This window comes from Kyrpidia spormannii, from assembly GCF_002804065.1.
In the GTDB taxonomy this organism is placed as follows: Bacteria; Bacillota; Bacilli; order Kyrpidiales; family Kyrpidiaceae; genus Kyrpidia; species Kyrpidia spormannii.
Genome location: NZ_CP024955.1, coordinates 749,730 through 807,400, shown reverse-complemented (window position 1 = coordinate 807,400; position 57,671 = coordinate 749,730). Strand labels below are relative to the sequence as shown.

Sequence of the window (57,671 nt, the reverse complement as noted above, 5' to 3'; positions counted from 1 at the left end):
TGGAGGCTTTCGACCCTCTCCGAATCACCCGGCGTTAGACCCCTTTCACCCAGTCCTCCCGGGCAGGGCCGCCGGATGTGCCGGAGGCCCTGCCCGCCTGGCCGCGGGTTCACGCGCCCAGTCCGGCCCCTCACTCCTGTACCTCGCGCTTTGGCCGCAACCACTCCCGGCCCCCCAGATACGGCCGAAGGGCGGCGGGTATGTGAATCGATCCATCCTCTTGCTGATGAACCTCCAACAATGGGATCAAAATCCGGGGAGACGCGATGGCCGTATTGTTCAAGGTATAACAGTAGTGCAGTTGCCCATCGCCGTCCCGGTACCGAAGGCCGGACCGCCGGGCCTGAAAATCCAAAAAGCTCGAGCAGGAATGGGTTTCGCTGTAGGCATTGCGGCTGGGCATCCAGGTCTCAATATCGTGCTTCTTCACCTGGCCCTGGCCCATGTCCCCGGTGCAGACCTCTACCACCCGATAAGGCAGCTCAAGGAGGCGCAACAACTGCTCGGCATTGTGCAAAAGCTCCCAGTGCAGCCGCATGGCCTCGTCCCCATCGGCCCGGGTGATCACGACCTGTTCCACCTTTGTAAACTGATGGACCCGGTACAGGCCCCGGGTATCTTTACCTGCCGATCCCACCTCTCGCCGGAAACAGTTGGAGATCCCGAGCATCCTTTTCGGAAGCTCCTCCTCGGAGAGGACTTCATCTGCATAGTAAGAAACCAGGGGCACCTCCGCCGTCCCCACTAAATTTAATTCATCCTCGGGAATCACGTAGGTCTGTTCTTTGCCCAAGGGAAAATACCCTGTCCCGAACATCGCCCGATCCCGGACCATCACGGGGACGATCATCGGGGTAAAGCCTTTCGCCACCAAATGGTCCACCGCCAGTTGAATAACCGCGCGGTGCAACAAAGCCGCCTCGTTTTTCAAAAAATACATCCGACTGCCGGCGATCTTCACGCCCCGGGGAATGTCGATCAAATCGTGCATCTCCCCGAGGGTCACGTGGTCGCGAATCGGGAAAGAAAATGTCGGTACTTCTCCTTCCCGGCGCAGTTCCACGTTGTCGTGGTCGCTCTCCCCCACCGGCACATCGTCGAAGGGCACCGCCGGGACCCGCAGCATCAAGTCTTCATACCGATTCTTGACCGTATCGAGTTCGTCTTCCAATCCCTTGATACGCTCGTTCAGTTGTCGCACCTCTGCGATATTCAACTGTTTTTCCTCGCCCTGAAGGGTTGGGGTCCGCTTCGATTTCTGATTGCGCTGGGCCCGCAGCTCTTCGATCTGTCCGAGCAATTGCCTGCGGCGTTCGTCTACCTCTAATAAATCCTGGACATCAATGGAAATCCCCTTGTCCCGGGCCGCTTTTTGCACCCGGTCCGGGTGGCGGCGGATGTACTGGATGTCAAGCATGGGAAGCCTCCATCTTCACGACATTCAAATTTTATATTACTGGACATACCCCCCCATTGCAAACCGCGCCTGAACAGAGTTCCCGGTGCCGACGAAGGGATGAAAGCCATCGTCTACAGGTTGTTCACGAAATCTTCAAGAGTCCTTCCCTTTCTCTGGACCGTTGGAGTATAATAGGGCTGCATTGAAAAAGGTTAATGGATCAATCCATTGAGCCACAGTCGCCCTCACCACAGCCGGGAGGTGAACCCTAGATGTCCTTTCCTATCGTCCGCAAGAACGGCATCCCCTTGTACATACAGGTCAAGGAGGCCGTCCTCGCACAGATCCGGAACGGACATTGGAAGACGGGTGACAAACTTCCGACGGAACGAGAACTCTCCGAGCGTCTCCAGGTGAGCCGCAACACCGTAAGCCAGGCCTATCAAGAGCTTGAAGCCGAAGGCGTTCTCACGTCCATTCAGGGACGGGGAACCTTTGTGTGTGATCGAGACGACGCCGTCCGCATTGAGAACCGCAAAGACCTTTTGATGAAGATCATCGACGTGGCGATGGAGGAAGGTCTGCAGCTGGGTTTCTCCATTGAAGAGTTCGCCGAACTGACGGCGGTACGGGCCAGGCAGAAGCGGGAGTTGCTCAATCTCATCCAGGTGACCTTCATCGAGTGTAACCGTGAGCAAGTGGATTATTTTGCCCGTCGGATCCAGTTCCGTTCGGGGGTGTCCATCACACCCGTCGTCCTCGATGAACTCCGACAGAATGTCGAAGTGCACCTCCCCAAGGTGACCTCCGCAGACCTCGTGATTACTACATTTTTTCATTACGATGAGGTCAAGGAGTTGTTGGGACCGAAACGCAATGTGCTGGCCATCTCCTTAGAACCGCAGATGGACACCATTGTTCGGATCGCCCGCATTCCCGTTGGTCGGCGGATCGGCCTTGTGTGCCGTTCGGAAAACTTCGCGGGAAAAGTGCAGTTGGCGTTGAAAAATGCCGGCCTGGACGGTCTGGACCTGTCGGTGACCACCACGTCGGATCCCGAGGAACTCGAATGGTTCGTCGGGGAGATGGATAGTGTCATCGTCTCCCCAGGCCGGCGGCGGGAGGTGGAACGACTCTGTCGCCGGCGCCAGGAGGTCATCGAATTCGTCTATCAACCCGATGTGGCATCCATTAACTTGTTGCGCGCGGCACTCATTGACGTGCGCCGAGGGTGAGACCGCGCATCGCGTAAAGATACCAGGTTTCGGTTATATTGTGGCTGAGGGCGGCTGGAACGGTTCCCAGATGTTTTCAAGACGACTAGAGGAGTGACTCAGAGTATGTTGGAGGAATTGTCGTGGAAGGTCGGAGGACAACAGGGGGAAGGGATCGACAGTACCGGCGAAACCTTCGCCACGGCTCTGAATCGGCAAGGGTATTACATCTACGGGTACAGACATTTTTCTTCGCGCATCAAGGGCGGACATACGAACTATAAAGTTCGGGTCTCCACAAAGCGCCGCTTGGCCAGCGCCGATTTTCTGGACATTCTCATCGCCTTCGATCAGGAGTCGATCGATTTTAACGCAAAAGAACTCCGCTCAGGAGCGGTGGTCATCGCGGACGAAAAGTTTCATCCCACCTTGCCGGAGGGTGTGAAGGCCGAGCTCTACGTCGTCCCGTTCACGAAGCTCGCCGAGACGGCCGGATCGAGCATCATGAAAAATATGGTGGCCCTCGGCACCTCCGTGTACCTCCTCGACCTCCCGGTGGATATTTTCTCCGGGGTGATTCACGACACCTTTGCCCGCAAGGGCCAGAAAATCGTTGACCAAAACATGGAAGCCATCCGCCAAGGCTATCAATTCATGAAGGAACAACTCAAAGATGGGACCCACATGAAGCTGCAACCCCCGGCGGGCAAGGGTTCCCACCTGTTTATGATGGGGAATGACGCCGTGGCCCTCGGAGCTCTGACCGGCGGTTGTCGGGTAATGGCCGCCTATCCCATCACCCCGGCATCGGACATCATGGAATATCTTATCAAGAAAATGCCTAAAGTCGGAGGCGTGGTGGTCCAGACGGAGGACGAGATCGCGGCAATCAATATGATCATCGGCGCTGCCTACGGTGGCGCCCGGGCGATGACCGCCACCTCCGGCCCCGGTTTGTCCCTCATGATGGAAGCCATCGGTTTGGCAGGCATGACAGAAACTCCCGTCGTCATCGTCGATACCCAGCGGGGCGGCCCGTCGACAGGGCTTCCGACCAAACACGAGCAGAGCGATCTGTACGCCGTTCTGTTTGGCAACCACGGCGAGATTCCCAAGATCGTGTTAGCTCCGAGCACAGCCGAGGAGTGCTTTTATGAAGCGGCCCGGGCCTTTAATCTGGCGGAGCGTTATCAGTGCCCGGTCATTCTCATCACCGACCTGGCCCTGTCTTTGGCGAAACAGACGGTGGAGCCGCTGCATCCGGAGACCATCGAGATCGATCGCGGCAAACTGATCACCGAAGTCGATCCTTCTATGCAGAGTGGATCGTTGTTCAAGCGCTACGCCTTTACACCCGACGGCATCTCCCCCAGGGTGATCCCTGGTGTCAAAGGCGGGATCCATCACGTGACCGGCGTGGAACACAATGAGATCGGCCGACCGGACGAGGGGAGTGCAAACCGCGCCAAGATGATGGAAAAGCGTTTGCGCAAGCTCGAGAACGTGGAACTGGACGGCAGTCTGACCTTCTCCGGGGATGAACACTACGACACCCTGGTGATCGGCATCGGGTCCACCCGGGGACCGATTGAAGAGGCGGCGGAACGCCTCACCGCGGACGGACACCGAATCGGCCACGTTCACGTGAAGGTTCTGGCCCCCTTCCCAACCCAGGCCCTATCGTCGTACACCGAACGGGCAAAAAAGGTGATCGTGGTAGAGAACAACGCTACAGGAGAACTGGCCCATTTGATGCGGTTCTTTGGCGTCACGACCCCGACGGTGTCTGTGAAAAAGTTCGATGGCAATCCGTTCTTGCCCGGTGAGTTGTACCGTCAGCTGAAGGAGTGGATGTAACGATGGCAACGGTCAAAGAGTTTCGAAACAACGTGCGGCCGAACTGGTGCCCGGGGTGCGGAGATTTTTCCGTACAAGCCGCCATTCAGCGGGCCCTCGCCAATCTCGGTATGGAGCCCGAACAGGTAGCGGTGGTATCGGGGATCGGTTGCTCCGGGCGTATTTCCGGTTATATTAACACCTACGGATTTCACGGGGTCCATGGCCGGGCGTTACCTTTAGCCCAGGGGCTAAAACTCGCCAACCGGGACTTGACCGTGATCGCCGCAGGCGGCGACGGCGACGGGTTCGGAATCGGTTTGGGACATTTTATCCACGCCGTCCGGCGAAACCTGGATATCACGTATGTAACCATGGACAATCAGATTTACGGCCTGACCAAGGGCCAGACTTCGCCGACCAGCGGCCATGGGTTCAAAACCAAGACCACCCCGTCCGGCAATATCGAGCACGCCGTGCAGCCCATCGAACTCGCCTTGGGGGCCGGCATCGGATTCGCCGCTCAGGGATTTTCCAGCGACATCAACCAATTGACCCGGCTCGTGGAGTTGGCGATTCAACACAAAGGCTTCGCTTTAGTGAATGTATTTAGTCCTTGCGTCACCTTCAATAAGACCAACACCTACGACTGGTTCAAACAGCACATCGTCAACCTGGAAAACGATCCGGCCTACGATCCGACCGATCGCAGCCGGGCGATGCAGAAAGTGTTGGAAACCGGTGGGCTGTGTACCGGGTTGATCTACCGGCAGGAGCGTCCTTCCTACGAAGAGCTGATTCCCGGTTTCCAGGCGGAGCCTGTGGCGCGGCACAATCTACAGATGGATCCCGGTGTGTTTGGCGAGTTGGTCGCAGAGTTCGCCTGAGAGACGAGGGTTGGTTTTCGCGAGGTCGCCGCTTTCCCGCCGGGAGCGGAAAACCGGCACGAACAAAGGGCGGACGTACAAGGAATACAGGGCGCACACGTACAAGGAATACAGGGCGCACAAGGAAAAGGCCCGGGGCATATCCCGGGCCTTCAACCTTCATAAAAACGCGTGTGTCCTTTGTATGATTAAGCTGCCTGCTCGACTCAGCCTTTGTTCTGGGACGGCTCGCCGGGTTATGTATCTTGTCCCCAGATATCGTCCCTCGCCGAAAGATATCGGCTACCGCCCCCGAACTTCAAACTGCTCCCGGCACCGCAGGCAGATCCACCTTTCGTGACGCTGTTGAACCAGCATTCGAACCAAGCGGGTCCGCTCACTGTGGCAATGTGGGCATGGAGTTTTGAGCTTGGGCGAGCGACCGCGAGGTAAAACCGCCAAAGACATCTTCCCCACTCCCTTCTTCCCGGACACCGGAGGGCCCTGGTTATGGGTTTTCCGGGTCCATCCAATCTATAAGACGATGGGAGCAGGGATTTTGTTCCTTATCTCGATCAGTCCACCCGACCCTGGGCGTCCACCGACCACCATCCTTCCCACCCCGCTTCTCCCACAACCCCCAATCGCCGGGTGAGGTTCACCACCGGACAAGCGTGGTTGGGGATGAGCTCCACCACCTCTCCGACCCGGGGGAGTTCAACCCCAGAATTCGGCCTTTCGATTACACCGTGTTCCTCGGATAACCGAGTCACCCTGAGCCCTTCCTTTCCGCAGAGAACCCCGAACCCCTCGAGTCCAGAAGAACCGTGGGCTCCCTGATCCAGAGCGAGCGTCTTGGCCCCCGCATCTATGACACATCGGTCTGGGGTCGGCCGGCTCACCACCCGGGCCACCACCCGAAGGGAACAGTCCTCCGGATTGGCTGCACCCAAGCGGACCTGGGTTCGGTCATTAAACACATAGTTGCCCGGTCGAATCTCGCTAATCCCGGGGACTTTGGATACACGGGCGGCCGTCGGTGTGGATCCCGCGCTCAAGGCCGGGGTGGGCAGGCCCCTCATCTGCAGCGCTTTTTTTAAGGCCGCCAACTGCTCGCCTTCGCTCTTGGCGATGGCCTCGACCTCCTCCTTCGACTCGGCGCCGTACGCGTGGCCGGCGTGGGTCAACAGACCGGCAAAATACACCCCTCCCCCCGGCTCTTCCCGCCAGCGCTTTTCCCACAAGAGGATCCTGGAGACGACAGCGGCAGCACGGTCCTCCTCGGCCGCCGGAATGCCACAGCGGTGCAGCCCAGTGTCGACCTTCAGCCACAACCCCACCGTCACCGCCCGTTCCTCGGCCATTCGGGCCAGGAGGTCCACTTGTTCCAGATCATCTGCAACCGTCGTAACCCGAGCCCGGGCGGCCAGAGCGGCCAACCGATCCCGTTTCACCGCCGATATCACCGGATAGGCCACGGTGATATCCCGAAACCCAGCCTCGGCGAACACTTCTGCCTCGCCCAGTTTCGCCACGGTGATGCCCTGGGTCCCCGCCATCCGCTGTCGGCGGGCAATTTCCACCGTTTTATGGGCCTTGACGTGCGGCCGCAGCGCCACCTTGGCGTCGGCAGCCAAGGCGGCCATTCGGGCAATATTGCGATCAAGGGTAGGGCGGTGGACCACCACAGCCGGTGTCTCAAACCACTCTGCGTGTATAAAGGGCAAAACAAGCGGCTGCACCATTGACTCTCCCCCTTCGGCGGACGCCCCGGCCTCCCTGGCGCCGGGGCGTCACAATCGGTACAATAGTCATAGAACCCGCTAGGTAGAAAGGAGCGAACGGTGTGAATCCCGGTAGTTGGACTTCCGTAGAACTCCCATCCGATGCGCGCTTGCTGCGCAAGGAAACATTCACCCTTCAGATGGAACAGCAAGATTACGATATCGAGCTATTCGAGACGATGGAAGGTGAGTATTACGCCATGGGCACGCCCCGGGCTAGTGATAAAATCATCGTATACGGCAGCCCGGTGGTCCCCGATGCAGCCCTGGCCCTTCAGATAGTCATTGACAAGATCCAACGGGAGCAGGTGAAAGAGTAACTGCCCGCCCTGTTCCCCTCGCCCTGGGGCACTTCTCCGCTTTCCCAGGCGAATCGCCTGCATTCTCGGAGCTACTGCGTCAGGCGGTCCACCGTTTCCCGGTCTAACCGCCTCACTACCTCAGTCAGCAACCGTACCGCTTGGTCATAATCATCCCGGTGTAGCAATGCCGCATGACTGTGAATGTACCGGGTCGGAAATCCGATCACGATGGAGGGGATCCCCCGCCCTGCCAGGTGAGCCCGGCCCGCATCGGTTCCTCCCCCGGCCATGGCGTCAAACTGGTACGGGATCCCCAATTCTTCCGCCGTATCGATGACCAGATCCCGAAGTGGACCATTCGGTACTAACGTGGCGTCGTAGAGAAGGACGAGCGGCCCTTTGCCGCACTTGCCGAGCGCCTCGCGCTCCGACAAGCCCGGGGTGTCTCCGGCGATTCCCACGTCGACGGCGATAAACACATCGGGCTGAATCCATTGAGCCGCGGTTTGCGCGCCCCGCAGACCCACTTCTTCCTGCACCGTGGCTCCGGCATACACGACGTTCGGATGGCCGTTATCTTTCAATTGGCGCAGGAGGTCGATCACCGCCGCGCAACCCGAGCGATTGTCGATCGCCTTCGCCATGATAAATTTGCCCCCCGACATGACGGTGAACGGACAAATCGGCACCACCGGATCGCCAGGTCGCACGCCAAACTCCATCGCCTCTTCCCGGCTCCCGGCGCCAATGTCAATAAACATGTCCTTCTTCCGAACCACCTTGTCCCGCTCTTCCTTCGGGAGAACATGGGGAGGTTTGGATCCGATCACACCGATGATCTCCCCTTTTCGCCCGAGGACCCGCACCCGCTGGGCCAACATCACCTGCTCCCACCAACCGCCCAGGGTCTCAAAACGCAAAAAACCCTCCGGGGTGATATGGGTGACCAAAACAGCCACTTCATCCATATGCCCCATGACCATGACCTTGGGGCCCGCGGGATCACCAACCTTCTTGCCGACAATGCTGCCAAGGCCATCCTGCAAAACTTCGTCGGTGAGCCCCTCAAGGTGCTTTCTCATCAATTCCCGTACGGGCCCTTCAGCTCCTGGGGCACCGGGGGCTTCCGTTAACTCTTTCAACAACTCCAGTGATGCATCCATAGCACTCCCTCCTCCATTCCATTCCCTAGATCTTTCCACCAATCCATAACCAGCTGTGCACATTCCTCCGCCCGGAAATCTCATCTCAAACCGGGAGTTTAGCCTTCCGCCGTCACCTCAGGGTGTCGCCCGACCATAGAATGGTTCGGTGGGAAATATCCCAACGGGGGAGGCATAACCGTGATCCGTGTGGAGCCTTTGACATTCGATGAAGGAACCGCCATCGCTGTCCAGATCGCCCTCCCAAAGACGAATCTTCTCGCCGTCACCACCGCTACGGGATACATCATGTGCGGTGCACTGGACGTATCCCTGCTCAACACCCGCCTGCGAAACCGGGAGATCATCGCCGGACGGGCGGTTGGCGTAAGAACCCTGGAAGAGCTCCTGGCAGCTCCTTTAGAACAAGTAACCGACGCCGCAGCGGCCGTCGGTTGGCATCCCGGGATCAGCGGACGAACCGCGATCGCTCTCCTGTTGGCCCGGGAAAAAGCATCTGGAAAAACCGTGTAGCACATCCCGTCCGCCTCGCCAAAGCGACGTTACCCCCTGCCGGGACGACACCGACGGCCCGCACCGTGGCGGGCCGTCAAAGAATCCTATCGGCTCCGGATCTCGTCCAAGCGAATCGCCCGGGTATGTAGCGTATGGTCCCACACCCGATTCTTGCGAGTAAAGAAAGCCGCTGTCGTCACCGGAAACCAGGTCAACGTAAATACGGGAAGAATCACCAAGCCCAACAGCGCCTTCAAAGGCACTCTCTCCAACAGCATGGCAAGGGGCAGCTGCCCGAACAAGAAAATGTTCATGCTGACCCAGAACCAGTTCGGGAACAGCGTGCTGATGTTCGTGAGTTCAAAGAAACCCGGGGAGAACACTTGAAAATACAACATCCCCGTCGTCAAGAGCACGATCAACATCCGCATGGGTTGAAACAGATAGAGCGCCGAATCGAACATGGCCAAATTGCGTTTTCGCAGGCTCTCCCGCAACAATGACCAGAAATACCGATGGAAACAATCAAAATGCCCTTGCATCCAACGTAGCCGCTGGCGCATCGATGCTTTGAGAGTCAGTGGTTTTTCGTCGTACACCCGGGCATCGTGGGCCCAGGTCGGGTAAACCCCGCGCATCACGCAGCGCACTCCGAATTCGAGATCTTCGGTCAGGCTCGTCGCCCCCCAGCCGATCTCCTTCAATAGCGCGGTCTCTACGCAGACCCCGGTTCCACCCAAAGCGTTGGGTAAACGAAGGTTGTACCGCGCCAACTGCCACATGCGGTTCGTGTACCAGTAGGAACATCCGTAAGAAATACTCACCCAGGAATCAAAGGGGTTTTTCACATCCAAATACCCTTGAACCACCTTGGCCCCTTCGCACAACTTGTTATTCATGACCTGCAGGAAATTCGGCGAGACCAAGTTGTCCGCGTCAAACATGACCACGGCATCGTACTCTCGGGGCCGTTTCCACAACTGCCCCAACATCCACTCAATGGCATAACCCTTGCCACGTTTTTCCGGCTCGAACCTCTCGTAGGCGATCGCCCCGGCTTCCCGAGCAATATCGGCGGTCCGGTCCGTACAGTTGTCACAAATCACGAAGACATCGTACAGTTCCTTCGGATAGTCCAGATGCTTCAAGTTTTCAATGAGCGGAGCAATGACCTTTTCCTCATTGTGTGCCGCGATGAGGACAGCAAACGATTTCGTCGGTGGATGCTCCTTCGTCCTGTGGCGGCGCCGCAGTCCAAACAGCGACAGGACGACTTGGTACATGCCCACCACCGCCGCCACCACCTGGAGGAGGATGAAAAAGCCGTTCGTCATTGTGTGTACAAAATCCATCCACGACTCCCTCTCTTTTCCCGTCCCCGCAGGGCCGTCCCCGCGACACCGCCGCCTTCGGCCAGCCAGCGCCGTCAGGGCATAGTATGACACAGACAGCTCAGTTCTCACCCACTATACCACGGGCGGAAAATCTTACACAACCCCCCTTGACCAGGCCCGCACCCGAGACATATGGAGAGCCCGGGACGCGTGTTCACCCTCAGCCTTCGTGGGACAAGGAAACGAGGAGTTTGCGGAGGGACGCCGCCCGATCCCCCCCAGACTCCACCAAGTCGCCCGGGAAGTACAAACGTTTTACCGCAATGGGCGGCAGATTCCGAAGAAGCACAGACTGTTCAAAGAAATTCACCCACTTGCCGCCCCCGTCCGAGAGCCACACGGGTTCCCGGTTCCCGGAGCCATCGATGCTCACGTGAACAAAGCCCGCGTAACTGTCCGGATCAAGCCCGGCCTGAACAAACGCCTCCCGGACCAAGCGCTCCACTTCTGGAGTCCATTCGGCCACAGGCACCGATTCAAACAATCGCCGATGGAGCAACCTCCCGGCGAGGTCAGAGAGTATCGGATCCCCGGAGCGCTCCCATCCGGGCAAGCCGGCCAAAAACACGGCGTCATCCATGCCGAGAAAGGCCTCGATGGACAATTCCCCGGGATCCTCCAGGCCGCTCATCCACGAATCCCACAAAGGGGGTACATCTTTTAAGACCCCTTCCCGGCGAAGCATTTTCGCCCTTTCCACAATCTTCCGCACCAGAAGATCTGACCCCACCGTCGTTGGATGCAAATACACCTGGGCGTACATAAAATACCGGGCCAACATGTATTGCTCCACGGTGAGGCGTCCGCTCGGCCGAACCAAGACCTCAGCCCGTCCTGGAATCATGACGCGTATCAACCGCTCCAACTCAAACTGCCCGTACGCCACCCCGGTATAGAGCGCATCCCGAAGCAAATAATCCATGCGATCCACATCCAGTTGGCCGGTGATCAGCTGGTGCAGGAGCGGAAAATCAGTTTCCCCCGTGATGACCCCTGCCACGTCTTCGGCAAACCGGTCATCCACATCGTCGAGCACTGCCCGCAATTCCGCTTCTTCCCGCAACAGCCGAACGGTCCACCCCTCATGCCGCTGGCCTGTCACCGGTTCCACGGCGTGGGAAAAAGGCCCGTGCCCAATGTCGTGAAGCAAAGCCGCGGCCAAAGCCAACAGCCGAGTTCGCTCCCCGGGGGTCCACCCGTAATTCCGCATAAAATGCTCGACAACTTTGCGCATGGTCTCGTACGCGCCAAGGGAATGGGTGAACCGGCTGTGTTCGGCGCCGTGGAACGTCAAGAAGGAAGTCCCCAACTGTCGAATCCGCCGAAGTCGCTGAAAAACCCGGGTGTTAATCAGCCGCCAGATGAATGGATCCCTCACCCGGATGTAATTGTGGACCGGATCTTTCAACACTTTTTCTTTTACCTGCTCCATCCGCCCGTCCCCCACATCGCCATCAGACAAAGCCCGCCTCTACAGGTTACCACCTCGGCGCCTTCCCGTCGACCCGGCGGCACCAAAGAAGCGCCACGTTTCCGAAATCATAGGCATCTTCCCGTGCCGGAACCCCCCGATGGTCTCCTTCATATCTTGTGGGCAGACACCCAGGAAGGGGGCTTTCCCGTGCAATGGATCGCACTCCTGGTCCTGGCCCTGGCATCGAATCTCGACAACCTCGGGATCGGCATCGGTTTGGGACTCAAACGGGTGAGACTGCCTTGGACGTCGAACGCCCTAATCGCCGGAATGGCCGCTTTGGCCACCGGCCTCGCCGCGTATGGCGGCCGCACCGTGGCCCTGTTCCTTCCCAGGCAGATGGCCAATCTTCTTGGTGGGGTGATCATCATCGCCATCGGGGTTTGGGTGGTTCGATCCGGAGGACAGACCCCGCCGGACAAAGACTCGCCGAACGAGCCTGAAACCCCTCTTGAGACCGGAGAGTGCCGGAACCTCGTGGATCCCCACGCCTTTCGGACCTCACCTCGCCCGGAAGCCCGGCGAACGGCAGCGTCCACGTCCTCGGCCAGCGCAGAGCCTCCGGCGGTGTTCGCCGTTTTTCGCACACCGGTCTCCGCGGACGCTGACCGAAGTGGGTCGATCTCCTGGAAGGAAGCGCTCATATTGGGAATTGCCCTGGGAATCAACTGCCTGGCGGGAGGCTTTGCAGCCGGCCTGACCGATCTTTCTGCCGCCGGAGCCGCGGTCCTGACCGCTGTATTCAGCTACGTGCTCACAGACCTCGGCGTGCGCATTGGCCACTATGCAGGGCAGCATTGGTTCGGACGATACTCGCATTTCATCGCAGGAATCCTCCTCGTGCTCCTGGGGGTCTATGAGTGTCTCTCTTGACTCTTTACTCCCAGGGGCGCCAAGCCCCCAACACCGACAGCACGAATCCCAGAACGCCGACGACCAGCGATCCCACCGCCCCCGAGCGCAGCCCCCGCCTCCACAGCCACCGACTGAGATTAAACGTATACACCAGCACCCCAAAAGGGATCACCCCGGCGATCAACCATTTCAGGAGCACCCTCTGTCCCTCCCTTGTGCCTTCCATCAGATCCTCTTGGACGTCAACAGATTGCCCACCCGGCGGATCACAAACCGGCTCTGCACTTGAATCGAGAATTGAGGATAGCGTTCCGGCCACCGATAGTTCTGCCACTCAGCATCGGTGAGAAAATCTTTTCGGGCGTAAAGCCCCAGGCCCAGAGCGTCCGACCCGTCCCGCTGCAATTTGGCCACCAGTCGTTCCGCTTGGCGATTAAACTCCTGCTCCGCCCATTGGCGCAACTGAGACAGCCCTTGGTGGCTTCGGGTGTCAAAATTCCCCACGGCGCTGACCAGGTCGACGTCAAACTCCGGGGCAATGCGCCACACGGGGCGCCCCCCCGCCAAGTTGTAACTCATCGCCGGTCCCCCTTCGTGCTGCTGGACTTCCACCGTGAACCGACCCTGGGGGACGCGAAACGTCAGGAAGGCGTGGGCCAACTCCCCGCGCAGCGCCAACAGCATCCTCCCTTCCTGACCATCCAGAATCTCCACTAAGCGGTCCCCCCGAAACACCGCAGCACCCGGAAACTCCTCGGGGTTGCCCCCCACCCGCTGCATTCCACCCGCCTCAAAATTCACCGAGGGATTCTGCAGTTGTTGCTCGCTACGAGCCTTTTCATCCGGGCTCTCAGATTCCTTTCCACCGCCTTGATTCGCCCCGGGCTTCTGGGACGCCTTGCTGCGGTCCTGGGCTTTCACCGCCTGATTGATCGCCAGGACGGAAGTAAAGGCGTCTTCGGAATCCGTATCCATCGCCCGGGCAAAGCGATGAAGCTGCACCACGGGGACCATCCCCGTAAAGGTTCTCAGCCTTTGCAACCCCTCGATATACCGGGTGACGGAGCTCTCCAACACGGGCTTGTTTTCCTTAAACGAATCCGCCGCTCTGCCCCGGACGACCGCCACAAACATGGTCCGCCGGAACTGCCGGAACCGCAGGAGATCAAGCACGTGGGGAGAAACTCCCTCCCGGGCGACGCCCTCGCCGAAAAGGACATATTGGCACTGAACAAAATCCAACCGCCGCTCTACCGTACTGTTCACCAAATTGATAGCCTCCCCGAGGCTTCTGGCCACAACGCTCACCGATTTGCTGCCTTTTTCCGTCTCCCCGCCTCCTCCCCCACCACCCCCTCCTCCCGGGGAACTCGAAGGGCCGCTCATTTCCCGGGGAACGGCAATGCGAAACGTGTAAACGTACACCCCCGGAGCAGGCCCCGTATCGATGGCAAAACTCGGGACGAACCCCTCTTCCTCCAATTCCGTGCGGTCCCAGCAACCACTGACAAGTAGACAAGCCACGGCCATCATCGCCAAACACCACCACCGCCGCACCTCTACCCCTCCCTTCGGCGCCGGCTGATGACCGCCCCGACCCATAGCACCGCCGGAAGGCCCAGCAACATGACCCATCCCCAGGTACGCAGATAACGATTGGTCAGGTCGGCGGTCTGCACATAATCAGCGGGCAGAGAAGCCACTCCGTACACCAGGGCGGCCGTCGCAAACACCAGAGGCCGGTAGACCGGCAAATCGCCCGCTTGCGCCAAACTTTGCGTCGCAGCCCACAACCCGGCGGCAATATAGATGACGGCGGACAGTACCCAGAGAACATCAAAGATGGCTTCCATGCGTTGAATGAAACGGCCGAGGTACACCAAGCGGGCCAATTGATAAAAAGGAAACGGGTTGTCCGCCCCGGACGGCGGAGGGAAGGACAGGGTGTACCCCAAAACCATGAGGATCATCAACACTCCGGCAATCCATACGGCGCCCCGGGCAATGCGGCCGCTATCCCGAACGACCCGAATGCTGGGGAACATAAGCCCCAAAAGGACAAGCTCGGAAAAATACGAGGACTTTGCCACACCCGCGGCCACCACCGTGCCAAGACCTGGACCGAGCACGGGATACAAATAACGATGATCCATCCAGCCCAGATCCGCGACCAACAGAAGTAAAAATCCCACCAAAAGTACGACGGCCACCAGCTGGGACAGCCGGCTGAGAGTCTCGATCCCGTAGTAAGCGATATACACGGTGACGGCCATGAAAAGAAACATCACCACGTGGGCCGGGGTCCTGGGCAGAATCGTGCCGATCACCGCCTCGACAAAAGCCCGGGTCACCAAAGCGGTGATGAGGACGAAATATCCCCACAAAATCACGCCCACAATCCACCGGCCTGCACTCCCCCACCACTGTCCGGCCATGGTGATCACCGAATCCCCCGGGGCGAACTCGACGATGCGGGAGAATAGCGTACAGGCCAAAAGGGCCACGAGAAGGGCGATCACCATGGACAGCCACCCGGCCCGGCCGGCCGACAATGCCAGATCCTGAGGGAGTGTCAAGGCAATCGACGCACAAAAAACAATAGCCAAAAAGCTCCTGGCTTCCTTGGAGCCGACATACCCGGTGTGCATCATGAGTCTTTCCCCCCGCCTTCTCCACCGGATTCGCCATTTCCGCCATCCTCGCCCTGCCCCCTTGCGCCGGAATCGTCCTTTCGCCGCTTGGCCCCGGTATCTTCCACCCGCGGTCCCTCCTTGGTAGGCTGCGGTCGAATGGCCTGGCTCCACGCATCCCACCGGCGGTTGATGGGTTCCTGCATGCGCGAATCGCCCGTGCGCAGATACTCGGGGCGCAGCTCCTGTTCATAGGCTTGACCGCGCAGGACAATGTCGGGATTGGAATGGCGATGGGGCGCCACCGGCGACATGAGTGGCACGCCGAAGGATTTCGCGCTGACCAAGTTCCCCAGAACTGCGGCCAGCCCCAGGGTGACCCCGTAAAAACCGAAGCCCGCCGCCAGGGCGATGAAGAAAAATCGCATCACCCGCACGGCGAAGGAAAGGTTGTAGTTAGGCGTAGTAAAAGAGGCCAAGGCCGTGACGGCCACGACGATGACCAGCAGGGGGCTGATGATGCCCGCCTGGACGGCCGCTTGCCCCAGAATCAATGCCCCGACGATGCCGATGGTCGGGCCGATCACCGAAGGAATCCGAATGCCCGCCTCCCGAATCAGCTCAATGGCCAACTCCATGAGGAGTACCTCGCCGATGACCGGAAAGGGGACCGTTTCTCTTGAGGCGGCGATGGCCATCATCAAGTCCGTAGGGATCATTTCCGGATGGTAATTCACCACGCCGATGTATAGCCCTGGGAGGAGGACGGCGATGAGCAGGGACGCAAACCGAATCACCCGGATGAAAGACCCGAAAGGCCAGCGAAGATAAGCGTCCTCTGGCGTATGGAGCAAAGACCAAAAACTGAGAGGCACAACGAGAGCATAGGGACTGCCGGACACCAGCAATGCCACGTGCCCCTCCACGAGAAACGCCACCACCCGGTCCGGCCGTTCGGTGGAGAGGATTTTCGGGAACAGGGTGCTAGGCGGGTCTTCCAAGTACTGCTCTAAAAGCCCACTGTCGATCAACGCATCCAAACTCAGCCCGTTGACCCGGCGCTTGACCTCTTCCACCAGCTTGGGGTTGGCCACGCCCTTCAAATACATCACGGCCACGTCGTTCTTGGTGGTTTGCCCGACCTGGATGATTTCGGTCACCAGTCGGGGGGAGCGCAGCCGCGCTCGGATCAGGCCGGTGTTCGTGCGAAAATTCTCGGTGAACGCTTCATGGGGACCCCGAATCACCTGCTCGGACTTCGGGTCGGAGACACTGCGGGTGTCCCAGCCTTTGGTTTCCACCGCCAGCCCTTCGCCGAGGCCTTCGATAAACAGGACGCTGTTGCCCATGAGCAACTGCTTGACAGCATTGCGGAATTTGGTGACCCGCTCCACTTGGTTGCCGGGGACCAAGGTGCGCAAAACCCGCTCCATATCCCCCGTCCCGGGATCGGTATCCGGCCGGACCGAGGCCAGAAGCATAAGAGGTTCGAGGATAAAATTGTTGATGACGACTTTATCCACCAGGCCGTCGACAAAGACAAGCAGGGCCCGCCGGGGTTCGGGAAGACCGATGCTGAGATGGCGGACGATGATATCCTTGTTCTGCGGGAGGGTAAAGGTCTTGTTCAGCATTTCTTCTAGTGAGTCGAGGGACGCGGGGATCGGGTCGTCCCCGGCGTCCGACTCGGATCCCCCCCGGGAGGATTCCCCTTTTCCTTCCTTTTTGGCCCATTCCGACAAGGGGATCGGTTTTTGCGGACTCACCGGCTTCTGTTCGTTGTCCCGGTCATCTCCCCGAACCTTCATGGGTTTGTCCGGTTTGCCTTCGCTTTTGTCCTCGTCGCCCCCGGAATTCCCACCCGGTCCCTTCATGACGTCTTCACGTTCTCCCAGGGAAAAGGTGGCATCCAGAATCGAATCGTCCACGGTGAACAGCCGCTTCACCCACCGCCGGAAATCCAACGCCCGAACACCTCCTCCAACAGCACCGGTAGTATTCCCCAAGGGACAAAAAAACTCCCCAGCCATGGACTGGAGAGTTTTTTTGATACCCGTGTTCTTATATGCGAAGGAGTTCTTCCACCGGGCGGCGGACAACTTTCACCCGGCGCACCTCGGGATCATCGGTGCCCTGCACCGGCAGACCGGCATTCATATGCTCGCGAATGTACTCCAGACTGGCCTCGGTAACGATCTCCCCGGGTACCAGGATTGGAATCCCCGGGGGATAGACCATCAACATCTCCGCGAAGATCCGTCCCACCGAATCCTGGAGGGAGACGGTGTCGGTCTCGGCATAAAACGCCTCCCTCGGCGTCATGGCAAGCAGAGGCATCACCGGGGTTTTCACTTCCACGGGATATTGGCCGATCTGGGGGCGAAACTCCGCCGCCAAAGCCTCCAGGGCTTCGACAAGCGCTCTCATTTCCTCCTCCCCGTCCCCCGGGGAGACAATACAGAGAATGTTGTACAGGTCGCTCAGTTCCACCTCGATGCCGAACCGCTCCCGGAGGATCTGCTCCGCGTCGTATCCGGTGATCCCCAAATCCTTGACGCACACGGTGAGTTTTAGCGGGTCGTAGGCCACGGCCGCCGAACCTTTCAGGGCGTCTTCCCCGAAACAATACAGGCCCTCGATCCGATTGATCCGCTCCCGGGCCTCCCGGGCCAGATCCAGCGCCTGGGCGATCAATTCCCGCCCTCGCACCGCCAACTGGCGCCTGGCCGTGTCCAGGGAGGCCAGCAACAGGTACGACGTCGACGTGGTGGTCAGCATGCTGAGGACGGCCTGTACGTGTCGAGGATCCACCCGCCCTTCCCGGACGTTGAGCACCGAACTTTGCGTCAGCGATCCGCCCAACTTGTGGACGCTGGTAGCCGCCATATCCGCCCCGGCGTCCATGGCCGATATCGGAAGATCTTCATGAAAATGGATATGGGCCCCATGCGCCTCGTCGACTAAGACGGGTATGTCCCGGTCGTGGGCAAGGGCCACGATGGCGCGAAGATCGGCGGCAACTCCGTAATAGGTCGGATTGATCACCAACACCGCCCGGGCGTCGGGATGCCAATTCAACATCGTTCTAACGGTGGACACACTGACGCCGTGGGCGATGCCGATCCGCTCGTCGATCTCCGGCGGCATAAAAATCGGATGGGCCCCGGACAAAATGATGGCGGACATGACCGACTTGTGCACGTTGCGCGGGACCAAAATCTTGTCCCCCGGGCCGCACACCGCCATGATCATCGTCATGATGGCGCCGCTGGTTCCCTGGACAGAAAAAAATGTATGATCCGCCCCAAAAGCCTCGGCTGCCAACCGCTGGGCATCTCGAATCGCCCCTTCTGGGTGGTGCAAATCGTCCAGGGGGGCAATGTTGATCAAATCAATGGAAAAGGCGGCATCCCCGAGGAACTCCCGAAATTCCGGATCCGCCCCGGTCCCCGCCTTATGTCCGGGTATATGAAATTGGAGAGGCCGACGCCGGGCGTGCTCCATCAAGGCGGTGAACAAAGGCGTCGACCCCTGGTCCAAAGAGTCCCGCTCCATTTTCATCTCAGCAAGGCATCCCGCAAGGACGCCGGCGAAGCCTCCCACACATCCCGGTGATTCTCGGCAAAAAAGTCTGCCAATCGCCGCCGTTCCTCTGAACCCAGAACATCCACGTTCACCCGTCCTTTGACCGCCTGATCCATCTGATTCACGTGTTCCGCCAGCCGCTTATAGCCGGTTTGATCTCCTTCGTTCACCCACATCTCACAGGCGCCCAGCCCGTGGATGCACGGTTGATGTTCCTCGTTGCGCCCCAAGGACACCCATGCCACCGCCACCCGCCGGCCCTGCCCGCGCCGGGCCGGATCGTCGGAGAATGAGATGCCCCGCTCCACCCGGCTCTTGGCGTGCAGTGCCCCCTTGTCCACATAAACGTTCTCGCCATCGATAATCACGGCCGTCAAACCGCTGAGCTCGTCCGGCGTTTTGTGTCGTGGCTGTCCGGTCAACTCCAACTCTTCCACCCGGGCTCCCCCCTTTGTCGCGCCGCTCCGGCCGGCACCTGTAGCATTCCAAGTACGGTATAGTGTATTATACCGGGCTCATTCCCGGCCCTGCAACCATTTCCACTTTTGATAGGAACGCCAGAAGGCGGGAATCTCCCGGAGGGCATACATCCAGGTGCCGAGGACGTCGGCGGTGGCCGGGGCGTACCCCGAGGCGTCCAAGCCCGAGAGCCTGGCCAGCCAGAGCGCCCGGGGGAGATGATAGGCGCTGGTCACCACCACAGCCCGGCGCCATCCGTGAATTTTCATCAAGCGGCTGGAGAACAGGAGGTTCTCCACCGTATCTGACGAAAGATCCTCGAGAATCAACCCCCGGGGTGGAACCCCCCGAACCCGCAGGTAGTCTGCCATCACATCGGCCTCACTGGGGACTCCGGGGCGCCTCTGCCCGCCGCTGACCAGAATCCGGGGGGCATAACCGCGGCGGTACAGATCTAACCCGGCTTCCAACCTGGCCCTGAGCGCGGCGCCCGGCTCTGTCCCCTTTATTTTGGCCCCGAGGATCAGCAATACGTCCGCCGGGCGCGGCCGATAAAGCACTCCGCGCATGTTCAGGCCAAGCGGAAAACCGATGAAAACGGCCGCTGCCAACGCCGCCCACACGGCGCTCCCTCCCCAGTCCCTTTGCGCTCACGCTATCATGATATGGAACCCGCAAGGGAAATGGGACCCGGGAAAGCCGAAAACAAAAAGGGCGAGAAAGGCCGCTTCTGCCTCTCCCACCCCAGGTGCCGTTGCGCAAGACGATGCCGGTTTGTACACCGGTTCCACTTGGGTTTTATAGATCGAAGTAAAGGTAAAACTCGTACGGATGCGGCCGGATGGCCACCTGCTCGACTTCGCTGGTCTTTTTCAGCTCGATCCAGTTGTGAATGAAATCTTCGCTGAACACGTCTCCCGCCAGGAGAAACTCGTGATCCGCCTCAAGCGCCGCCAAAGCCTCGCTGTAAGATCCGGGCACACTGCGGATCCCTTCCTTCTCCGCCGGAGACAATTCATAGATATTCTTGTCCAAAGGACCGTAACCCAGAGCTTTGGGATCCATCCTTTTCTGGATGCCGTCCAACCCGGCCATCAACATAGCGGCAAAGGCCAGATAAGGGTTCGAAGTCGAATCTGGCGTCCGGAATTCGATGCGGGCGGCTTTCGGGGTAACCCCCGCCACGGGGACCCGGATAGCGGCACTGCGGTTGCCCTGAGAAAACACCAGGTTCACTGGAGCCTCAAACCCGGGGACCAATCGCTTGTACGAATTGGTACTCGCATTCGAGAAAGCGAGAATAGCCGGAGCGTGATAAAGAATCCCGGCGATGTACTGCAGTGCCGTCTCACTGAGGCTGGCGTAGGCTCCTTCCTGGTAGAACAGCGGCACCTCACCCCGGAAGAGGCTCTGGTGGACGTGCATCCCGGACCCATTGTCGCCAAAGAGGGGCTTGGGCATGAAAGTGGCGACCTTTCCGTACTTCCGGGCGACATTCCGGACGATATACTTGTATAACAGGACATGATCCGCCGTTTTGGTGAGCGTATCGAACCGGAAGTTAATCTCTGCCTGCCCGGCGGTGGCGACCTCGTGGTGATGCCGCTCCACCGGAAGCCCGGCTTCCTCCAATGCGAGAACGATCTCCGAGCGCAGATCCTGCTGGGTGTCCGAAGGCGCCACGGGAAAATATCCGCTTTTGTTGCGGATCTTGTAGCCCAGATTCGCTTCCCCGCTTTTTCCGCTGTTCCAAATCCCCTCCTCGGAATCCACCGCATAGAACGCGCCGTTTTGCCCGGTGTCGAACCGCACGTCGTCAAAAACGAAAAACTCTAATTCCGGACCAAAATACGCCCTGTCCGCCACTCCCGTTCGTTCGAGATACGCCTCGGCTTTCTGGGCGATAAACCGGGGATCCCGATCGTACCGAATACCGCTCGGTTCGTATACATCGCACATCAGGTTCAGAGTGGGGACCTTGGTGAAGGGATCCACGAAGGCGGTATCCAGGTCCGGCCGCATGACCATGTCACTTTCTTCGATCCCCCGAAACCCTTGGATGCTGGACCCGTCAAAAGGCAAGCCCCGCCGCAGGGTCTCCTCGTCCACGTGGGTCGCCGGGACCGTCACATGATGCTGCCGACCGGGGACGTCCACAATGCGAAAATCGACCATTTTGATCCCTTTGTCGCGGATCAAATCCAACACGTCTTGTACAGTCATCTTCCTCTCTCCCATTCCCAACGTTGTGGCTATTATACGATGGGAGTGAAAGAAAGGTCAACTGTTTGTGTTAGATAATCTAACACACATGCTAAGAAATTTTTTTGCCGCGCTGCCGAGAAGCACCGACAAAAGGAGCGTCGGAGCTCGTCACGGCGTACCGGCCCACCCCACCCGCCGATGTACGGCCTCCAGCCGCTCCCGAAACTCCTGGTCACCGAGAACCGGGACTCCCCGGGAAGACACCTGATCTTCAAGCCGGATCCAAGACGTGCACCCGAGATAAGTCTCCCGCACCGGCAGGATTCGGGGCTCATCCAAACGATAAACCCGCACGGCCAACACGTGCAAAGGCTTATAGGGGCGCCAGTGCAGGCGCTGGCTGGCGTAGTCTTCGGTCCAGATGTGCAAATCGACGAGGTTGGCCAAGGCCGCCTCATCTTGTAGCTCAATATCTTCCACCACCCGGGCGGCGTGGGTAATTTCCACTTCTGTGGGTGGCACTTCCCTGTCCCGGAGGGTCTCTTCTAATTGCCTGTGCCACCCAGGTTTCACCAACTCTTTCTTCTGATGCTCATAGGTGGGATATAGAAAAAAGCTCGTCCCCCGGACGCGAAAATCTTTCGTTTCCTCGACGATCCCTCCTTTTCGCAAAAGGAGGATTTGATCCCCTGCGTCCAGAGCCCGAATCGCCACCGCCCACTCTTTTAACGCCAATCCGTCCGCCACCCCGGCGTCACGATGCATAACGCCGTCCGAGGACGAGATCGGAGTATATTCCTTTACCTTTAACACGCAAACCGCACCTCCTCCCCGTTCTGGCCCCATTATACGGCAGCGCAGAAATCCAGGGCAAACAACAGGAACTGTTCGTCCCGGCGTCGAATGTAGAGACAGGGAACGGGGAGGGAAGCCGAGGATGCAGAGACACCGCCCGGATTTTCTGTTGTTTTTTCTCATCCTGTGTCTAGTCGGTGGAGGCCTGACCATGGTCTACAGCGCGAGTAGCGTGACAGCGGTCACCCTGTACGGGCAGGCGTCGTATTTTTTTGTGCGCCAATGCATTTGGGCGGGGCTGGGGTTCATCCTCCTGTTTCTGTTCATGAAACAAAGTGCCCAGGGGCTTCGGCGATTGACTAAGCCGCTTTTCGTCGTGAGCCTTTTACTGTTGGTGATGGTGGCCATCCCCCACGTGGGAACCTCGGTCAACGGCGCCCGGCGGTGGCTGGATCTGGGCCCGATCAACCTCCAGCCTTCGGAGTTGGCCAGCCTGGCGGTCATCTTGTACAGCGCCTATCTTCTCGATAAGAGCCAGCATCATCTCATGGAATTCCGGCGGTCCATGATGCCGCCCCTGGTCATTGCGTTTGTGGTTTTCATGCTGATCATGCTCGAACCGGATCTCGGAACGGGGATGATCATCATGGGCACCGTGTTTTCCTTATTATTTCTGGCGGGCACACCGCTTCGGTACCTCGCCGCCCTGGTCGCGGCCGGCGGCCTGGGAATCGGCCTGTTGATCCTGCTCGAACCGTATCGCCTGGCCCGGCTCACAGTGTTTCTCAACCCGTGGAAAGACGCCCACGGGGACGGCTACCAGATGATCCAAGCGTTTTACGCCTTTGCCTCCGGCGGGTGGTTCGGGCGGGGGCTCGGTTATGGAATCGGAAAATATCTGTGGCTCCCTGAATCCCACACAGATTTTATCTTCGCCGTCATCGCCGAGGAGCTGGGTGCCATCGGGGCCATTGCCCTGGTGACGCTCTTTGCCCTGTACGTTTGGCGGGGGTTGTGGATTTCCCTGCATGTTCCGGATCGCTTTTTGTCTTTGACCGCCGGGGGCATCACGGCCATGATCGGACTGAGCACTTTCATTAACCTCGGGGCGGTGACGGGAATCCTCCCCGTCACCGGAGTCCCGCTTCCCTTCATCAGTTATGGGGGTAGTTCCTTGTTGATCAAGCTGGCCGCTTCGGGGATGCTGTTAAACATTTCGAGGTATACCCGCACCGGGGAGGTGCCGGAGGCCGCCTACACTTCTCCAGGTCCCAACCGGCGGCCCGCTTCGGGTTAAAGGACGGGAGGGTGGCCGTGGTACAATGAAGGTAACCTGTCGGCGGGCGACCCCGTACGCCCAGCCCGGTCGCCGCGCTTTGACCTGCGCGCGGATTTTACCACGGAAGGGAGTCTTGCCTGTTGAACCGCTCATTATTCGATCTCGGAGACGGAATCTGGATGGTGGATCTGATGGAACGCGGCTTGTCCGGCCGCACGGGTTCGTACATTCTTCCCGGAGAAAAAAACGCCATCATTGAAACCGGAGGCAGTCTATCTCTACCGCAAATCACTGCTGGAATCCAGGAGGTGGGTCTGTCGCTCGACGCGATTGATTATATCCTCCTCACGCATATCCACCTGGATCACGCCGGGAGCGCCGGTAGTCTGGCGGCTGTCTGTCCGAAGGCCAAAGTGGTGGTTCACCCCCGGGGGATCCGCCACCTGGCAGACCCCACCCGGCTGGTGGCCGGCGCCCGGGCCGTCTACGGGGACAGACTGGAGTCTTTGTTCGGGGAGGTTCTCCCAGTTCCCGCCGATCGCCTCATCGCCGCGGATCACGGAGGGACCCTCGACCTCGGCAGCCGGAAATTAACCTTTTATCACACCCCTGGACACGCGAAACACCATATCAGCATTTTTGACCCGGTGAGTCGAGGGGTGTTCACCGGGGACACGACGGGGATTCGCTATCATCGGAAGTTGACCGGACTCGACCGGGACTACTTGTTCCCGACCACTACCCCGGTGGATTTTGATCCTAATGCAACGCACGAATCGGTGGCCCTTTTGCGATCTTTGCGACCGGCCAAAGTGTTCTTAGGCCATTTTGGCGCCACCGATGCGGTGGACTGGGTGTTCGACGAAACCGAGCGGTTGGTGGACGCTGTAGCCCAGTTGACCGAGAAGGTGTATCGGCCGGACATCGCCCTTGCAGAGATGGCTCGTCACCTGAAATCTTTCGCCTTGGATGATATGAAACAAACAGTCGGTACCCCCCGCACTGACGCATTCCTGGACGATGACATGCTTCTCAATGCCATGGGATTACTCCACTGGTATTCGAATCGCTAAATCCTCCTGGGGAAAAGACGGGTGTCCCGTCTCTTCCCCCGTTCTTCTGAATACCGCCTCACGAACCAAACAGCCAATTCACCCCGTACAAGAGCCCGGTTACGGTGGCAAAACTTATCACGGTGGACAAAAATGTGGTGCCGGCGACAAAATCCGGGCGGGTTCGGTACTGGGCGGCGATCATGGTCATAATCACCGCCGTGGGCATGGAATTCTGCACCACCAGTATCTTCGCCGTCAAGCCGCCGATGCCGAGCAAATAGCAGATACCGACCATGACGGCCGGGGACGCGAGAAGCCGAACCAAACTGGATACCGCCGCCGGAAGAACGTCTCCCCTGGGTTTGACGTGGACCAGTTGCATTCCCAAAATCAACATCACAACGGGAATCATTGCATCTCCGATCATCTTGATCGGATCATAAATAAAATCAGGAATGGGGATATGTAGCACATTCACGGCAAGGCCCACCACAGCTGCATAGGTGGTGGGCAGGCGGAACACATCGGCCGCGGCCCTCCGCCAATCGGACTGCTCCAAGGAAGCAAAATAGACGCCCAGCGTATACATCAGGACAAAGTTCAACACCACAATAATGACGCCCAAGGAAAAAGCTTCTTGCCCGTAGGCGAAAAGCAAGATGGGAAGACCGTAATTCCCCGTGTTGGGAAACACTGTGGTCATCAACGCGGGCATCAAAAATGTCTTCATCCCCAGGACCCGGATGACCAGCCAAGTGATACCTGCCATGGCGGCGGTAAACAACAACACGGCGGCCGTCATTTCCGCCATCTGTCCGAGGGTGAGTGGATTACGAGCTAAAAAACTAAAGATCAACGCCGGGCTTAACACGGATATGGAGAATTTTGATATAGCCGTTAAATCCGTTGCACCGTAACGCCCGAATAAGTAACCGATTCCGATAATCAGGATGACGGGAACTGTCACATGGATGAACAGACTTTCTTCCCTCCCAGGCTGGCAGCAAAATCCGCGAAACGGATGCCACGGATTCCTCATAGGTCCTTCGGCTCCGTTCGCGCCCTTCCCCCGTGTTCTTTTTAGTCATTTTGGTCCGCCTGGAACCCGAAGCTGCTCACCGCCCGGTAATCCGGACCGGCGGGGGAAAGCCTCGACTCATAGCGATGAAATTCCGATACCCGGAAGGAAATCCCCGCCAGCTCCTCGGTATCCGGAGCCCGGGAGCCGGCTGGCTCCCAGGGGAGGGACAGGCGGCCCAAGGTGAGGTGGGGACGATAAGCAGGCCGGTCGTTACCCGAAGCCCCCAGGGCGGTGGCGGCCTCCCACAGGCTTTGTCGCAGGGCCATCAAGTTCGGGTTGGGCCGGATTCCGAGCCAAACGACCTTACTCCGGTTAAACGTCCCAAGGCTCCCGAGGACGAGGTCAAAAGGGGCCGTTTTTTTAGCCGTCTCCCGGGCCGCTCCATCGGCCGAATCCAGCTTGTCATCGATAAGATCGCCAAAAAAAAGCAGTGTGATATGAAACTGCCTGCGATGATACCACCGTTTGACCGGAATGGCCGCCCCTTGGTCCGCCGCCCACGCCTCGATTCGCGCCCCGATTTCCTCCGGGAGGCCGATCCCCCAAAAATACCTGCCCACCTCATCACCCCCTCACATTCCCCGGGATCATCGGCCGGGCGGAATCAGTCCTCCTGCCATTTCACCGATTCGCTCGGACACCCTTCAAAAGCATCCCGGGCGTCCGCCACGTACTCTTCGGGAATTTCCACGAAGCCCTCCCGGCCCCCGGGCAACTTCACAAACGCAAACCCATCCTCGTCCTCTCCGTAGACCTCTGGACAGGCCGCGGAACACGCTCCGCACGCAATGCACGTCTCCCGTTCCACCCAAGTCTTCGGCATTCACGTTCTCCTCATCTTTCTACAACCATGCATACCCGAGACCCGGTTCAGTTTTTCAGCACTTCGACCCAGCGATCGGGGTAGAAACCGATCACCACTCCACGGTCGGTCCACAGAATCGGCCTCCTGTACAACTTTCCCTCCTCACTGAGCAGCGCCAACCACTGCTCGTCGCTCAGAGTCTGATCCTTGAGCCCGAGTTCCCGATACCGCGTGCCCTTGGGATTGGCCAACTCACCCGGGGCGACCCCCGCCGCCGCCACCAGAGAACCGAGTTCCTCTCGGTTCAAAGGATGCTTCACAATGTCTCGCTCGACAAAGCGCACGCCCTGCTCGCTCAACCACGCTTTGGCCTTGCGGCAGGTGCCGCATCTCGGATATCCTAGAAACGTCACCATCAGCCCTACCCTCCCCCGGTTTAAGTATAGCACGCCCCCGGACAGGCTCAAACCGCCCGGGCCTTCGGGGTGGGATGGGCAAAGGAGAGAATCAATGCTGCATTCATTCTCCAGAACGGAGTTGGTCATCGGCCCGGAAGGGCTTGACGTCATGGCCAAGAGCACCGTGGCGGTCATCGGTTTGGGCGGCGTCGGCTCCTTTACAGCGGAAGCTTTGGCGCGCACCGGTATCGGTCGCCTGATCCTCTTCGATCCCGATACCGTGGACATTACCAATATCAATCGGCAAATCCCCGCCCTGATCGACACGGTCGGGCGTCCCAAAGTCGAAGTCATGAAAGAGCGGATCGCCCGCATCCACCCCGGGTGCGACGTCGTTACCGTACAGACGCGCCTTGCCAGAAATAACGAGGAAGCGCTGTTTCGCCACCAACCCGACTACGTGGTGGACGCCATGGATACGATCAGCGCCAAAATCGACTTAATCGAATCCTGCATCAGGCGTGATGTCCGCGTGGTCTCCAGCATGGGAGCCGCAAACAAAATCGACCCGACGCGGTTTCGGGTGGTGGATCTATCGGAAACCCGAGTGGATCCCATCGCCAAGGTCGTGCGCCGTGAACTGCGCAAGCGCGGCATCGTCTCCGGGGTACGCGTCGTCTGTTCTGATGAACAGCCGCGGGAACCGAGGCTCGACGTGCTCGCCCGGATGTTGACCCCGGAAGAGCGGGCCGCCGCCCGTACGAGAAAGTCCGCCATGCCCCCGGCCAGTCTTGCCTTTGTTCCCCCGGTGGCCGGGATGATCCTGGCCAGCGTGGTGGTGAGGGATCTTCTCGGCTGGCCCATCTAGAGGGTTCACATATGGACGAAAGACTCGACACAGGCTATCATGGAAAGGGAGGTGGGTATCGTGGTTGCACAGAACCCGCTTCGTTACCGTGCGCTACCGGTTTCCGTTGTGAAACAATTCACCTTTGATGCCGCACACCGCCTCGAAGCCTACGAGGGAAAATGTGCCCAATTGCATGGACACACCTATCGTTTGGAGGTCGAGATCAAAGGACACCCGGATCCCCGGGGACTTGTCATTGATTTTAATGAGATTAAAGCCCTGGTTGAGCGGGTGGTCCTTGAGCGGTTCGACCACCGCTATCTCAACGACGAGGTTCCCTTCAACACCACGGCGGAAAATCTCGTGGTGTTTCTCTATGAAGAGCTCGCCAAAGCCCTGCGGCAGACTCCCCTGGCCACCGATGTGAACCTCGAACGGGTGCGCCTGTGGGAAACTCCCACCAGCTATGCCGAAGTACAAAGGGAGGATATCATCAGACGTGAAACTGAATGAACTCTTTTTCTCCATTCAAGGCGAATCCTCCTCCATGGGGCTGCCCACGGTGTTTGTGCGCTTCACGGGATGCAATCTCCGCTGTTCGTACTGTGACACCACCTACGCCTATTTTGAGGGCACTCGGACGACCCCCGAAGAGATTTTCCGGCGGATTGAAGAATACGGCGTTCGTCGGGTGTGTTTGACAGGCGGCGAACCGCTGATTCAACCTCGGGAAGAATTGCAACAACTTTTGGATCTGCTCGGAGGAAATAATTACGAGGTGTCGATCGAGACCGACGGTTCCATCGATATCGAGCGGGTGAAACTGCGGCCAAAACAACGGTTCGTCCTTGACATCAAAGTGCCTTCCTCAGACATGCACACCTACATGGATTTCGACAATTTGAAACGAGTTGTCCCCGAGCGGGACGAAATCAAGTTTGTGGTGGGCAACGAAGAGGATTATCTCTGGTCAAAAGAGATCATCCGCCGGTACGAAATCAGCCCGGAGCGGGGGTATCGGCTGTTGTTCAGCCCCGTGTACGGCGTGTTGGAGCCTCGTACCCTGGCGGAGTGGATTCTCCAAGATGAGTGGGATGTCAGACTACAAGTACAACTGCACAAGTGGCTGTGGGAACCCGGAAAGAGGGGGGTATAACCATGGGAGAAAGAGAAGGAGAAACCCGACCGGCGACCGGCCGCCCCGCTTTTTCCCCGGAGGTGGAGCCGCAAAGCCCTTCGTGGGCACCGTGGCAGGAGCCGACAAACCTCGGTTTGGAACATAGGGCCCCCCGGGCGGTGGTGATTTTATCGGGGGGGTTGGACTCGACAACCTGTATGGCCATCGCCGACCACGAAGGGTATGAACTTTATCCCATCACCTTTTCTTACGGGCAGAAACACGCGGTGGAACTGGAATCCGCAAAACAGGTGGCTGCCCACTACCGCGTGGGCGATCGCCACCGGGTGGTCGACCTGGGAAACTTTATCCGCGGTTCTTCCTTGACCGACCCGGATCAATCGATCCCCGTCGGTCGCAGCCTGGAGGAAATCGGAACCGGCGTCCCCTCCACCTACGTGCCGGGGCGGAATACCGTCTTTCTCAGCCTGGCCCTTTCCTTCGCCGAGAGGATAGACGCCCGGGCCATCTTCATCGGTGTCAATGCCTTGGATTACTCAGGTTACCCCGACTGCCGGCCGGAGTTTCTCCAGGCGTTCCAACGAGTCATCGATACGGGCACCGTCGCCGGAAGCGAGGGCGCCGGGATCCGCCTCAAGGCTCCCCTGGTACATCTCACCAAGGCCGAGATTATCCGCTGGGGATCCCAGCTGGGAGCGCCCTACGCTTTGACCCATTCCTGCTATCAGGGAACGGTTCCCGCCTGCGGAGTATGCGACTCCTGCCGGCTCCGCATCCAGGGATTCCGGGAGGCCGGCCTCGTCGACCCGATCCCGTACGCCGTTCCCATTGCATGGCAAGCGGGCCGCCCCAACTGAGGGCGGCCCGACCAAACCCAGGCGTCTTATGCGGTCATCACCGCGCGGACAGACGCACAACCCAGATACTCCAAGGCGTCCGCCATATGATTGAAGTAGCTCGCTCGCCCGTGAAGCCCCCAAGCTTTGGCCACCCGCATAAACGCCGTTAACTGCCGCACATCGGTGGCCACGTAGGCCAGCCGGGGTGCGTCGATCTGTTTCACGTATGCGTGAATATTGAGGACATCGATACATCCCCCGATCTGGTTCAAGCCCACTCCACCCACTGCATGAATGAGCACCCCCGAACGCCCGGGCATCGCTCTCGACACCTCGGGAGACACCGGCGGGCGAGGCTGCACTTGACCGGAAAACGCTTCCTCGAGGGTGAACACGACAATGTCTCCCCGGATGTCGGCCCAACACCTCACCTGTCCCACTCCCCCTGGCTGGGAAGCTGCCATCCTTCCCGTAATGCCCTCCTCTGTGACACCCGACGAATCACGGCCGTTTGGAGTTGGCTCAAATTAAACCGATATATTCTGACGATTACACCGACTCTAGGGGGCAAGAACCTTTGGTTGGCGAAACGACCTTAACACTCGGGTAGGTGATATATTCGCGATTTGAACCCAAAATCCTGCCGACTGGCCGATTGATTTTTTGTAAATATTCTTATAAGATTTCACACCAAAACGAAAAAAGCCGTCCGGCCATAGTAAATCACAGCAAACCAGACGGCGTAAATGAAGTTTCGGTCAGACAATTTCCTGCCGCCTGTTCCAATTCAGGGCTCTCTTCGCCCCACTGGGAGCAGGCGGTCCGGAGACACCGTACGGACGGGCACCCAGGTGGAGTCGTCCTTTTCATCAAACCGTTCCAGAAAAGCGATTACTTCCCGGGTGATGGGGGTGGGAGTCGATGCCCCAGCGGTAACCCCGACCCGGCGCACCCCGCGAAGCCAGGCAATGTCCAACTCGGTGACATCCGCCACCCGCTTGGCCGGCACGCCCGCGATTTCTTCGGCCACCTGAGCCAATCGCGCCGTGTTGTTGCTTCGGGGGTCGCCCACCACCACCACCAAGTCGCAACCTTTCGCCTGCTCGGCCACCGCCTCTTGGCGAAGTTGGGTGGCCAGGCAAATTTCATTTTTGACCTCGGCCTGGGGAAACCGCTCCTTGACCCGCTCCATCAGCTCCCGGGTGTCCCACTGGCTCATGGTGGTCTGATTCGTCACCAGCACAAGACCCGGAGGCAGATCCAGCTCTTCAATATCCTGGACATTCTCCACCAAGTGAACCCGGCCCGGCGCCACGCCCAGCGCCCCCTCGGGTTCCGGATGCCCCCGTCGCCCGATATAAATCACCTGGTAGCCCTTGGCCACCCGGTCCCGGATCAGTTCGTGGGTACGCATCACATCGGGGCAGGTGGCGTCCACCACCGTAAGCCCTTTTTCAACGGCACGCTTTCGCACCTCCGGGGACACACCGTGGGCGGTAAACACCACCGTTCCCCGGTCGATCTTCTCCAATAAGCTCAGGCGATCCCCCCCGTCCAGGGTCATCACGCCCTCGCGTTCAAAAGCTTCCACCACATGGCGGTTATGAACGATCATGCCGAGAATATAAATCGGCCTGGGCAAGTGAGGATCATCCGCCGCCCGTTTGGCCAAGACCATCGCATCGACCACGCCGTAACAGTATCCCCGGGGCGCAATCTTGACCACTTCCACCCCGAATCCCCCTCTCCCTCCACAACCGATCCCCGGCCTTGCCTGAACCGGCCTCGATATGCTTATTATAGTTGAAGCGGCCAATCCGGCCAAACGGCGGCACGCCGAGAAAAGGAGCCGAGACATGGAACGCTTTGTGGTTGCCTTGCCCGACCTCTTCGTCCATCGCATGCGAGAATTACTCGGCCCCGAAGCCGAGGATTTTTTTGAAGCCCTGCGCCGGCCCCGATCCCGGGGCCTCAGGGTGAACACTCTCCGGGCCAGACCGGACGCCCTGGCGAGGCGTTCCCCTTTCTCCCTTGCCCCGGTTCCCTGGGCTCCGGAAGGCTTCTTGTACCACCACCCGGATCGGCCGGGGCTTCACCCGTGGTACGATGCCGGGGTTTACTATATCCAAGAACCGGCCGCCATGGCCGCAGCGGTACTGCTGGCTCCCCAACCCGGGGAGTGGGTTCTCGACCTGGCTGCGGCACCGGGAGGAAAATCGTCCCATCTCGCCGCCCGGATGGAGAACCGCGGCCTTCTCGTGGCCAATGAGCCACACCCGAGGCGCTGTCGGGTCCTGGCGCAGAATCTCGAACGGCTGGGCGTCACGAACGCTCTCATCACCCAGGAACAGCCCGAGGCGCTCCTCCGGTTTGCCGGCCTCTTCGACCGGGTGCTCCTCGACGCCCCGTGCACCGGAGAGAGTATGTTTCGCAAAGATCCGTCCGTGGCCGAGGCCTGGAGCCTCCGGCGGATCACCCGCAACGCCGAGCGCGGGCAGCATATCCTCTCGGTGGCCGCAGATTTCGTCCGGCCGGGAGGACGATTGCTTTACGCGACCTGCACCTTTGCGCCGGAAGAAAATGAACAGGTCATCGCCCGGTTTCTCCGGGAACGAAGGGATTTTCACCTGGTCCCCGCCGAGTTGCCGGGCTCTAGCCCGGGGCGCCCGGAGTGGGCGGACGGCAACGAGGAGTTGTCCCGGTGTTGTCGCCTATGGCCTCACCGAACACCGGCTGATGGGCATTTTTACGCACTCTTGGAGCGGGCCGAAGACGCCCGTCCCCAGGGCGCAGGTCGGGGGCAGACAGGGCCCCGGATCGGGCGGAGTCTGAAGACTTCCCGGCTTCCCGATCGGGCCGCGGCGGCCATTCGCCGCCAGTTGCCGGAAATCTCCCTGCCGGCCCTGTGGGAACAGCGGGGGGACACCTGGATTGCCCTGCCTGAAGATTTGCCTCGTCTGGGCAGTTTGGACGGTGTGCGCATCATGGCCAAGGGCGTAGCCTGGGGGGCGGTTCGGGGCGCCACCTTTCTCCCCGCCCACAGTCTGGCCATGTCCCTTCCCTTTGAAGAGTCCCCCCGGGCCATCACCTGGCCCGCGAACACCCCGGAGGTGGTCGAGTGGCTGAAAGGCCGCTCTCTGCCCGCCCCACCCGGCGCAGAGCCGGGATGGGTACGGGTGGGAGTGGACGGCTTCCCTTTGGGATGGGGCAAAATCTCCGCCGGCCAACTGAAGAATCATTATCCGAAGGGCCTGCGCCGCGACCTCAGCACCGACCGGGAATTGGACGACCCAGAGGACGGCGGAGCCGACGGACAATCGGGCAGCCTTTAGCCGCCACCCGTTTAGAGAAACCTGCGGGTGACTCTGTCCTCTTGACACGTGAACTGCACCCGCAGGCCGTCCACCACCGTCTCCAAATGGACCGGTCGACCCCATAAGGCATGGACATAGGGCAGCGTCTTTTCCACGTATTTGAGATCCAATTCCGCGCCTTCGAATTCATGGCGCAGGTACAATTCTCCCCGATTCTCATGATCTCCGTCCATCACTACGATGTACGGAAACCCTCCGTTGTTCCGGGCGGTTATCAGCCGATCCCGCACCGCTTCCCAGTCTTTGTCCACCACCCGGTACTCCGAGCCCACCCGTTGATAAAGGTACAGGTCCAGCCGGTCGACGATCTCTTTGGTCAGATAGTTGCGCAGCAGACTCTGGTCGGATTCAATCTCTCGGACCTCGAACAGCGCCTCCCGGCCGAGCCGATTGTCGATGTCCTCCAGGATCGCCAGGCCCACGGCGTAGGGGTTCACCTGAACCGGCGAAGGGGCCACGACCCCGGCGTGAAGTTTGGCGAACTCGAAGCTCTCTGCGGGATCCAGGTCGAACTCCCGCATGATCCGCAAATGCCAGAACGTCGCCCAACCTTCGTTGATGATTTTCGTCTCCAGTTGGGGCCAAAAATAAAGCATCTCCTGGCGGACGATGGTGAGCACATCCCGTTGCCAATCCTCAAGGACGGGGCTGTTGTCCATCAAAAACATCAACAAGTCTTTTTCCGGGCGCTTTCCTCGCTTTCGGGCATCTGCTCTTTCCTTGATCTGACGCATCACGGTGCGAAGGGCCTCTTCCTTTTCATCGACCATCGGCTCCCGGTCCAGGGCCCACAGGTCATCGTAGGGACCCGGCCCTTTCGTCCCTTCGGACAGGTCCTTCTCCTGACCGGGATTTGAAAAATGTGACGGGTCGATGTGCTCCTGGATCGCCAGGGCCGCATCCAGGAAGGATTCCACCGCCTCTGTCCCGAACTCCCGCTCATATTGTCGAATCCGGTCTGCCGCCGCGGCCATGCGGTCGACCATATCCCGGGGAGTGCGCTGAAAATACGCGTTATTCCTGAAAAAATCACTGTGTCCCAGCACGTGGGCGACGATCAGCTCATTTTGAACCAACGTATTGGTATCCAGGAGAAAGGCGTAACATGGATTGGTGTTGATCACCAGCTCATAAATCTTGCTCAGGCCGAGATCGTACTGCATTTTCATGCGGTAAAACGCTTTTCCGAAACTCCAGTGGGAAAACCGCGTGGGCATCCCGTAGGCTCCGATGGTGTAGAGCACATCCACCGGGGTGATTTCGTACCGCATGGGAAAGGGCTGAAGGCCGAGGTTTAGGGCCGTCTCGGTGATCCGCTCGATGGCCGTCTCCAAACGAGACCTCTCCAGGGCCGAAAGACTCATGAAACCGCCTCCCTGCCGTCCGGGCGGAAAAAGTCGCTCAGTGCCCCGAGGATGTCACCCCGCTGGCGGATGCGCGCCATGCGGAAAAAGGGGTGTTGCAGCCGTTGCAGCTGGCTGATCAAAAGGGACGGGCGATTGTACGGATTGACCTCGGCGAAGCCCACGGCGCAGGCGACGTTCAACAGTTCATTGATCCCCGCCAGGCACGGGTCGTTGTCCGACGGCAGGTTATCCCCGTCGGAAACATGGTAGCTGTAGATGTTGTATCGACTCGGCGGGTACTCCTCCCGAACCAAATCCAAGGCCAGGCGGTAAGCGCTGGAACAACTGGTACCGCCATTCTCGCCCCGGGTAAAAAATTCTTCCTCAGTCACCCGTTTGGCCTCGGTGTGGTGGGCGATAAACTCGATGGCCACGTGGCTGTACTGCCGGCGCAAGAACCGGGTCATCCAGAAAAACAGCGTGCGCGCCACGTATTTTTCAAACTCCCCCATCGACCCCGAGGTATCCATCAAGGCGAAGATCACCGCCCGGCTGTCCGGGGCCGGGTGGTCTTCCCAGACTTTGTAGCGCAGATCGTCCTCCCGGATGCGGCCCAGCCCCCGGTCCCCTCGCAAGCCGTTTCGTTTCAGGTGGGTCAGCAAGGTACGGCGCTTATCCAAGTTGCCGGTGAGGCCCTTGGGGCGGACATCCGTCCAGGCCAGACCATCTGCAGAACTTTGCACCTCTTCTTTTTTCTGCAGATTTGGCAGTCGCCAGTCCGCAAACACCATCTCCTCGATCTCTTCCAATTCCACCTGGGCCTCGTAATAGTCCATGCCCGGGGCGTCCCCGGCCCCTTGGCCCATCCCCCCGGCCTGGACTGGATCCCCCGCCTTCCCCAGAACGTCTCCCACCCGGCTGCTCCCTTTCCCGGCCCCCACCTGCTTCCCTTTGTTTTCATTAAATCGGAAACGGTATTCATCAAGGGTCCGAATGGGCAGTTTGATCACCTGTTTACCATCGCTGAAGACGATACTCTCATCGGCGATCAGATCTGACAAGTGCCGGCGAATGGCCTCCCGGACCTTCTCCCGATGCCGGCGTTGATCATCGTACCCCTTGCGGTGCAAAGACCAATCTTCCTGGGAGAGGATGAACAACGGTTCCGTCATGATCCCGCCTCCTAGCGATTCAGCAGACTTCCGGTGTAGCGGAGAAGTTCATTCGCACACACCGGGCAATATCCGTGTTCGTCGATCAGCCGGCGGGTGACCTCGTTGATCCTCTTGAGTTGCTGCTCATCCGGCACCGCACTGGTGGTGGTGATTTTGATAACATCTTTCAGGTCGGCGAACAGTTTCTTTTCGATCGCTTCCCGGAGGCGGTCGTGGGACCGGTAATCAAAGGTCTTGCCCTTTCGGGCATAGCTGGAAATCCGAATGAGAATTTCTTCCCGGAAAGGTTTTTTCGCCGTTTCCGACACCCCGATCTGCTCCTCGATGGAACGCATCAAGTTCTCATCGGGTTCCACTTCTTCACCGGTCAGGGGATCCACGAGCTTTTTGAGGTGACAATAGGCTTCGATGTGGTCGAGATAGTTGTTCAGCAACACCTTCGCCTGCTCCTCAAAGGAATAAACGAAGGCCTTTTGGACCTCGTTTTTGGCCATTTCATCGTACTCTTTCCGGGCCAGGGACAACAGGTGCAGGTAACGCTCCCGGTCCTCTTTAGAAATGCTCGGGTGGGTGTCCAGACCTTCTTTGAGCGCCCGAAGCACGTGCAAGGCGTTGATGCAGGAAGTCTCCTGGCGAATCAGGGCGCTGGAGATGCGGTTGATCACGTACCGGGGATCGATGCCGCTCATGCCCTCATCGGGATGCTCCTGTTTGAGCTCTTTCACGTCCGCCTCGCTGTACCCTTCCACATCTTCCCCGTCGTACAGCCGCATTTTTTCCACCAAGCTGATGGGTTTGCTCGTTTCCTTCAAACGGGTCAGCACCGAAAACATGGCGGCCGCCCGAAGCGCATAAGGGGCGATGTGGACGCCCTTGACGTCGCTTTGTTCGATCAATTTCTCATAAATCTTCACTTCGGCGCCGACTTTGAGGTTATAGGGCACCGGCATGACAATGATGCGGGAGTGGAGCGCCTCGTTCTTTTTGTTGTTGATAAAGGACCGGTACTCGGTCTCGTTGGTGTGGGCCACGATCAATTCGTCGGCTGAAATGAGGGCGAAGCGCCCAGCTTTGAAATTTCCTTCCTGGGTGAGGGACAACAAGTTCCAGAGGAATTTTTCATCGCATTTGAGCATTTCCTGGAATTCCATGAGCCCACGGTTCGCCTTGTTCAGCTCCCCGTCGAACCGATAGGCCCGGGGGTCCGACTCCGACCCGTACTCCGCAATGGTGGAAAAATCGATGCTTCCGGTCAAATCGGCGATATCTTGGCTCTTGGGGTCCGAGGGGCTGAAGGTTCCGATCCCCACCCGATCGTCTTCGGAAAATAGCACCCGCTTGACCCGGACCTGATCCACCCGGCCGCCGTACCGCTCCCGGAGATTCAGGCGGCACACCGGACACAGGTGCCCCTCCACCCGGATGCCGAACTCCCGCTCGAACTGCGGGCGCAAGGAATCGGGCACCAGATGCAACGGGTCTTCGTGCATGGGACAGTCCTTGATGGCGTACACGGCGCCGCGATCGGTGCGGGTGTACGCCTCCAGGCCGCGTTTGAGGAGAGTCACGATGGTGGATTTGCCCCCACTCACCGGCCCCATGAGAAGAAGCACCCGTTTGCGGACGTCCAGGCGCCTGGCGGCGGAATGAAAATATTCCTCCACCAGACGTTCGATGGTCTCTTCCAGTCCGAACAGTTCCCGGTCAAAAAAGTGGTACCGGGTGCGCCCCTCCTCCTTCTCCACCCCGGCATCTACAATCATGTTGTAAATCCGGGCGTGGGCGGTTTGAGCCAGATGCGGGTTCTTTTCCACGAGCTCCAGGTACTCGGCAAAAGACCCCTCCCAATTCAGCCGCTGCTCCTCTTCGTGAAAATCCTCAATGAGTTGGAGAATCCCCATGATCCAACCTCCCCTGTCGGGCGGCCCCCTCTCCTTGGGTGTCAAGGTCCTTTCTACGATGATGGCTGCAGTGTGTTCCCGGAGCCGCACCTCGTTCAGAATCTCGTCTCAGTCTCAGTATGGACCCGGATACCCGGAGGTAGACCTGGGCAGTCGAATTATCATGCCCGGGGCAGGGGGTTTTTAACCCGGCAAGTCCATGGGCTCTCCAGAGCTCCTCCACAGGTCCTTGACATTGTTCTGGTACAATGGAGGACAATGACACAGGGAAGCCGGAACGGAAAAAGTGAGGAAAGAAGGGAGAGCAGTGGCGAAGCGCAAACCGAATCTCGAGGAAGTCACGTGGATGCGGGGAGCCGCCATGGGCGTGGTGGTGCTTCTGCACGTTCTGGGATACGCCGTCGCGGTCGTCCCCGGAGCCGGGGGAGATCCCTTTTTGCCCATGGCTTCCGTGGCATCCCTGCGGTTTGCCCGGCAGATCTTTATGGTGATCACCGGGTTCGTCCTGACATACCAGTATTGGGGAAGAACGGTGGAACCCGGGCCGTTTCTGAACCGCCGGGTCCAATCGGTGGTGGTTCCGTATCTGGTGTGGAGTGCCATTTACCTGACGGTCCTGCCGGCCCTGGGTGGCGGAACGGGGATCGATGTTCGAAATGCCTGGGCGGTGATCGAAGCGCTGCTCACCGGAGGCGCCATGTATCACCTGTATTACATCGTGCTGACCCTTCAGTTTTACTTGCTCTTTCCCTGGTGGATTCGCTGGTTTCAGGGACTGGCCCCGGCCCGGCGCCAAGGATGGACGATCCTCCTCGCGGCGGCCGGCCTTGTCTTGTTATACGTGGACTTTCACTGGACCCTTCATTACACCAGTTCAGCCAAGTGGTTTTTATATCGGGACCGGTTTCTCGCCTACTATTTCGTGTATTTTCTGTTCGGATCCGCCCTCGGCGCCGCGGTGGCCCTGGCCGGTCCGGGCCGGCGCCTCGCCCGCAGGAGCGTGTGGCTGGGTTGGATCGCCGCGGGCATCGCAGCCCTCTACGTCGGGACCGTCTTTGTGGTGCGCTTAAAATCGGGATGGTCCTATGCAGGGGCCGTAAACATCATGCAGCCGTCTTATGTATTTTATGGCATCGCCGTGTCCATGGCGCTGTATCTGACTGGCAGGTGGAAACGGGAACACGGACGGGAAGGGGGATGGGTTCACGCCGTGGGCCGCTTCTCCTTCGGCATTTATCTGAGCCATCCCCTGATCCTGTTCCTGTTGGAGCAAAACCTCTTTGCCGGCAGCTCCCATCGCTTCTGGTGGGCGGAAACCGCCCTGTTGTGGGCAATGACGATGGTTTTGTCCTGGCTGCTGATGGCCGGGACGAACCGCGTTCCCGTGCTCGGCTGGTTGCTCGGCAGCGGACAACATGCCCCATGGAACGGAAGGTCCCTCCCCGCCGGGCGATCCCTTTCCTCCTGAATCCCGCGGGCACACGGGCACTACGCCTCGGGAGGTGCGGCCCCCCGAACCGCCAAGGCCGCCAGCTGGGCGCGATTTTTGACGTCGAGCTTGGCCATGATGTTTTTCAAATGGTTTTTGACCGTATTCTCACTAATCGTGAGGGCCTCGGCAATCTCCCGGTTGGACCTGCCCCGGGCGATCAACCCGAGGATCTCCCGTTCCCGGGGAGTGAGCCGTTTGGCCACCTCTGCCGCAGACCCCTGAGCCGGGGAAGCGAGGGTGGTCACCAGCCGGGCAGCCACCTCTCCGGAGATGGGAGAAGCGCCGTCCGCCACGGCCCGCAGGTAACTGATCCAATCCGAGGGATCCAGGCTCTTGACCAGATACCCCTGAGCCCCCACCCTCACCGCCCGCAGCAGATCAGCCGGGTCGTGGGACACGGTCAAGATGACGATCTTGATCTCGGGCAGCCGGTCTTTGAGCATGCGGGTCAGGGCGATGCCGTCCGTTCCCGGCATCCGGATGTCCATGAGAACCAGATCCGGGTGCAGCCCGGGGATCCGCTCCAAGGCTTCCCGGGCGCTTTCCGCCTCTCCGACCACCTCGAAGAACGAGTCCCCTCCGAGAATGGCCCGCACCGCCTGCCGGGCGCGCCGGTTATCGTCCACGATGAACGTTCGGCATCCCATTCCCACACCCCCTCCCGGATGGCTCTACGACCTCGGCCCGGGCCCCAAAAAACCGGGGCCCGAGTGGTCCTTTGGCACGGGCCGCCCGGCCCGTTTCAGCACTTGCTGTACCCGCAAGCTTCACATTCAAAACACCCGCCCTGACGCACCAAAGACATGCGGTGACAGTTCGGACACAGGTCTTTGCCAATGTTGAAACCCCGCAAGGAACGCCCGTTGCCGTTTCCGTGGCCATGATCTCCGTGCCCACCGCCTGTTCCGCGGCCATGTCCATCTCCGGAAGCGTCCTTGCCGTCTGCACCCCCGCCGGTGTCAGGAGCGCCCTGGGATGCGGCCGCATGGTAGACCCCGCCATGGCGGAGGGGAAAAGTTTCCGAGTGCTCGATCAGGGATTTGGCGATGGCATCGGGGACGCTGGTGATCCGTCGCTCCCCGAACCCCACGGCGCTATATCCTCCGATCCCCGAGAAGTGGCGCACCAACACCGCTTCTTTATCCGGATTTTGCGAGTCCATGAGGTACAGGGTGATCGCCCGGCCCAAAGCTTCGTTCGCCGCGTACACGTCGCTGCCCGCTTTCCCGATGTTCACGAAGATCTCCCGGGCCAGGTGGTCTTCCGGGTCGTCGTTGATGGTGATGTACGCAGTGCCGAGGGGCGTTTCCTTCTTGTACGTCGCCCCGTACAGCACATCCGGGCGCTTGCGTTTGACATATTTTGTCGTGTTCGGCCGGCCCGTCCCCGGCGACTCCGCCGCGACCGCCGCCTGAGGCGCCGCGGCACCCGCTTCCACCGCCGCCGTCCCGGTCTGGGCCCCTTCCCCGGCACCCGCCCCCTCTTTCTTGAGCCTGTCCTCGCTCAGGGCCAAGACCTGTTCCGAGCGGGAACCGTCCCGGTAGATGGTCACACCCTTGCACCCGAGATCGTACGCCAGGTCGTACAATTGCTTCGTATCCTCGACGGTATAGGATTCCGGCGCGTTGCAGGTCTTCGAGATGCTGGAGTCGATCCACTTTTGCAATGCCGCCTGCACCCGCACGTGCTCCTCGGGGGTCAACTCCATGGCCGTGACAAAGTAATCCGGGAGGTGCTCCCGGTCCACGCCGGGGTGAAGGGCGAGATAGTCATCGACAATCTGGGCGTTCTCCTCAAACATCCCCAGACGGGAATTGCGAAAATACGACCAGGCATAGTACGGCTCGCACCCGGTGGAACACCCCACCATCGTGCCGGTGGTCCCCGTGGGCGCGATGGTCATGGTGGTCACGTTGCGCACGCCATATTTGCGAATGGCTTCCACGACGTGCGGCCTCTCCGCGGCCATGTGCCGCATGTACCCGGACTGCAGGAACTTCTCGGCGTCGAAGCGGGGGAAGGGACCGTTCTCCTTGGCGAGTTCCACCGACTCCAGGTAGGACCATTCCGCCATCATCCCGATCAGCACATCGATCAGCCGGGTGGACTCCTCGCTGCCATAGCGCACGCCGCAGTGGATCAGCAGATCGTGCAGCCCCATGATGCCGAGGCCCACCCGCCGCTCGCCCAGTTGGTTTTCCCGGTTTTCCTCAAACGGATAGTACGTGGCATCGATCACCGCATCTTGAAAGCGCACACCGGTGCGGACCGTCTCCTCCAGGGCCTCCCAGCGGATGTGGTGGAGGAAAAACTCCGCCCGCTCGTCGTCAAAATGTTTGCGGAGCCACCCGCGGATGTACTCTTCTTTGGTGGGATCCGAAAAGGTCGCCTCCACCCCGCTGTCCTCAAAGCCGGTGGTGAATTTGCTCAGCACCACGGCGCCGAGGTTACAAATCCCAAAGGCCGGCAGCCCCTGTTCCCCGCAGTTGTGGGCGACGATGCCCGAAGCCACCAGGGAGTGGGTTTCCGGTTCACTGACGTCGTAGACCGTCACTTCCTCCCCTGGCTCCACCCCCGCTACGGCGCTATAAAATTTTTCCCGTTTTCGAGAAGGCCGACTGATTCGCTGGAGAGCCTCCTGTTTTCGGGTCACGAGTGCAAACCCGATCTTCTCGGCAAACACCGCCACATTGTTGCCAGACAGAATCAGTTCGTAGAAACCCTTACTCTCGTACACCCGGGATTCACCGGAAATCGTCTGGTACTGGAATTTCGCCTGGTTCCTTTTGGGTCGATCATATATCTTTCCATGTATCCCGAAATTCAATAGCAAAAGTTGCACGTCTTGAAGTAAGCTTTTTGAAGCCGAGGTCATTCGCACGGTGCGGTGATGTTCGTCATTTTCATAAACCGCGCCATCCGAACTGAAAAGAGCCTGAAGAAAGGCTCTCACCGTTTCCCTCGAGGCCTCAAACACCGCCGCGGGCACCCTCTTGTCCTCGGCCCTGACCTGTTTTACCCCTAGAGACAGGAGCCGGTCGCGAAATTCCTTTCTCCACCAGAAAACTTGAAAAACCCCATTCTCCCTTTCGAATACCTTGGCTTCCGCCCCGGATAGCTCCTTGCCGATCCTGATCATCTCCGGAATGACTTCCGCGTCTTCGCGACCAAAGACCATCCCGACATCTCCGCGCTTTGAGATCCAACCATCGCCGACCAACCATCCCAAAAACCAACCCCAATCCCGTCCTAGGCCATCCTTTTCCGGGAACAACCCCTCCCCGGACTGGATGAGAACCAAGTCGCCGGGCTGCAGTTCTCCCGCTTCTTTCCACCCATCCGATGTAAGGAGCCGGTGATCCGGCGTCACTTTCAACTCCATGCCATTTTTCAGCGCCACCTTCACCGTCTGTTTTCGTCCCGTGGGAAAGACTACAGCCGGTCGTGGCGACACCCCGGGCACCGCGTAGGATCGACCGTTGACCACTTCGACCCGGCGATGAACGCGGTCATCCGTCAGGACCTTAAACGGCGCCGAACCGACCCGATGATAGAGGTCCTCGAGGCGCAGATAGCCAAATTCCGTCGCGACCCGAGTATCCGGGTGGAAACAAGGGTTTGTGGCGATGATTGGGTTATAATACCAACTATTGCTCATGGCGTTGTAGCGCCCGAGGAAAACCACGCCGGGTTCGGCGGATTTCCACGCGGAGGTGATGATTTCCTCCCACAACTCCTCCGCCGGAAGGGTCTCGGTGACCACCAATTCCCGACCCGTAGCCTCCCAGCGGCCGAAGTCGCCATCGAAATCGTCCATCTCCTCCATCCGGGGAAATCCTAAACTCCAATCACCGCCCTGCTGTTTCACCTGCATGAACTCTTCGGAGATACCCACCGAAACATTGGCCCCGGTGATCACCCCTTCGACCTGCTTGGCTTGGATGAACCGGTGAAGATCGGCGTGGCGGTCGTTCAGGATCAACATCAGGGCCCCCCGCCGGGATCCTCCTTGGAGGGTCAATTGGCAGCCCACCGACATGATTTCCCCGACCCCCACTGGGCCAAAACCATCTCCGAACACCTGGTTCCCCTTATCGTAAAGGATCCCCCAGGAGTACGCCCCGGAACTCCGCCCGTTAACCCCTTTCACGTACGTGTAACGAGGGCGCAGGGAAGACAGGATCACCGCCGTCCGGCGGCCCCGGGCCATTTCCTCCCACATATCCCCCAGGGTCTCGGCGATGGTACCCCGGCTATCCCCGGGTACCAATACAGTACCCAGCACCTCTTCGGTCATCACCACGCCGGATTCGAGGATTTTGTCGTACACCGTCAGGGCGGGTACCGTGGTGCCATATTTGACTGGCAGATCCTGTTTCATCCATTTGGCCAAATCCCCGTCCCACAGGTCGTCGTATCCGTCGAAAGAGGAATCCGGGAACACAAAGGTCCAGTCGGCCCGGTCCTCTACGGCTTGCAAGAACGCCCGGTTGACCCGAACCACCTTGGTGCTGTGAGGATAGGACTCTTGCAGAAAATCAAAGAGGTCCGGGTGCCAAACGTCCAGCACCAATTGCAGGTGAGACCGCCGGGGACCCTTTGACACGGGAATGAGACTGCCCCGGGGAGGTATTCGGGAGAGGTTCATGCCCACCCCGCCGGAGCGGGCCTGGATCTCCAAGGTCTGGCCAAAGGATTTCGCGTAATCTCGCAGCCGGGGGCCGACACTGGGGATGACAAAGCAGTTGTAACTGGTGGTCTGGAAACCCGTGCCCATCGAGGCGTTGATGCGCCCGCCGGGGACATATTTCCATCCGCTCTGCAGTTGATAAAACCGCTCTTCCCACAGTCCCGGGTCCTTGGTCACCGCCGCCGCCCCTTTGGCAATTCGCCGCCACATTTCCCGGGGTGACTGCTCCTTTAGCACGTCGAGGTCGTCGTAAGACTGCTCAATGCGATGACCATCCCGAAGTTCCACCACAGCGGTGCGCCGGGAGGGGTCGACGGTGACGACCTTGCCCAGCTCGTGGTAGGCCCGCTTTTTGTCAATTACGGCGACGACAAGGCTGCCGGGTTTCAGCGACTCCTTTTTCGCGTCTTTCAGCAAATACCGATCTGCCACAATCCTTTCCCCGGTGGGTGAGAGGCGGTCCTCCTCGGTGAACGGCAGCATGGTCCGATCCTTTTGTTCCATCACAACCCTTGACCCCTCTCTTTGTCCAGGAGCGGAAGAATTTCCCGAAGAAATGTCTCCACGTCTTTAAATTCGCGGTATACACTGGCAAAGCGGACATAGGCCACCTGGTCGACCTCCCGGAGGACAGCCATGACCCGCTCACCGATCTGGTTCGTGGTCACCTCACGCTCAAACGCCTGGCGCAAATCCCGTTCCACCCGATCCACCATAGCATCGATGGTTTCCGAGGTGATGGGGCGCTTTTCACAGGCTTTGAGCAGACCGCGGCGGAGTTTCTCCCTGGAAAAAGTCTCCCGCATCCCGTCTTTTTTGATAACCTGAAGGGGGGAGACCTCCACCCGCTCGTACGTCGTAAACCGGCGGCCGCAGGCGAGACATTCCCGCCGCCGGCGCACGGCATCGGCGGTCGTGCGGCTCTCAATCACCTTTGAATCCCCATGCGCGCAATAGGGACACTGCATAGTGTTTCCCCCTCGAAATCATGCAAATCCAACACTATATGTAGTGTGGTGGACAAGTCCCATTGTAACGAGTTCTCCTTCCTCCCTCAACGGGCACAAGAGAACGAAATCCATAAAAAAAAAGCCCAGGCTGCCCCACAGGCCCCCAGGCGACCCGTTACGCCGTTACGCTTCCGTCCGGCTTCCGAATTCGAAAGCCACCTCCAGGGTTCCGTGGTAGGGGACATATTCCACCCGGGAGACCATGAGCCGCATCAACCGGTGCCGCTTTACCGGATCATCCGGGTACAAAGAGAGGGCCCCTTCCACTTCGGAAAATAGATTACCGACCTCCACCCCGCTCCGGGCGGCGAGATCCAGGGCCGAAGCGATCAGCCGCCCGTAATCCAGTTCCTGTTTGAGCACCGCATCGAGAGCGTGCAGGATGGCTTCTTCCACCCGCCAGAGGGGTACCGATGCCCGACAATGGGGGCAGACGTACTCCTGCCGATCCCGCCCTCGGTACATCGGCAGTCCCTCACACCGGCAGTACAACAACCCATCCATCCCGCTCCCCCCCTTGGATGCCCTAGCGTTGCGCGCGGAGTTCCTTTCTCATGCGGATATGGGGAATCCCGGCGTCGATAAACTCTTCTCCCTCGGCCTCGTACCCGAGTCTTTCGTAGAATCCCCGAGCATGGACCTGGGCATCCAGAACGATGGTTCTTTGCCCTTCCCGTTCGGCAATCTCTTCAAGAATGCCGATGACCCGGCTCCCCAGCCCCCTCCGTCGATGGCCGGGCAAAACCGCCATGCGACCGATCTTCATCGTCTTCTCCCCATAAGGGATCATCCGGGCCGCCCCCACCGGGGAGCCCGACTCGATGACCACAATGTGAACCGTTCGCGGATCCTCGTCCCACTCGTCCAACTCCAGGTCCTCGGGTACTTCTTGCTCTTCAATAAAGACCTTGCGGCGAACCGCCAAGGCTTTGTCTTTATCTGCCGGATCCCGCACGACCATCACTTGGATCAAGCGTATCCCTTCCCCATCCCAAGATCTTCTTTTATTGTACCACGTGCGCGACGTCCCGTCCGCTCCCTTCCCCTAGGCCGGGTCCCTTTAGACGACAGCCTTCGCGCCACTGTGATGCACCTCACAGACGTGCAACCCCGCCAACCTGAATAATGAAGGCATCAGCCTGATTTTTTCGGGAGGGAAGAGGATGGAAAACCGTTACGCCGCTGTGCTCGATGTGCGCCGGTTCGCTCCTGCGGACAAACACCGGACGATCTTTTTCGTCTGGGAGGCGCTGCCACCGGGAGAACAACTGCTCCTGATTAACGATCACGATCCCAAGCCGCTCTATTACCAATTCTCGGCAGAACAAACGAATCGGTTTGACTGGAACTACGTTGAAGAAGGCCCGACGGAGTGGAGGGTGCAACTGGGGAAGCGGTGAGAAAACTCGGATCAAAGCGGTTCGGGAATCCCCCGCGGCTTTCGTCGAGGGCCCGACCGCCCGTTTTTCGGGGCTGGAGGAGGATTGATGATGAGGAGGATTGTCGATTTAGACGTCCGGGACATGCTTCGGGCGAAGCAAGAGCCCTTTGAACGCATTATGGAAACGGTTAGCTGCCTGGAACCGGAGGACGTATTCCAACTGCATGCGACTTTTCGTCCCGACCCCTTAATCCGAGTTCTGGGGCGGCAAGGGTATCGGAGTACGGTTGTCCAAGAAAGCGAAGAGCATTTTATCGTGCAGTTCTATCGGGAGGAGACGGAGCGGCCCTTCTTCCGCCTCGACAACCGCGGGCTGGAGCCGCCGGAGCCCATGATGCGGACCCTGAACTTTTTAGAGCAACATTCCGAATGCCGAGCCGGTGAACTGGGACTCGAAATCTGGAATGAGCGAGTGCCCGCCTTCCTGCTCCCTGAACTGGAAGAACGAGGATATCGCTACGATATTGAGCAGGAAGAGAGTGGAACAGTCCGGGTCAAGATTTATCGAGCCCAGTGACGGAGGGGCCTGTTAGTCGGCGATTGTAAGGGACGTACTCCATCCGCCTGGGCCAAAATCGGAACAGTGGAGGAGGTGCCATTATGTCTACGACCAAACCAGAACGGCCGACGGAAGCCAGTGCGGGTCGGGCGGCGTCCCCAGGCGCCCGGGGGGATCCCGCAGAGGTTCGGGTTACAGCGTCCAGACCGCCGGGTGGACGGGCATCTGCACCCGGGATGTTACCCCCGGGAGTGACGGATTACTCTCCAGCATTTTCTCTACCTATGCGGTACCTGCTCCTGGGGTTGGTCGGTTTCGCGGTGTTTGCCGGGGATCTCCTCATTCAGTCCCTTCGGGGATTCCAGGGCGGCCTGTTCGGGGGGGGCGGGGATCGCCTTAACCCATTTGTTGACCCTGGGTTCCTTGCTGTCCTTCGTCATGGGGGCCGTGTACCAATTGGAAAGTGTTGCCTTTTTGATCCCCATTGCTTCGGAACAGGCGGCAAAGTGGAACTTTTGGCTCTACGCGGTGTCCACAGCAGGGCTCGCAGCATCGATGGCCGCCTGGTGGAATCCGGGACTGTTATTGAGCGGCGCGGCCGCGACGATCTCCATTGGCGGTTACGCAGGAATTGTCAGCGCCTCGCTCAAAAAGGCACCAAATCGCGACGCCATGTTCCGGTTTGTGCGCTCGGCCCACGTGTACCTACCCCTGGCGGTGACCGTAGGATGGCTGCTCATCGTCGCCCCTCGCGTTCCCGGGCTGCGCAACTGGATCGAGGCCCTTCTGGTCACCCACATCGTGCTCGCCGCCGGCGGTTTCTTCACATTCTTGATTATTGGTTTCAGTTTTAAGCTGCTGCCGATGTTCACCCTTTCCCACGGTTTTTCGGTGCGCTTGCGGGATTGGACCTTCGGCTTCGCCCATGCCGCCATCTGGCTGATCATCCTCGGCGCCTGGACCCATGTCGCCCCCGTGACGGTACTCGGGGGCATCGCGGGGTTGGCGACCTTTGCCTTGCACCTGTTCCACCTGCGGGAGATCCTGGCTAAACGGCTGCGCAAAAAGATAGAGCCTACCCTTCGCGCCGTGATTGTCGCGGGTGCCGCCGGACTCATCGGATCCGCCGGGTTCATTCTCGCCCCTGGCATTCGAAGCCCGAAGGTATGGGCCGGTGTGGCCGCCTTGTATCTCCTCGGCTGGATGACTTTAGCCGTTATGGGCTACGCGTACAAAATTGTTCCGTTTTTGATCTGGACCCGCCGGTACAGCCAAAGGGCGGGAAAGGAAAAGGTTCCGTTGATCGGCGATCTGATCTCCCCCGAGCAGCCCCGGCCGGTGCTTTGGGCATTTGCCGTGGGACTGATCGTACTCACCGCGGGCATCGCCTGGATGCAGTCCTGGGCGGCGGCCGCGGGAGGAACGGTTGTGTCCCTGGCCCTGGGGGTCTTTTGCTTTCACCTTTTGACGGTAGTCGACCTCGGCAAGATCGGAAGGGAGATGCGCGGCAATGACTGACCAGGATATCCTCCGGGAGGCTCTGAAGATGGTGTTGGACCCGGAGATCGGGATCAATGTCGTCGATCTCGGTTTGATCTATGGAATCGAAGAGCCGGAAGAAGGGGTCGTCCTCATCCGCATGACAATGACGACCCCGGGGTGTCCGGCTCACACCAGTCTGAGCGAAGCCGTACGCCGGGCCGTGGCCCGGGTGCCGGGGGTTGAAAAGGCAGTGGTGGAAGTGGTCTGGGACCCTCCCTGGACGCCGGAGCGCCTATCCGAGGCGGCCCGGGCCCGATTGGGGTGGTAATCGAAAGTGGGGAAGGATGGGCGTCGCGGCCGACCCTCAGGACCCGGACGGCCCGACGCCTCCTGCGTATATCGGTTCCGACCGGACTCCGTCGACTGCAGCGGTAAACCGCACCGGACGCTCGTCGACCACTGTGTCGAGATGAACGGTGGTCCCCCACAGCCGCCGCACGGCCATCAGCGCTTTTTTGAGGTGTTTCAGGTCTAGGGGCACACCCTCGTAGCGATGGTGCAACACCAACTCCCCCCGGGGCGACTCCCCGGCTACTTCTAACGTCGGGAGCCCCCCGTGCACCCGTTCGGCCACTAAAGCGTCCCGGACCCGCCGCCAGTCTTTCTCCATCACCCGGAGCTCCCCCCGGGCCGCCTCCCACAGGTAGAGATCCTGTTCTTCAACCAATGACTCGGTCAAATAATTTCGCAGAAAGGAAACGTCTGTCTCCCCTTCCCGAATCTCGAACAGCCGCTCCAGGTCTTCCCCCTGAGCTTCATAAATGGCCAACCCCAGGCGATACGGATTGATGGAATAGCCCCCGGGCTGCGTCACCTGGCTGTGCATCCGGGCGAATTCCAAGGCCTCGTCCGGAGGAAGATCCATCTCCCGCATGATCCGCAAATGCCAGTAGGTGGCCCATCCTTCATTCATAATCTTCGTCTCGAGCTGCGGCCAGAAATACCGCATTTCCTCCCGGAGAGCAGCGAGAATATCCCGCTGCCAATCTTCGAGTTCGGGGCTGTACTCGATGAGATAAGCGGGGATGTCTTCCCGCAGTCTGTCTCGTTTGGCGCGCCCCCCTTCCCTCCCCTCCTCGGCTTCCCGGGGTGGCCGACCGGGCCCCACCGGGGAGGGCGGAGGCGTATGCTCCGCCACCACCAAAGCATCGTCCAAAAACGCTTCCACGGTGTCTTCCCCATGAACCATTTCATAACGTCGAATCCGCTCCGCATAAACCGACATCCGTTCCACCATGTCCCGGGGCGTGGTGGAAAAGTGGACATTATTGCGAAAGAAATCGGAGTGGGCGAGAACGTGGGCCACGATCAGCTTATTCTGAAGGAGAGTATTGGTATCCAATAAAAAGGCATAACAAGGATCACCATTGATCACCAGTTCATAGATCTTGCTGAGCCCCGTGTCATACTGCAGTTTCATCCGCTCGAAAGCTTTGCCAAAACTCCAATGAGCAAATCGGGTGGGCATCCCGTAGGCGCCAACGGCATAGACGACGTCAGCCGGGCAGATCTCATAGCGCATCGGAAACGGACGGAGTCCAAAAGATTCGGCGATATCAGTCATGCGCTCGATTACTTCCTCCAAACGATCCAAATCCCCACGTGGCACGTTAACCCCCCCTGTTTCCGGCGGATTCGTCCTCCCCTGGTGATATCCCCGATCCTCGACTCGGTCGATGTTCACGACACATCCCGACTCGGAGCGAAGAAACTGGCCAAGGCTCTGTATACGTCCTCCCGATCCCGGATCGCAGAGAGGCGGAGATGGGGAGCCTGGATCCGGCGAAATTCTTCCATAAGCCGACTCTCCCGTCCATGGGAGATCACTTCGGCATACCCCATGGCGCTGGAATACTCAAGCAGTCGCTCGGCCAGCTCCACCGTGCGGGGATTGTCGGAGCCGAGGTTATCCCCGTCGGTGAAATGAAACGGGTAGATGTTGTGGCTCGCCGGCGGGTAGCGCCGCTCCACCAGCTCCAAGGCGAGTTCATAGGCGGAGGAACACCGGGTCCCCCCGCTTTCCCCTTTGTTGAAAAATTCCTCTTCGCTGACTTCCTTCGCTTCGACGTGATGGGCGATAAAAGCGATCTCCACTTTCCGGTAGTTGCGCCGAAGAAATCGGACCATCCAGAAATAAAACGAACGGGCAACATATTTTTCAAAAGTCCCCATGGAGCCGGACGTGTCCATCATGGCGATGACCACGGCGGCGGTCTCCGGCTTTTTCACTTCGTCCCAGGTCTTGAAGCGAAGATCGTCCGGCTGCAGGTCGATGATCGCTCCCCGGCCCTCCCGGGCATTGCGGCGCATCGCCTCCAGGATCGTTCGCTTCTTGTCGAGGTTTGCCATCATTCCTTGTTTGCGGATATCGGTGAACTCAATGTGGTCCACCTCCATGTCCCGGCGGTCTTTCGGCCTGCGATTCGGGAGCTCCCAGGACTCGAACAAGATATTTTCCAGCTCTTCGAGACTCACTTCGGTCTCGTAATAATCCACCCCCGGTGCGTCGCCGGCTTGACCCGCCCCTTGGCCCCTGGCGCCCGGCATGCGACCGATCACGTCTCCGGGCTTGGTCCCCCCTTGCCCTTGGCCCACCCGAGGCCCCTTATCCCACTGATATCGAAAGCGGTATTCTTCCAGGGAGCGAATCGGCACCCGAAAAACGGTTCCGCCCCGGGACAGGACGATGCTCTCCTCGGTGACGAGATCCGCTAAGCGCTCCCGGATCGCCCGGCGTACCTTCTCCCGATGCCGCTCCTGGTCGATCTGGCCTTTTCGGTGCAAGCTCCAGTCATCGTGGGTGAGAGAAAACGGCGTACGCCCCATCCTCATTCCCTCCCTCCGTGGCTCAGCGATTGAGCAAACTGCCTGTGTATTGCAACAATTCGTTCGCGCACACTGAACAGTATCCGTGGTGCTCGATCAATCGACGGCCGACATCGTTGATCCGCTTCAGTTGTTCTTCGTCTGGCGTCTTCGTCGACGTGGTGATTTTAATGACATCCTTCAAATCAGCGAACAGCTTTTTCTCGATGGCCTCCTTCAACGCGGGGTGTGACGTATACTCGAAGCGCTTACCCTTGCGGGCGTACATCGATAGGCGAATGAGAATCTCCTCGCGGAAAGATTTTTTCGCGTTCTCGGTGACGCCGATTTGCTCTTCGATGGAACGCATCAGCTTTTCATCGGGGTCCATCTCTTCCCCGGTTATAGGATCACGAATCTTCTGCCAGCTACAAAACGCCTCCACGTTGTCCAGATAATTCTCCAGTAATGTCCGGGCGGATTCCTCGAAAGAATACACAAAGGCCCGCTGGACTTCCCGCTTGGCGATTTCGTCGTACTCCCGTCTCGCCAGGGCGATGAGATTGGTGAGTCGCTCTCGTTCTTCCGGCGTGATCGAAGGGTGCTGGTCAAAGCCATCTTTCAGGGACTTGAGAATGTCGAGCGGCCCGAGACACGGAGCGTCAGAACGGATCAGGGCACTGGAGATGCGATTCATCACGTAGCGCGGGTCGACCCCGAACATCCCCTCGTCCGGCGCTTCAGCCCGGAGTTCGGCCACGTCTTTGTCTTGAACCCCCTCCACCGCCTCGCCGTCGTACAGGCGCATCTTTTTTACGAGATCCATCCCCGCCCGCTTCGACTCCCGCAATCGGGTCATCACCGTGAACATGGCCGCCGTTCGCAAGGCATAGGGGGCGAGATGAATGTGGCGCAACTCACTTTGCCCGATCAGCTTTTGATAAATCTTTTCCTCCTCGCTGACCTTGAGGTTGTAAGGAATGGGCATAACGATCATTCGAGAATGCAGAGCTTCATTTTTCTTATTGCTGATGAAAGCCCGGTACTCCGTTTCGTTCGTATGCGCCACGATCAACTCATCTGCGGAGATCAGGGCGAACCGTCCCGCTTTAAAATTCCCTTCTTGGGTGAGGCTCAGCAGGTTCCACAGGAATTTCTCGTCACTTTTCAGCATCTCCTGGAATTCCATAATTCCGCGGTTGGCCTTGTTGAGCTCCCCGTCAAATCGGTAAGCCCTGGGATCCGACTCCGACCCGTATTCGGCGATGGTGGAAAAATCAATGCTCCCCGTCAGATCGGCGATATCCTGGCTCTTGGGATCCGAGGGACTGAACGTCCCGATCCCCACCCGGCGATTCTCCGAAAACACCACCCGCTCCACTCGCACATCTTCAATGCGGCCGCCGTATTCGTTCTCCAACCGCAATTGACATTGAGGACACAGGTCACCTTCGATAAACACCCCGAGCTCCTCTTCCACCTCCCGCCGGAGCGGGCCGGGAATGAGGTGCAGCGGTTCTTCGTGCATGGGGCAGCCGGCGATGCCATAGACCGCCCCTTCATCCGTTCGGGTATATTCCTCGAGCCCTCGCTTCAGGAGCGCCACCACCGTGGACTTTCCGCCGCTGACGGGTCCCATCAGCAAGAGCAGTCTTTTGCGTACATCCAGCCTTTTGGCCGCAGGATGAAAATACTCCTCGACCAGCCTCTCCAACGCCTCGTCCAGCCCGAACAACTCCCGGGAGAAAAAGGCGTATCGCTTGTGCCCATCCACGATCTCCACCCCGGCCGACACGATCATTTCGTAGATCCGGGCATGGGCGGGCTGGGCGATGCGGGGGTTTTTCCGCACCAGGTCCAAATAATCCAGAAACGTTCCCTCCCAAGCCAGACTCTCCTCCCGGCGACGATAAGCATCGAGTTTTGAGCGGAGATCCATTGTCGTTCTCTCCTTCGCTGAATAGATAGAAAAACGCCACACGGTTTCAACGACGCCTGTCCGGCACCACCGGCGCTAAGGCTACCCTGTGACGTAGTTGTGATACTAAAATTCGACAAAGAGAGGCAAAATCCTACTTGAGATTTTTGAACTTTTGACCTGCACTCGTCTTGTCCACAATTCCTTCACAACCCTTGATCTGCATGGTGAGAAAAAGGAATGGTAAAATAAGAATCGTAGGCAAATGGGGCCGGTCTGAAACCGGCGAGGAGGGGGACCATGAAATATCGCACCATACCCGGAACGGACATTCGGGTTTCTGAAGTAGGGTTCGGAGTGTGGTCGGTGGCGACCACGTGGTGGGGAGTCCGCGATCAAAACACCGCCCTGCGGCTGCTGCATCAGGCCTTCGATGCGGGGGTCACTTTTTTTGATACCGCCGATGTCTATGGCACCGGTAAGGGAGAGACGATCCTGGCCGAAGCGTTTCCCGGGAAACGCGATCGGATTATCATCGGCACGAAGTTCGGTTATGACATTTACAGCAATCCGGGTGAGCGAACGGGGATGTCCGAGCTTCCGCAGAAGTGGACGCCGGAATTCATCCGCTTTGCGTGCGAACAGAGCCTGAAACGGCTTGGGACCGATTATATCGATATTTACCAGTTGCACAACACCCGCATGTCCACACTGCAACAGGATATTATCTTTGAGACCCTTGAGCGTCTCAAAGACGAAGGGAAGATCCGCGCCTACGGGCCGGCTTTGGGGCCGGATATTGGTTGGCGGAACGAAGGGTTGTACGCCCTGGAGAACCGATCCATCCACGTCATGCAGGTCATTTACAACCTGTTGGAGCAATGGCCCTCCCTGGACCTGTTTGAGCCTGCGGAACGGAACCACGTCGGCTTGATCGTCAGGGTTCCCCACGCATCCGGGCTGCTCGACGGCACATATAACCCGGAAAAACACTTTGATAAATCAGATCATCGCAATCACCGGAAACATGAGTGGATGGGGCGTGGATTGCAAGCGGTGGAGAAGCTCCGGTTCTTGACCGCGGGCACCGGCCGCACCCTGGGCCAGGCGGCGATTCAATTCGCCCTCGCCCAGCCCTCGGTGGTGACGGTGTTGCCGAATTTCACCAGTGAGGCCAATGTCGCCGAATTTACCGCGGCCCCGGATGTGCCGCCCCTCACCGAGGAGGAACAGGCGCGGATCCGCACACTGTGGGACCAAGAACTTCGGGAGTTGCTCGATCAACCCTATGCCGACAGCGAGAAAAAACCGATCCCCGTGGCCCGTTAAGGACAAGAGCGCCTTGGGTGCACAATGCCCAGGGCGCTTTGCGGTCCTTATGAGCCATGGAATACACCTGGCCCCGGTATGTTTTCGAGAGAAGGGGTTACGCCCGTCCGCCGACCGATTCAGCTGGTGCCGGAACCACGGTCCGCGTCTCACCGTTTAGGGTGTAACGGATTTCAAAATCGGCATTCAAGGAATTCAGCGCCGAGCAGTAAGTGTGATAGGACAACTCCACGGCTCGCTTGACCTTTTCGTGGGTCAGGTCTGGCCCGTCGAGGACGTAATCGATGGTGATCTTTGTAAAACGCTGTGGATGTTTCTCCGCTCGTTCCGCATTCAACGTCATCTCGAACCGGTCGATGTGGAGACGCATTTTCTCCAAGATCATGGCGATGTCGATTCCGGTGCATCCTCCGACCCCCATGAGCAGCATTTCCATCGGCCGTACGCCGCTGCCCTCACCGCCCGCCGACTCCGCCGCGTCGATTCGTACCGTGTGACCGCTGGTCTGCCCCAAGGCCTCGAAAGCCCGTTTCCCCAGCCATTTGACGTCCACCCGCAAGCCAAACCCTCCCTTGGTGTCACCTCTGAGAAAGCTCTGCGCCTTCTTTATCGGGATTATACCATACTCCGGAGAACCGCTTCCGCAGCTGAGACACATCACCTCCGACTCGGCATCCTCCAAAAAACAGGCAGGGCCCTCGCCCTGCCACATTGATGACCCTTCGGTTGTCTATCCTGCCAGGACTTTCTTACCAGGTGTTCGCCCCATGAAACCCATCCTTGTCCACGGGGAAGAAAACCAACTGTCCTTTTTTGTCCTGCCGATCCCGCTCCTTCTCCTTCCGGGTCCACTGCACGAAGATGTACACGATGGCGCCGATGTAGGCGGCCTCTTGGGTCAGCTTCATGATAATGCCGCCCAGCTGCTGGTCCACATAGATCGACAGGCTTGGGATCAGCCTCGGCATGGCATCGTAGGTGACGTAAAGCGGGCCGCCCGAGAAAATGATAAAAGCACAGGCCGGAGTCAGGAGCACTGCGTCCGCGAATAGGTAGATGATCTTCTGGAGTTCGCTGAGGCGCTTCACCCCCGCAAAGGGTTGGATCACCGGCAACCAGTTGATAAACGCCGCGATCATCATCACCAAGTGCACCCAGACGGCCAATGAGCCGTGAGACATGAGAAAATCGAACACGGACGGGAAATGGTAGGCCGTGAATAACAGGTTCAACGTGATCAACGCAAACAGGGGGCGGCTGAGGACCCGGATCAGCCGTTCAATCCCCCGGACCTGCATCCATGACCGAACCATCCATTCTGGGAGGCCCAACAGCACCAGCGGCGGGACCACCATGTACTCCAGGGCCATGGCCGTCATGTGGACGCTGAACAGGTACATGTGCCCAATGTAGTCGACCGGACTGGCGGCCACCAGGTAAAACAGGGTCAAGCCACTATAGAAGGAAACTTTCCGGCCCACCCCGGCCGATCGGTCTCCGGTGCCGCCCGAGGCCCGCCACCTGCGCCATGTGGCCCAGTACCACACTCCTATAGCCAGAACGACAGCCAGCAGCGGAATGTTCCAAGAGGACCACAGGGATCCATCAATGGGCGTGCCGCAAAATGGCAACGGGAATCCCCCCTTATCCTAGGGCCACAAAACCAAAACCAACACGAAAATGAATCCCAGCAGCGCCCCGGACGTGATAAACAGCGTGGGAAAAGAGTGACCTTTTTGGTTCAGGTGCATGAAATCCCACAGCTGCAGAATCACCTGAATGACCGCTAACGCCAGGATCACCGGGATGACCACTGTAGGGGACATGCCGGCGCCGACCATCGCAAAGGCGATCACCGTAAACAAAATCATAATCGCGAAGGAAATGATGTGTTTCCGAACCGACCCATGCCCGGAGCCGGATTCGGTACCGGTGTTGTGGGTCTCCGTCGGTACGTTCGTCATCCTTGCACCATCCTTTCACACCAAACGCAGACTTGGTGGATTCAGGAAATCCCCAAGATGCCCATGAGATAGACCACGGTAAAAATGAACACCCACACCACGTCGACAAAATGCCAATACAGGCTGGCGATGAACACCTTAGGCGCTTTCCTTGGGGTAATTCCGCTTCGCCTCAACTGGAGCATCAAGATCGAGATCCAGATCACCCCGAAAGCCACGTGGCCACCGTGAAATCCGACCAGGGTAAAGAATGCGGAAGAGAAGGCACTCGTACCGAAACCGAATCCCTCTCCGGCGTAGGTGATGAATTCCACTACCTGCACGGCCAAAAACCCTAGGCCGAGCAACACAGTGACCCCCAACCAACGGAGAAGCGAGCCAAGGTTGCCCCGGTGCATGGCATTGATGCCGAGCACGCCGGTCAGGCTGCTCGTCAACAGCAAGATGGTGGCCAGGCCGATGATCGGCAGGTGAAACAACTCGTGGGCAGTCGGACCGTTTAGGGTGTGCCCTCGAAGGGTCAGGTAAGTGGCAAAGAGGGAGGCGAACAGGGCGCATTCGCCCCCCAGGAATACCCAGAATCCAAGAACCTTATTTTTCCCCTCAAGGGTCGCTGTTTCTGGTCCTAATTCAAGCCGATCCCCGGCATTGACCAGCCTGGGCTGAGTTTCCATGGCTTCCATTACGCCCGCACCTCCCTCACCCGAGTGCTCTCCTCCGGAAGAATGTGATGTCCTTCGTCGTCATTGAGGGAGTGATAAAACATCGCCAATGCAATCACCTCAAGTCCCAGCACGATGAAGAAGAGGCGATGGTAGATAGCCGCAAATCCGGCGATAAACAGTCCGACGGCCATCACCAAAGGCAGAAACGAATTCGACGGCATGTGAATGGGACCCAAGGGTTCGGCTGCCGGGACCGTCGAGCCCTCTTCTTTGGCGATCCACAGGGGATCCAGGCCGCGCACCAAAGGCGTCTGAGCGAAGTTGTACTCCGGAATCGGGGATGGAACCGCCCACTCCAGGGTCCGGGCATCCCAGGGATCGGCCCCCGCCACCTTGCCCTTGGTGAAGGCATACACCACATTGGCAGCGAAGACGATCATCGACACACCCATGATAAAGGCGCCGATCGTCGACAATTGGTTCCAGATCTCCAGCCCCATACCCGGGTTGTAGGTGGGTACCCGGCGTGGCATGCCAAACAGTCCGGCCAAGTGCATCGGGAAGAACGTCAGGTGGAACCCAATGAACATCAGCCAGAAATTGATATGGCCCAGCACCT

Annotated in this window: 56 protein-coding genes (2 of these 56 cut by a window edge); 20 read left to right on the top strand and 36 right to left on the bottom strand. The window is 59.1% G+C overall.

Annotated features, from left to right (window positions below; translation table 11 throughout):
- Positions 1–38, top strand: the 3' portion of a protein-coding gene (thiO, locus tag CVV65_RS03965) for a glycine oxidase ThiO (RefSeq protein ID WP_100667037.1). It extends 1,081 nt beyond the left edge of the window; the window shows 38 of its 1,119 coding nt (coding positions 1,082–1,119); the start codon falls outside the window, past its left edge; it ends in the stop codon at positions 36–38.
- A 92-nt stretch (positions 39–130) separates the two neighbouring features.
- Here the strand turns inward: thiO and serS are convergent, their stop codons facing one another.
- Complete coding sequence (serS, locus tag CVV65_RS03960) at positions 131–1,417, bottom strand: serine--tRNA ligase (protein ID WP_100667036.1); 1,287 nt, start codon at positions 1,415–1,417, stop codon at positions 131–133.
- 254 nt (positions 1,418–1,671) lie between these two features.
- On the opposite strand from serS, the gene CVV65_RS03955 reads away from it, so the two are divergent.
- The 3 genes from CVV65_RS03955 to CVV65_RS03945 all read left to right on the top strand — a co-directional run bounded on the left by CVV65_RS03955 (position 1,672) and on the right by CVV65_RS03945 (position 5,336).
- Positions 1,672–2,634 (top strand): GntR family transcriptional regulator, encoded by a 963-nt coding sequence (locus CVV65_RS03955; protein WP_100667035.1) that lies wholly within the window; start codon positions 1,672–1,674, stop codon positions 2,632–2,634.
- A gap of 105 nt (positions 2,635–2,739) precedes the next feature.
- Positions 2,740–4,470 carry a 2-oxoacid:acceptor oxidoreductase subunit alpha gene (locus tag CVV65_RS03950; RefSeq protein WP_100667034.1) on the top strand — a complete coding sequence of 577 codons (1,731 nt, stop codon included), beginning with the start codon at positions 2,740–2,742 and terminating at the stop codon, positions 4,468–4,470.
- A gap of 2 nt (positions 4,471–4,472) precedes the next feature.
- Positions 4,473–5,336, top strand: coding sequence for a 2-oxoacid:ferredoxin oxidoreductase subunit beta (locus CVV65_RS03945; protein ID WP_100667033.1), 864 nt, complete (start codon positions 4,473–4,475; stop codon positions 5,334–5,336).
- A 554-nt stretch (positions 5,337–5,890) separates the two neighbouring features.
- On the opposite strand, the gene CVV65_RS03940 is transcribed toward CVV65_RS03945, so the two are convergent.
- Positions 5,891–7,060: an alanine racemase gene (locus CVV65_RS03940; RefSeq protein WP_100667032.1), complete on the bottom strand. Its 1,170-nt coding sequence runs from the start codon at positions 7,058–7,060 to the stop codon at positions 5,891–5,893.
- A 101-nt stretch (positions 7,061–7,161) separates the two neighbouring features.
- Here CVV65_RS03940 and CVV65_RS03935 point away from each other — a divergent pair, with 101 nt between their 5' ends.
- Complete coding sequence (locus CVV65_RS03935) at positions 7,162–7,419, top strand: hypothetical protein (RefSeq protein ID WP_100667031.1); 258 nt, start codon at positions 7,162–7,164, stop codon at positions 7,417–7,419.
- A gap of 71 nt (positions 7,420–7,490) precedes the next feature.
- Here CVV65_RS03935 and CVV65_RS03930 read toward each other — a convergent pair whose 3' ends face one another.
- The gene (locus CVV65_RS03930; protein WP_100667030.1) at positions 7,491–8,564 is read right to left on the bottom strand and encodes a M42 family metallopeptidase; all 1,074 of its coding nucleotides are present in this window, start codon (positions 8,562–8,564) and stop codon (positions 7,491–7,493) included.
- 180 nt (positions 8,565–8,744) lie between these two features.
- Between CVV65_RS03930 and CVV65_RS03925 the strand changes: the two genes are divergently transcribed.
- On the top strand, positions 8,745–9,077 hold the full coding sequence (locus CVV65_RS03925; RefSeq protein WP_100667029.1) for a YunC family protein: 333 nt from the start codon (positions 8,745–8,747) through the stop codon (positions 9,075–9,077).
- A gap of 86 nt (positions 9,078–9,163) precedes the next feature.
- Here CVV65_RS03925 and CVV65_RS03920 read toward each other — a convergent pair whose 3' ends face one another.
- Positions 9,164–10,393: a glycosyltransferase family 2 protein gene (locus tag CVV65_RS03920; RefSeq protein WP_100669158.1), complete on the bottom strand. Its 1,230-nt coding sequence runs from the start codon at positions 10,391–10,393 to the stop codon at positions 9,164–9,166.
- Positions 10,394–10,613: 220 nt separating this feature from the next.
- Positions 10,614–11,885: an HD domain-containing protein gene (locus CVV65_RS03915; RefSeq protein WP_100667028.1), complete on the bottom strand. Its 1,272-nt coding sequence runs from the start codon at positions 11,883–11,885 to the stop codon at positions 10,614–10,616.
- Positions 11,886–12,074: 189 nt separating this feature from the next.
- On the opposite strand from CVV65_RS03915, the gene CVV65_RS16505 reads away from it, so the two are divergent.
- Positions 12,075–12,800, top strand: a complete 726-nt coding sequence (locus tag CVV65_RS16505) for a manganese efflux pump (RefSeq protein WP_198592122.1) — start codon at positions 12,075–12,077, stop codon at positions 12,798–12,800.
- A gap of 4 nt (positions 12,801–12,804) precedes the next feature.
- On the opposite strand, the gene CVV65_RS16680 is transcribed toward CVV65_RS16505, so the two are convergent.
- The 9 genes from CVV65_RS16680 to CVV65_RS03870 all read right to left on the bottom strand — a co-directional run bounded on the left by CVV65_RS16680 (position 12,805) and on the right by CVV65_RS03870 (position 22,474).
- A complete protein-coding gene (locus tag CVV65_RS16680) occupies positions 12,805–12,981 on the bottom strand; it encodes a hypothetical protein (protein WP_157935366.1) in 177 nt (58 codons plus the stop codon).
- Between the two features lie 26 nt (positions 12,982–13,007).
- Positions 13,008–14,339 (bottom strand): Ger(x)C family spore germination protein, encoded by a 1,332-nt coding sequence (locus tag CVV65_RS03905; protein WP_157935365.1) that lies wholly within the window; start codon positions 14,337–14,339, stop codon positions 13,008–13,010.
- 2 nt (positions 14,340–14,341) lie between these two features.
- Positions 14,342–15,433 (bottom strand): GerAB/ArcD/ProY family transporter, encoded by a 1,092-nt coding sequence (locus CVV65_RS03900; RefSeq protein WP_100667026.1) that lies wholly within the window; start codon positions 15,431–15,433, stop codon positions 14,342–14,344.
- Entirely contained in the window at positions 15,430–17,376 is a 1,947-nt protein-coding gene (locus tag CVV65_RS03895; RefSeq protein ID WP_100667025.1) for a spore germination protein, read from the bottom strand. Before CVV65_RS03895 ends, CVV65_RS03900 begins: the two co-directional genes overlap by 4 nt.
- A gap of 97 nt (positions 17,377–17,473) precedes the next feature.
- Positions 17,474–18,952, bottom strand: coding sequence for an aminotransferase class I/II-fold pyridoxal phosphate-dependent enzyme (locus tag CVV65_RS03890; protein WP_100669156.1), 1,479 nt, complete (start codon positions 18,950–18,952; stop codon positions 17,474–17,476).
- A gap of 17 nt (positions 18,953–18,969) precedes the next feature.
- Complete coding sequence (locus CVV65_RS03885; RefSeq protein WP_100667024.1) at positions 18,970–19,434, bottom strand: YwhD family protein; 465 nt, start codon at positions 19,432–19,434, stop codon at positions 18,970–18,972.
- 78 nt (positions 19,435–19,512) lie between these two features.
- Positions 19,513–20,079 carry a YdcF family protein gene (locus tag CVV65_RS03880; protein ID WP_100667023.1) on the bottom strand — a complete coding sequence of 189 codons (567 nt, stop codon included), beginning with the start codon at positions 20,077–20,079 and terminating at the stop codon, positions 19,513–19,515.
- Between the two features lie 175 nt (positions 20,080–20,254).
- On the bottom strand, positions 20,255–21,679 hold the full coding sequence (glnA, locus tag CVV65_RS03875) for a type I glutamate--ammonia ligase (protein ID WP_100667022.1): 1,425 nt from the start codon (positions 21,677–21,679) through the stop codon (positions 20,255–20,257).
- Positions 21,680–21,829: 150 nt separating this feature from the next.
- A complete protein-coding gene (locus CVV65_RS03870) occupies positions 21,830–22,474 on the bottom strand; it encodes a DUF1802 family protein (RefSeq protein ID WP_100667021.1) in 645 nt (214 codons plus the stop codon).
- A gap of 124 nt (positions 22,475–22,598) precedes the next feature.
- Between CVV65_RS03870 and ftsW the strand changes: the two genes are divergently transcribed.
- Positions 22,599–23,753, top strand: coding sequence for a putative lipid II flippase FtsW (gene ftsW, locus CVV65_RS03865; RefSeq protein WP_100667020.1), 1,155 nt, complete (start codon positions 22,599–22,601; stop codon positions 23,751–23,753).
- Between the two features lie 122 nt (positions 23,754–23,875).
- On the top strand, positions 23,876–24,808 hold the full coding sequence (locus CVV65_RS03860) for an MBL fold metallo-hydrolase (protein WP_100667019.1): 933 nt from the start codon (positions 23,876–23,878) through the stop codon (positions 24,806–24,808).
- 58 nt (positions 24,809–24,866) lie between these two features.
- Here CVV65_RS03860 and CVV65_RS03855 read toward each other — a convergent pair whose 3' ends face one another.
- From CVV65_RS03855 to CVV65_RS03840, 4 genes are read right to left on the bottom strand one after another with little or no spacing between them, the layout of a single operon-like run.
- The gene (locus CVV65_RS03855; protein ID WP_232796704.1) at positions 24,867–25,829 is read right to left on the bottom strand and encodes an AEC family transporter; all 963 of its coding nucleotides are present in this window, start codon (positions 25,827–25,829) and stop codon (positions 24,867–24,869) included.
- Between the two features lie 41 nt (positions 25,830–25,870).
- Positions 25,871–26,431 carry an RNA 2',3'-cyclic phosphodiesterase gene (gene thpR, locus CVV65_RS03850; RefSeq protein ID WP_100667018.1) on the bottom strand — a complete coding sequence of 187 codons (561 nt, stop codon included), beginning with the start codon at positions 26,429–26,431 and terminating at the stop codon, positions 25,871–25,873.
- A gap of 44 nt (positions 26,432–26,475) precedes the next feature.
- A complete protein-coding gene (locus CVV65_RS03845) occupies positions 26,476–26,694 on the bottom strand; it encodes a ferredoxin (RefSeq protein WP_100667017.1) in 219 nt (72 codons plus the stop codon).
- Between the two features lie 47 nt (positions 26,695–26,741).
- On the bottom strand, positions 26,742–27,092 hold the full coding sequence (locus CVV65_RS03840) for an arsenate reductase family protein (RefSeq protein ID WP_157935364.1): 351 nt from the start codon (positions 27,090–27,092) through the stop codon (positions 26,742–26,744).
- A 94-nt stretch (positions 27,093–27,186) separates the two neighbouring features.
- Between CVV65_RS03840 and CVV65_RS03835 the strand changes: the two genes are divergently transcribed.
- The 4 genes from CVV65_RS03835 to queC all read left to right on the top strand — a co-directional run bounded on the left by CVV65_RS03835 (position 27,187) and on the right by queC (position 29,919).
- Positions 27,187–27,942 carry a tRNA threonylcarbamoyladenosine dehydratase gene (locus tag CVV65_RS03835; protein WP_100667016.1) on the top strand — a complete coding sequence of 252 codons (756 nt, stop codon included), beginning with the start codon at positions 27,187–27,189 and terminating at the stop codon, positions 27,940–27,942.
- 60 nt (positions 27,943–28,002) lie between these two features.
- Positions 28,003–28,437 carry a 6-carboxytetrahydropterin synthase QueD gene (gene queD / locus CVV65_RS03830; protein WP_232796703.1) on the top strand — a complete coding sequence of 145 codons (435 nt, stop codon included), beginning with the start codon at positions 28,003–28,005 and terminating at the stop codon, positions 28,435–28,437.
- Positions 28,424–29,080 carry a radical SAM protein gene (locus CVV65_RS03825; protein ID WP_100667014.1) on the top strand — a complete coding sequence of 219 codons (657 nt, stop codon included), beginning with the start codon at positions 28,424–28,426 and terminating at the stop codon, positions 29,078–29,080. Before queD ends, CVV65_RS03825 begins: the two co-directional genes overlap by 14 nt.
- Positions 29,081–29,196: 116 nt before the next feature.
- Positions 29,197–29,919 (top strand): 7-cyano-7-deazaguanine synthase QueC, encoded by a 723-nt coding sequence (gene queC / locus CVV65_RS03820; protein ID WP_100669151.1) that lies wholly within the window; start codon positions 29,197–29,199, stop codon positions 29,917–29,919.
- 26 nt (positions 29,920–29,945) lie between these two features.
- On the opposite strand, the gene CVV65_RS03815 is transcribed toward queC, so the two are convergent.
- Complete coding sequence (locus tag CVV65_RS03815) at positions 29,946–30,332, bottom strand: hypothetical protein (RefSeq protein WP_133121210.1); 387 nt, start codon at positions 30,330–30,332, stop codon at positions 29,946–29,948.
- Between the two features lie 356 nt (positions 30,333–30,688).
- The gene (locus CVV65_RS03810) at positions 30,689–31,633 is read right to left on the bottom strand and encodes a 4-hydroxy-3-methylbut-2-enyl diphosphate reductase (protein ID WP_100667012.1); all 945 of its coding nucleotides are present in this window, start codon (positions 31,631–31,633) and stop codon (positions 30,689–30,691) included.
- A gap of 124 nt (positions 31,634–31,757) precedes the next feature.
- Here CVV65_RS03810 and CVV65_RS03805 point away from each other — a divergent pair, with 124 nt between their 5' ends.
- Entirely contained in the window at positions 31,758–33,233 is a 1,476-nt protein-coding gene (locus tag CVV65_RS03805; RefSeq protein WP_198592121.1) for a methyltransferase RsmF C-terminal domain-like protein, read from the top strand.
- 11 nt (positions 33,234–33,244) lie between these two features.
- On the opposite strand, the gene CVV65_RS03800 is transcribed toward CVV65_RS03805, so the two are convergent.
- From CVV65_RS03800 to CVV65_RS03790, 3 genes are read right to left on the bottom strand one after another with little or no spacing between them, the layout of a single operon-like run.
- Positions 33,245–34,639 carry a SpoVR family protein gene (locus CVV65_RS03800; protein WP_100667010.1) on the bottom strand — a complete coding sequence of 465 codons (1,395 nt, stop codon included), beginning with the start codon at positions 34,637–34,639 and terminating at the stop codon, positions 33,245–33,247.
- A complete protein-coding gene (yhbH, locus tag CVV65_RS03795; RefSeq protein WP_100667009.1) occupies positions 34,636–35,793 on the bottom strand; it encodes a sporulation protein YhbH in 1,158 nt (385 codons plus the stop codon). The genes CVV65_RS03800 and yhbH (CVV65_RS03795) overlap by 4 nt, the downstream gene beginning before the upstream one ends.
- 11 nt (positions 35,794–35,804) lie before the next feature.
- Positions 35,805–37,697, bottom strand: a complete 1,893-nt coding sequence (locus CVV65_RS03790) for a PrkA family serine protein kinase (protein WP_100667008.1) — start codon at positions 37,695–37,697, stop codon at positions 35,805–35,807.
- Positions 37,698–38,004: 307 nt separating this feature from the next.
- On the opposite strand from CVV65_RS03790, the gene CVV65_RS03785 reads away from it, so the two are divergent.
- Positions 38,005–39,165: an acyltransferase gene (locus tag CVV65_RS03785; RefSeq protein WP_100667007.1), complete on the top strand. Its 1,161-nt coding sequence runs from the start codon at positions 38,005–38,007 to the stop codon at positions 39,163–39,165.
- Positions 39,166–39,185: 20 nt separating this feature from the next.
- On the opposite strand, the gene CVV65_RS03780 is transcribed toward CVV65_RS03785, so the two are convergent.
- From CVV65_RS03780 to CVV65_RS03760, 5 genes are all read right to left on the bottom strand, one after another.
- On the bottom strand, positions 39,186–39,836 hold the full coding sequence (locus CVV65_RS03780) for a response regulator (RefSeq protein ID WP_100667006.1): 651 nt from the start codon (positions 39,834–39,836) through the stop codon (positions 39,186–39,188).
- 95 nt (positions 39,837–39,931) lie between these two features.
- Complete coding sequence (locus CVV65_RS03775) at positions 39,932–44,383, bottom strand: LAGLIDADG family homing endonuclease (protein WP_100669150.1); 4,452 nt, start codon at positions 44,381–44,383, stop codon at positions 39,932–39,934.
- The gene (gene nrdR, locus CVV65_RS03770) at positions 44,383–44,847 is read right to left on the bottom strand and encodes a transcriptional regulator NrdR (protein WP_013074508.1); all 465 of its coding nucleotides are present in this window, start codon (positions 44,845–44,847) and stop codon (positions 44,383–44,385) included. The genes CVV65_RS03775 and nrdR overlap by 1 nt, the downstream gene beginning before the upstream one ends.
- 165 nt (positions 44,848–45,012) lie before the next feature.
- Positions 45,013–45,393, bottom strand: a complete 381-nt coding sequence (locus CVV65_RS03765) for a hypothetical protein (protein WP_013074507.1) — start codon at positions 45,391–45,393, stop codon at positions 45,013–45,015.
- Positions 45,394–45,415: 22 nt separating this feature from the next.
- Positions 45,416–45,853 carry a GNAT family N-acetyltransferase gene (locus CVV65_RS03760; RefSeq protein WP_232796755.1) on the bottom strand — a complete coding sequence of 146 codons (438 nt, stop codon included), beginning with the start codon at positions 45,851–45,853 and terminating at the stop codon, positions 45,416–45,418.
- A gap of 199 nt (positions 45,854–46,052) precedes the next feature.
- Between CVV65_RS03760 and CVV65_RS03755 the strand changes: the two genes are divergently transcribed.
- From CVV65_RS03755 to CVV65_RS03740, 4 genes are all read left to right on the top strand, one after another.
- A complete protein-coding gene (locus CVV65_RS03755) occupies positions 46,053–46,289 on the top strand; it encodes a DUF2249 domain-containing protein (RefSeq protein ID WP_100667005.1) in 237 nt (78 codons plus the stop codon).
- A 90-nt stretch (positions 46,290–46,379) separates the two neighbouring features.
- Positions 46,380–46,847, top strand: coding sequence for a DUF2249 domain-containing protein (locus CVV65_RS03750; protein WP_100667004.1), 468 nt, complete (start codon positions 46,380–46,382; stop codon positions 46,845–46,847).
- Between the two features lie 429 nt (positions 46,848–47,276).
- The gene (locus CVV65_RS03745; protein ID WP_198592119.1) at positions 47,277–48,347 is read left to right on the top strand and encodes a hypothetical protein; all 1,071 of its coding nucleotides are present in this window, start codon (positions 47,277–47,279) and stop codon (positions 48,345–48,347) included.
- On the top strand, positions 48,340–48,639 hold the full coding sequence (locus CVV65_RS03740) for a metal-sulfur cluster assembly factor (RefSeq protein ID WP_100667002.1): 300 nt from the start codon (positions 48,340–48,342) through the stop codon (positions 48,637–48,639). The genes CVV65_RS03745 and CVV65_RS03740 overlap by 8 nt, the downstream gene beginning before the upstream one ends.
- A gap of 36 nt (positions 48,640–48,675) precedes the next feature.
- Here CVV65_RS03740 and CVV65_RS03735 read toward each other — a convergent pair whose 3' ends face one another.
- The 3 genes from CVV65_RS03735 to CVV65_RS03725 all read right to left on the bottom strand — a co-directional run bounded on the left by CVV65_RS03735 (position 48,676) and on the right by CVV65_RS03725 (position 53,115).
- Entirely contained in the window at positions 48,676–49,980 is a 1,305-nt protein-coding gene (locus CVV65_RS03735) for a SpoVR family protein (RefSeq protein WP_100669148.1), read from the bottom strand.
- Positions 49,981–50,051: 71 nt separating this feature from the next.
- Positions 50,052–51,197, bottom strand: coding sequence for a sporulation protein YhbH (gene yhbH / locus CVV65_RS03730; protein ID WP_407928386.1), 1,146 nt, complete (start codon positions 51,195–51,197; stop codon positions 50,052–50,054).
- A 22-nt stretch (positions 51,198–51,219) separates the two neighbouring features.
- A complete protein-coding gene (locus CVV65_RS03725; RefSeq protein ID WP_100667000.1) occupies positions 51,220–53,115 on the bottom strand; it encodes a PrkA family serine protein kinase in 1,896 nt (631 codons plus the stop codon).
- A gap of 279 nt (positions 53,116–53,394) precedes the next feature.
- On the opposite strand from CVV65_RS03725, the gene CVV65_RS03720 reads away from it, so the two are divergent.
- A complete protein-coding gene (locus CVV65_RS03720; protein WP_100666999.1) occupies positions 53,395–54,423 on the top strand; it encodes an aldo/keto reductase in 1,029 nt (342 codons plus the stop codon).
- A gap of 97 nt (positions 54,424–54,520) precedes the next feature.
- Here CVV65_RS03720 and CVV65_RS03715 read toward each other — a convergent pair whose 3' ends face one another.
- The 5 genes from CVV65_RS03715 to ctaD form a co-directional block, all read right to left on the bottom strand.
- Positions 54,521–54,976, bottom strand: coding sequence for an OsmC family protein (locus tag CVV65_RS03715; RefSeq protein WP_331250463.1), 456 nt, complete (start codon positions 54,974–54,976; stop codon positions 54,521–54,523).
- A 196-nt stretch (positions 54,977–55,172) separates the two neighbouring features.
- On the bottom strand, positions 55,173–56,054 hold the full coding sequence (locus tag CVV65_RS03710; RefSeq protein ID WP_100666998.1) for a cytochrome c oxidase assembly protein: 882 nt from the start codon (positions 56,052–56,054) through the stop codon (positions 55,173–55,175).
- Positions 56,055–56,072: 18 nt separating this feature from the next.
- A complete protein-coding gene (locus CVV65_RS03705) occupies positions 56,073–56,387 on the bottom strand; it encodes a cytochrome C oxidase subunit IV family protein (RefSeq protein WP_100666997.1) in 315 nt (104 codons plus the stop codon).
- 41 nt (positions 56,388–56,428) lie between these two features.
- A complete protein-coding gene (locus CVV65_RS03700; protein WP_407928385.1) occupies positions 56,429–57,070 on the bottom strand; it encodes a cytochrome (ubi)quinol oxidase subunit III in 642 nt (213 codons plus the stop codon).
- Positions 57,070–57,671, bottom strand: partial view of a cytochrome c oxidase subunit I gene (gene ctaD, locus CVV65_RS03695; RefSeq protein WP_100666996.1) — the 3' portion only. Its footprint extends 1,279 nt past the window's final position; 602 of the gene's 1,881 nt are visible here — the last part of the coding sequence; its start codon lies beyond the right edge, outside the window; the stop codon is at positions 57,070–57,072. Before ctaD ends, CVV65_RS03700 begins: the two co-directional genes overlap by 1 nt.

Excerpts from the sequence above, each read along its gene's own strand:
- CVV65_RS03945 (WP_100667033.1), top strand. The coding sequence starts at position 4,473 with ATGGCAACGGTCAAAGAGTTTCGAAACAACGTGCGGCCGAACTGGTGC.
- CVV65_RS03940 (WP_100667032.1), bottom strand. The coding sequence starts at position 7,060 with ATGGTGCAGCCGCTTGTTTTGCCCTTTATACACGCAGAGTGGTTTGAG.
- glnA (WP_100667022.1), bottom strand. The coding sequence starts at position 21,679 with ATGACTGTACAAGACGTGTTGGATTTGATCCGCGACAAAGGGATCAAA.
- CVV65_RS03700 (WP_407928385.1), bottom strand. The coding sequence starts at position 57,070 with ATGGAAGCCATGGAAACTCAGCCCAGGCTGGTCAATGCCGGGGATCGG.
- yhbH (WP_100667009.1), bottom strand. The coding sequence starts at position 35,793 with ATGACGGAACCGTTGTTCATCCTCTCCCAGGAAGATTGGTCTTTGCAC.
- CVV65_RS03705 (WP_100666997.1), bottom strand. The coding sequence starts at position 56,387 with ATGACGAACGTACCGACGGAGACCCACAACACCGGTACCGAATCCGGC.
- CVV65_RS03805 (WP_198592121.1), top strand. The coding sequence starts at position 31,758 with ATGGAACGCTTTGTGGTTGCCTTGCCCGACCTCTTCGTCCATCGCATG.
- yhbH (WP_407928386.1), bottom strand. The coding sequence starts at position 51,197 with ATGGGGCGTACGCCGTTTTCTCTCACCCACGATGACTGGAGCTTGCAC.
- CVV65_RS03950 (WP_100667034.1), top strand. The coding sequence starts at position 2,740 with ATGTTGGAGGAATTGTCGTGGAAGGTCGGAGGACAACAGGGGGAAGGG.
- CVV65_RS03740 (WP_100667002.1), top strand. The coding sequence starts at position 48,340 with ATGACTGACCAGGATATCCTCCGGGAGGCTCTGAAGATGGTGTTGGAC.
- CVV65_RS03750 (WP_100667004.1), top strand. The coding sequence starts at position 46,380 with ATGAGGAGGATTGTCGATTTAGACGTCCGGGACATGCTTCGGGCGAAG.
- CVV65_RS03835 (WP_100667016.1), top strand. The coding sequence starts at position 27,187 with ATGCTGCATTCATTCTCCAGAACGGAGTTGGTCATCGGCCCGGAAGGG.
- CVV65_RS03780 (WP_100667006.1), bottom strand. The coding sequence starts at position 39,836 with ATGGGATGCCGAACGTTCATCGTGGACGATAACCGGCGCGCCCGGCAG.
- CVV65_RS03955 (WP_100667035.1), top strand. The coding sequence starts at position 1,672 with ATGTCCTTTCCTATCGTCCGCAAGAACGGCATCCCCTTGTACATACAG.
- CVV65_RS03725 (WP_100667000.1), bottom strand. The coding sequence starts at position 53,115 with ATGGATCTCCGCTCAAAACTCGATGCTTATCGTCGCCGGGAGGAGAGT.
- CVV65_RS03900 (WP_100667026.1), bottom strand. The coding sequence starts at position 15,433 with ATGATGCACACCGGGTATGTCGGCTCCAAGGAAGCCAGGAGCTTTTTG.
- CVV65_RS03845 (WP_100667017.1), bottom strand. The coding sequence starts at position 26,694 with ATGCCGAAGACTTGGGTGGAACGGGAGACGTGCATTGCGTGCGGAGCG.
- CVV65_RS03800 (WP_100667010.1), bottom strand. The coding sequence starts at position 34,639 with ATGAGTCTTTCGGCCCTGGAGAGGTCTCGTTTGGAGACGGCCATCGAG.
- CVV65_RS03840 (WP_157935364.1), bottom strand. The coding sequence starts at position 27,092 with ATGGTGACGTTTCTAGGATATCCGAGATGCGGCACCTGCCGCAAGGCC.
- CVV65_RS03720 (WP_100666999.1), top strand. The coding sequence starts at position 53,395 with ATGAAATATCGCACCATACCCGGAACGGACATTCGGGTTTCTGAAGTA.
- CVV65_RS03855 (WP_232796704.1), bottom strand. The coding sequence starts at position 25,829 with ATGAGGAATCCGTGGCATCCGTTTCGCGGATTTTGCTGCCAGCCTGGG.
- CVV65_RS03790 (WP_100667008.1), bottom strand. The coding sequence starts at position 37,697 with ATGGGGATTCTCCAACTCATTGAGGATTTTCACGAAGAGGAGCAGCGG.
- CVV65_RS03765 (WP_013074507.1), bottom strand. The coding sequence starts at position 45,393 with ATGGATGGGTTGTTGTACTGCCGGTGTGAGGGACTGCCGATGTACCGA.
- CVV65_RS03920 (WP_100669158.1), bottom strand. The coding sequence starts at position 10,393 with ATGACGAACGGCTTTTTCATCCTCCTCCAGGTGGTGGCGGCGGTGGTG.
- CVV65_RS03915 (WP_100667028.1), bottom strand. The coding sequence starts at position 11,885 with ATGGAGCAGGTAAAAGAAAAAGTGTTGAAAGATCCGGTCCACAATTAC.
- CVV65_RS03775 (WP_100669150.1), bottom strand. The coding sequence starts at position 44,383 with ATGGAACAAAAGGATCGGACCATGCTGCCGTTCACCGAGGAGGACCGC.
- CVV65_RS03755 (WP_100667005.1), top strand. The coding sequence starts at position 46,053 with ATGGAAAACCGTTACGCCGCTGTGCTCGATGTGCGCCGGTTCGCTCCT.
- nrdR (WP_013074508.1), bottom strand. The coding sequence starts at position 44,847 with ATGCAGTGTCCCTATTGCGCGCATGGGGATTCAAAGGTGATTGAGAGC.
- ftsW (WP_100667020.1), top strand. The coding sequence starts at position 22,599 with ATGCAGAGACACCGCCCGGATTTTCTGTTGTTTTTTCTCATCCTGTGT.
- CVV65_RS03930 (WP_100667030.1), bottom strand. The coding sequence starts at position 8,564 with ATGGATGCATCACTGGAGTTGTTGAAAGAGTTAACGGAAGCCCCCGGT.
- serS (WP_100667036.1), bottom strand. The coding sequence starts at position 1,417 with ATGCTTGACATCCAGTACATCCGCCGCCACCCGGACCGGGTGCAAAAA.